General features: G+C 62.6%; 41 protein-coding genes. 18 read left to right on the top strand and 23 right to left on the bottom strand.

Annotated features, from left to right (window positions below):
- Nucleotides 1-34 precede the first annotated feature (34 nt).
- The 3 genes from MJ601_RS19195 to MJ601_RS19205 form a co-directional block, all read right to left on the bottom strand.
- Nucleotides 35-751, bottom strand: coding sequence for a hypothetical protein (locus tag MJ601_RS19195; RefSeq protein ID WP_242129410.1), 717 nt, complete (start codon nt 749-751; stop codon nt 35-37).
- Between the two features lie 574 nt (nt 752-1,325).
- Nucleotides 1,326-1,709 (bottom strand): YkvA family protein, encoded by a 384-nt coding sequence (locus tag MJ601_RS19200; RefSeq protein WP_242129412.1) that lies wholly within the window; start codon nt 1,707-1,709, stop codon nt 1,326-1,328.
- A 463-nt stretch (nt 1,710-2,172) separates the two neighbouring features.
- Entirely contained in the window at nt 2,173-2,610 is a 438-nt protein-coding gene (locus MJ601_RS19205; protein ID WP_242129414.1) for a hypothetical protein, read from the bottom strand.
- Between the two features lie 974 nt (nt 2,611-3,584).
- On the opposite strand from MJ601_RS19205, the gene MJ601_RS19210 reads away from it, so the two are divergent.
- Nucleotides 3,585-4,139: a hypothetical protein gene (locus MJ601_RS19210; protein ID WP_242129416.1), complete on the top strand. Its 555-nt coding sequence runs from the start codon at nt 3,585-3,587 to the stop codon at nt 4,137-4,139.
- A 267-nt stretch (nt 4,140-4,406) separates the two neighbouring features.
- Here MJ601_RS19210 and MJ601_RS19215 read toward each other — a convergent pair whose 3' ends face one another.
- The gene (locus MJ601_RS19215) at nt 4,407-5,291 is read right to left on the bottom strand and encodes a LysR family transcriptional regulator (protein WP_242129418.1); all 885 of its coding nucleotides are present in this window, start codon (nt 5,289-5,291) and stop codon (nt 4,407-4,409) included.
- Between the two features lie 115 nt (nt 5,292-5,406).
- Between MJ601_RS19215 and MJ601_RS19220 the strand changes: the two genes are divergently transcribed.
- From MJ601_RS19220 to MJ601_RS19240, 5 genes are all read left to right on the top strand, one after another.
- Nucleotides 5,407-5,868, top strand: coding sequence for a VOC family protein (locus tag MJ601_RS19220; RefSeq protein ID WP_242129420.1), 462 nt, complete (start codon nt 5,407-5,409; stop codon nt 5,866-5,868).
- Nucleotides 5,869-5,938: 70 nt separating this feature from the next.
- Nucleotides 5,939-6,589 (top strand): SDR family oxidoreductase, encoded by a 651-nt coding sequence (locus tag MJ601_RS19225; protein WP_242129421.1) that lies wholly within the window; start codon nt 5,939-5,941, stop codon nt 6,587-6,589.
- A gap of 28 nt (nt 6,590-6,617) precedes the next feature.
- A complete protein-coding gene (locus MJ601_RS19230; protein ID WP_242129423.1) occupies nt 6,618-7,379 on the top strand; it encodes an SDR family NAD(P)-dependent oxidoreductase in 762 nt (253 codons plus the stop codon).
- A 36-nt stretch (nt 7,380-7,415) separates the two neighbouring features.
- Nucleotides 7,416-7,721: a putative quinol monooxygenase gene (locus MJ601_RS19235; protein WP_242129424.1), complete on the top strand. Its 306-nt coding sequence runs from the start codon at nt 7,416-7,418 to the stop codon at nt 7,719-7,721.
- A gap of 31 nt (nt 7,722-7,752) precedes the next feature.
- Entirely contained in the window at nt 7,753-8,586 is an 834-nt protein-coding gene (locus MJ601_RS19240; protein WP_242129426.1) for an SDR family NAD(P)-dependent oxidoreductase, read from the top strand.
- Nucleotides 8,587-9,332: 746 nt separating this feature from the next.
- On the opposite strand, the gene MJ601_RS19245 is transcribed toward MJ601_RS19240, so the two are convergent.
- Nucleotides 9,333-11,342: a tetratricopeptide repeat-containing sulfotransferase family protein gene (locus tag MJ601_RS19245; protein WP_242129428.1), complete on the bottom strand. Its 2,010-nt coding sequence runs from the start codon at nt 11,340-11,342 to the stop codon at nt 9,333-9,335.
- A gap of 385 nt (nt 11,343-11,727) precedes the next feature.
- On the opposite strand from MJ601_RS19245, the gene MJ601_RS19250 reads away from it, so the two are divergent.
- Nucleotides 11,728-14,517: a TonB-dependent receptor gene (locus MJ601_RS19250; protein ID WP_242129429.1), complete on the top strand. Its 2,790-nt coding sequence runs from the start codon at nt 11,728-11,730 to the stop codon at nt 14,515-14,517.
- Nucleotides 14,518-14,576: 59 nt separating this feature from the next.
- Here MJ601_RS19250 and qhpE read toward each other — a convergent pair whose 3' ends face one another.
- The 14 genes from qhpE to MJ601_RS19320 form a co-directional block, all read right to left on the bottom strand.
- On the bottom strand, nt 14,577-15,299 hold the full coding sequence (qhpE, locus tag MJ601_RS19255; RefSeq protein ID WP_242129431.1) for a subtilisin-like serine protease QhpE: 723 nt from the start codon (nt 15,297-15,299) through the stop codon (nt 14,577-14,579).
- A complete protein-coding gene (locus tag MJ601_RS19260) occupies nt 15,296-16,999 on the bottom strand; it encodes an ABC transporter ATP-binding protein (protein WP_242129433.1) in 1,704 nt (567 codons plus the stop codon). The genes qhpE and MJ601_RS19260 overlap by 4 nt, the downstream gene beginning before the upstream one ends.
- Entirely contained in the window at nt 16,996-17,997 is a 1,002-nt protein-coding gene (locus MJ601_RS19265) for a hypothetical protein (RefSeq protein ID WP_242129435.1), read from the bottom strand. Before MJ601_RS19265 ends, MJ601_RS19260 begins: the two co-directional genes overlap by 4 nt.
- Nucleotides 17,994-19,076: a YncE family protein gene (locus MJ601_RS19270; RefSeq protein ID WP_242129437.1), complete on the bottom strand. Its 1,083-nt coding sequence runs from the start codon at nt 19,074-19,076 to the stop codon at nt 17,994-17,996. Before MJ601_RS19270 ends, MJ601_RS19265 begins: the two co-directional genes overlap by 4 nt.
- Before the next feature lie 53 nt (nt 19,077-19,129).
- Nucleotides 19,130-19,462 carry a quinohemoprotein amine dehydrogenase subunit gamma gene (qhpC, locus tag MJ601_RS19275; protein WP_242129439.1) on the bottom strand — a complete coding sequence of 111 codons (333 nt, stop codon included), beginning with the start codon at nt 19,460-19,462 and terminating at the stop codon, nt 19,130-19,132.
- Nucleotides 19,459-20,925 carry a quinohemoprotein amine dehydrogenase maturation protein gene (gene peaB / locus MJ601_RS19280; protein WP_242129440.1) on the bottom strand — a complete coding sequence of 489 codons (1,467 nt, stop codon included), beginning with the start codon at nt 20,923-20,925 and terminating at the stop codon, nt 19,459-19,461. The genes qhpC and peaB overlap by 4 nt, the downstream gene beginning before the upstream one ends.
- Nucleotides 20,922-22,775 carry a quinohemoprotein amine dehydrogenase subunit alpha gene (gene peaA, locus MJ601_RS19285; protein ID WP_242129442.1) on the bottom strand — a complete coding sequence of 618 codons (1,854 nt, stop codon included), beginning with the start codon at nt 22,773-22,775 and terminating at the stop codon, nt 20,922-20,924. Before peaA ends, peaB begins: the two co-directional genes overlap by 4 nt.
- A 146-nt stretch (nt 22,776-22,921) precedes the next feature.
- Nucleotides 22,922-23,446: a c-type cytochrome gene (locus tag MJ601_RS19290; RefSeq protein WP_242129444.1), complete on the bottom strand. Its 525-nt coding sequence runs from the start codon at nt 23,444-23,446 to the stop codon at nt 22,922-22,924.
- 13 nt (nt 23,447-23,459) lie between these two features.
- Nucleotides 23,460-24,005 carry a methylamine dehydrogenase light chain gene (locus tag MJ601_RS19295; protein WP_242129446.1) on the bottom strand — a complete coding sequence of 182 codons (546 nt, stop codon included), beginning with the start codon at nt 24,003-24,005 and terminating at the stop codon, nt 23,460-23,462.
- A gap of 36 nt (nt 24,006-24,041) precedes the next feature.
- Nucleotides 24,042-24,644 carry a thioredoxin domain-containing protein gene (locus MJ601_RS19300; protein WP_242129448.1) on the bottom strand — a complete coding sequence of 201 codons (603 nt, stop codon included), beginning with the start codon at nt 24,642-24,644 and terminating at the stop codon, nt 24,042-24,044.
- A gap of 3 nt (nt 24,645-24,647) precedes the next feature.
- Complete coding sequence (locus MJ601_RS19305) at nt 24,648-25,199, bottom strand: MauE/DoxX family redox-associated membrane protein (protein WP_242129450.1); 552 nt, start codon at nt 25,197-25,199, stop codon at nt 24,648-24,650.
- Nucleotides 25,196-26,368: an amine dehydrogenase large subunit gene (locus MJ601_RS19310; protein WP_242129452.1), complete on the bottom strand. Its 1,173-nt coding sequence runs from the start codon at nt 26,366-26,368 to the stop codon at nt 25,196-25,198. The genes MJ601_RS19305 and MJ601_RS19310 overlap by 4 nt, the downstream gene beginning before the upstream one ends.
- 61 nt (nt 26,369-26,429) lie before the next feature.
- Nucleotides 26,430-27,644, bottom strand: coding sequence for an MFS transporter (locus tag MJ601_RS19315; RefSeq protein ID WP_242129454.1), 1,215 nt, complete (start codon nt 27,642-27,644; stop codon nt 26,430-26,432).
- A gap of 51 nt (nt 27,645-27,695) precedes the next feature.
- A complete protein-coding gene (locus MJ601_RS19320; RefSeq protein WP_242129456.1) occupies nt 27,696-28,358 on the bottom strand; it encodes a TetR/AcrR family transcriptional regulator in 663 nt (220 codons plus the stop codon).
- Nucleotides 28,359-28,562: 204 nt separating this feature from the next.
- Here MJ601_RS19320 and MJ601_RS19325 point away from each other — a divergent pair, with 204 nt between their 5' ends.
- From MJ601_RS19325 to MJ601_RS19355, 7 genes are all read left to right on the top strand, one after another.
- Nucleotides 28,563-29,039 (top strand): c-type cytochrome, encoded by a 477-nt coding sequence (locus MJ601_RS19325; RefSeq protein WP_242129458.1) that lies wholly within the window; start codon nt 28,563-28,565, stop codon nt 29,037-29,039.
- 31 nt (nt 29,040-29,070) lie between these two features.
- Nucleotides 29,071-29,547, top strand: a complete 477-nt coding sequence (locus tag MJ601_RS19330; RefSeq protein ID WP_242129460.1) for a (2Fe-2S)-binding protein — start codon at nt 29,071-29,073, stop codon at nt 29,545-29,547.
- Nucleotides 29,544-31,736, top strand: a complete 2,193-nt coding sequence (locus MJ601_RS19335) for a xanthine dehydrogenase family protein molybdopterin-binding subunit (RefSeq protein ID WP_242129462.1) — start codon at nt 29,544-29,546, stop codon at nt 31,734-31,736. Before MJ601_RS19330 ends, MJ601_RS19335 begins: the two co-directional genes overlap by 4 nt.
- A 258-nt stretch (nt 31,737-31,994) precedes the next feature.
- Nucleotides 31,995-32,660 carry a hypothetical protein gene (locus tag MJ601_RS19340; RefSeq protein ID WP_242129464.1) on the top strand — a complete coding sequence of 222 codons (666 nt, stop codon included), beginning with the start codon at nt 31,995-31,997 and terminating at the stop codon, nt 32,658-32,660.
- A gap of 179 nt (nt 32,661-32,839) precedes the next feature.
- Nucleotides 32,840-33,157, top strand: a complete 318-nt coding sequence (locus tag MJ601_RS19345) for a metalloregulator ArsR/SmtB family transcription factor (protein WP_242129466.1) — start codon at nt 32,840-32,842, stop codon at nt 33,155-33,157.
- Between the two features lie 8 nt (nt 33,158-33,165).
- Complete coding sequence (locus MJ601_RS19350; protein ID WP_242129468.1) at nt 33,166-33,684, top strand: hypothetical protein; 519 nt, start codon at nt 33,166-33,168, stop codon at nt 33,682-33,684.
- Entirely contained in the window at nt 33,681-34,679 is a 999-nt protein-coding gene (locus tag MJ601_RS19355) for an acyl-CoA desaturase (protein WP_242129470.1), read from the top strand. Before MJ601_RS19350 ends, MJ601_RS19355 begins: the two co-directional genes overlap by 4 nt.
- A gap of 562 nt (nt 34,680-35,241) precedes the next feature.
- Here the strand turns inward: MJ601_RS19355 and MJ601_RS19360 are convergent.
- The 3 genes from MJ601_RS19360 to MJ601_RS19370 form a co-directional block, all read right to left on the bottom strand.
- Nucleotides 35,242-36,150 (bottom strand): MBL fold metallo-hydrolase, encoded by a 909-nt coding sequence (locus MJ601_RS19360; RefSeq protein WP_242129472.1) that lies wholly within the window; start codon nt 36,148-36,150, stop codon nt 35,242-35,244.
- Nucleotides 36,151-36,245: 95 nt separating this feature from the next.
- Entirely contained in the window at nt 36,246-37,010 is a 765-nt protein-coding gene (locus MJ601_RS19365) for an alpha/beta hydrolase (protein WP_242129474.1), read from the bottom strand.
- Between the two features lie 23 nt (nt 37,011-37,033).
- On the bottom strand, nt 37,034-37,849 hold the full coding sequence (locus MJ601_RS19370) for a DJ-1/PfpI family protein (protein WP_242129476.1): 816 nt from the start codon (nt 37,847-37,849) through the stop codon (nt 37,034-37,036).
- Between the two features lie 474 nt (nt 37,850-38,323).
- Between MJ601_RS19370 and MJ601_RS19375 the strand changes: the two genes are divergently transcribed.
- The 4 genes from MJ601_RS19375 to MJ601_RS19390 all read left to right on the top strand — a co-directional run bounded on the left by MJ601_RS19375 (nt 38,324) and on the right by MJ601_RS19390 (nt 43,872).
- The gene (locus MJ601_RS19375; protein ID WP_242129478.1) at nt 38,324-38,620 is read left to right on the top strand and encodes a putative quinol monooxygenase; all 297 of its coding nucleotides are present in this window, start codon (nt 38,324-38,326) and stop codon (nt 38,618-38,620) included.
- A gap of 187 nt (nt 38,621-38,807) precedes the next feature.
- Nucleotides 38,808-41,963, top strand: coding sequence for a sensor histidine kinase (locus MJ601_RS19380; RefSeq protein ID WP_242129480.1), 3,156 nt, complete (start codon nt 38,808-38,810; stop codon nt 41,961-41,963).
- 497 nt (nt 41,964-42,460) lie between these two features.
- The gene (locus tag MJ601_RS19385; RefSeq protein WP_242129482.1) at nt 42,461-43,105 is read left to right on the top strand and encodes a response regulator; all 645 of its coding nucleotides are present in this window, start codon (nt 42,461-42,463) and stop codon (nt 43,103-43,105) included.
- Nucleotides 43,106-43,347: 242 nt separating this feature from the next.
- Complete coding sequence (locus MJ601_RS19390; RefSeq protein ID WP_242129484.1) at nt 43,348-43,872, top strand: winged helix-turn-helix domain-containing protein; 525 nt, start codon at nt 43,348-43,350, stop codon at nt 43,870-43,872.
- Between the two features lie 194 nt (nt 43,873-44,066).
- Here MJ601_RS19390 and MJ601_RS19395 read toward each other — a convergent pair.
- Nucleotides 44,067-44,621 (bottom strand): LysR substrate-binding domain-containing protein (locus tag MJ601_RS19395; RefSeq protein WP_242129486.1); only part of this gene is annotated, 555 nt, incomplete at its 5' end.

Raw genomic sequence — 44,621 nt, forward strand, 5'->3', positions numbered from 1 at the left:
AACGGCCAGTCGCGATGCAAGTTGGACCCAGGCCCTAACGCGCCGGACGATACTTTCGTCCTTGATACCCCATGTCCGCCGCAACAATCCAAAATGTGTCATGGAAGCCTTTTGCGTTGCTCGTTGTGCCTCCCCTGAAAACATAGTCGCCGATTTGCACTGGTAGTGGGCGCACCCTCTGAGTCCATGGGGCGTTCAGTTGATTGGCGCCCCAATCCCTTTCCGCTTGCGAACTGCCGGGAGCGACAATCTCTATCATCCGGATGATGAAGGCGCTTCGGTTCTTGACCGGGGTATAAGGATCGACGTCGGGACCGTTCAAAACAATCTCCTTCAGTGCCCCGCCTGAGCCTAGGAAATAAGTAGCAAATCGACCGCGCGTTGCGTCCTCATAATTTACTTCCTTCATTCCGCGATACGTCGGTCCTTGCGGAGTTGCTGTTGATCGTTTCAGGTCACCGATTCCGATATGCCGCCTTGCAGCTTCCACTAACGCTTGGGCAGTTTCTTCGCCTGCCGGCTCGGTAATAGCGGCAGCCGGTGCAGGCAGCCTCGCCAAGCACTCATAGTCGTCGCTGAGAAATCCCGAACGGCCTGGGATCAATCTATATTCGTTGTTGCACCTCTCATCAGCAACATTCTCGGCATCGGAACGAGCATCCCACTCAACAAAACTTTTCGGGTAGCGGTTCGCGGGATGACTGCATCCACCAACGGCCGTCAGCATCAGCAATAAAATAGTTGGTCGCATCCTCGATATTTGCCTCCGAAACGCGCGCTTTCACAACGAAAATCGAACGAGCCCGTAGGCCCAATAATTGTCCGCTAACTGGAAACGGAGCCAACGCCTTCAATGGCAACAACTGGTCGTCAACGAGCCTTCCGCTTTGGCTCTGTTACTTTCTTCGGCCATAGGAGAACCGCAAACATAGCCGCCATCGTTGCTGTGCCTGTCATGATCAGTGGCACCGAGTAATTTGAATGCACGGATCCCGCGGCGAACATGATAATTCCGGTTCCGATGGACAGGAGTGCCGAAGGCTTATGCCGATAGGTTTTGAGGAATGGCGAAGCCCAGACTGCTTGTGCCCACAGCAGCAATGGCACAAATAGGGCAATCCAACCTCCCGTCACGCTCAAATCCTTTCGTCGTCCATGACGTTGCGATTATGTCTGCTTGTGGGTGGGGCGGCAAGCGGGGGTATTGGCAACTAGTGGTCGCGTGCCGCTGGGCAGTTTTCCAATCCCGAATCCGACCAGCGGGTTATCGGCGGCGCGAGATGATTCGCAGGCCGGGAGCGACGATGCTGGGTGGGAAACGGACATTAACGACGTGGCCAAAGCCACAAGATACCGAGCGTGACCGTCACCAGCCAAATCAGAATGATCGCAATCAGGCCAGCCCTAGAATTAGGCTTTTGCTGCTCGACTGCCTTCGCGCGAAGGTCAATCATGACATCGTCATCGATGAGCCACACCACAGCGATGATGCCGAGCGGCACTATCAGAAGGTCGTCGAGAAGGCCGAGGACTGGGATAAAATCAGGTATGAGGTCCACGGGAGAAAACGCGTAGGCGGCAACTACTGCTGCGAGGGTCTTGGCATACCACGGCACTCGCGGATCGCGAGCAGCCAGCCAAAGGGCGATCACGTCACGCTTAATATGTCGCGCCCAGTCCTTGAGCGTTTTTATTCTCGTTATCGTCATGGCCGCAATATGGGATAATGGATAATGACCGCAAATGGTCGATTTTGCTCGGGCAGTTTACCCGCCAGTAACCGGACCAGCCACATTTTGCCGGGCGACGCAAGGAACGCCTCCTGACAATGAGGGTTAATGGCGATTTCATCCAATCCGACTCAGCTGTAGCAAGCGTATCGTAGCAAGTGCGACCCGAAGGCTCTGGCAACAGAGACTTTCTCTAGGCCCGTCAGCAAGTTAGTTGGCGGGCCTATTTTTGTTGGTGACCGTTGCGGAATAATTCGGCTTACGACCATTCCCTCGATGTCGGTACATGTCGGGTAGTGGTCGCCTGCCGCTGGGCAGCTTTCCAAGCCCGAACCGGACCAGCGGGTTATCGGCGACGCGGAACGATTTGCGGGCCGCGAACGGCGATGCCTGGTGGGAGGCTGACTGTCTGGTTTCGGTCAGATGATGGCAAAAGCAGCCGTTAAACCTGGTGGAATGATACGCCGAAATCGTCACCGCCCATAGCAAATGCCGAGAAGCGACGTTGAGGGAAATCACGAGCCAGCTTGGCTTCCAACATATCTGCCATGACGGTAACGAGATGCTCACACTGGGCATCTTTCAAGGCTTGAGCCGCTTGATCTCGCGGAAAAACGCCATCTAGGAGGTATGCATTCATGGCCGTCTCAATTTGTTGACGACTTAGAGCGCCATTGCGTTCCCAGTCTCGCAATAGCTCGATGTTAAACGGCGATCGAAGCACATAGTCTTCGAACAGCACGAAATCTGGCCAGAAGAATGAACAAAATCCGAGCGCATGGTCCGCTCGACCTTCGATCCATATCCAATCGGAAGGTGTGATGCCTTCCCCGTTGTTCCAATCGGCAAGTTCCGGGATCAAATCGCAGTGGTTCGTCATGCCGCCAGCCTAGCGGCATGACGAATGCCCGCAAGTGAGCAGAAGGCTTGTTCATTTGGGCGTCCACAAATAGTCGCTTTCGCTGAGGTGGCTTTCGGGGAGGTTAAACGGATTTAGATACAATCGCCTGTGGAACAGACCGCAAGAAAGCTCGCGAAGGGCAAGGCAGGAATACCGATGATCGTATAGATAACCATCAACCCGATGGTAATTTTACGCGGCCATCCCGCCGACAAGATAGCCACCATGCCAATAAGCCATGCTAGGATAAGTATGGATGTCAGAGGCCTCGATCCCAGTGCGAACAAGCCAGTGTGTGCAGCAAAAACCATCAGAAAGGCAGGTACTATGACCATGGCCACTGCTGCACTTAATGAACGAACCTTCTCGCACGCTAAGGGCTGTTCGATCAACGTCTGGTTACAGGCGCCAAAGAGTCAGTCGTCCCAGCTGAACCCCTCCTCACTCGGATGCTTTCCGATTTTGGTCCCGCACCACGGGCAAAAGAAGATCAGCGTATTAAATTCGGTAGAGTAATAATTTCTCATCATCGCCCTGCCAGCTTGCCGATGGATTTCTACCATAGCTCCGGGCAAGTCGCTTTCTGACACACCTTGGCAGAAGTCGCGTCCATACATTTTCATGTTGTGGCAGCAAGGTTCGATCATTGGACGCACAATCCCACAGGTCGCGCATGTCTGCTAGGGGGATGATTAAACACCACACTTGACGACCGTTTCTGGTCGCCTGCCGCTGGGCTGCTTTCCAATCCCGAACCGGCCCAGCGGGTTATCGGCGCCACCGAGTGACTCGCTGGCCGGGAACGCCGGTGTCGGGTGGTGAACGGAAAGGCAACTCATAGAACGAGCTTGCTGCGAAGCCGCCGTAAAGTTCGTTTCCCTGCGGTCGCGTTAACCCATTAACTTTGCAACGTGCCTTCCGTTTGCCATGTTGAAGAAAATGAGGGGCCTTCTGTGTTTGATTCGATAGGTGCGTTCAACAATCAATTTACGCCGGTAGATGGCGGCTATCTGTATTATCCGTCAAAAAATTCTGGCGGTAAACTTGTCACTGCTGATGAATACGAACAGTTAGCCGCAGGCTGGCGTAAGGTCGCTGGCCGCCGTGGTATGTGGAAGATCGTTGGCATCGTCATGCTGGCTATCATCTTTTGGACCACCATATCGAAATCTTTGTCTCTGCCGGAATGGTCGGACTCGATTATGGTTGCTGCATCTGTTGCAGGAATTTCGGCATGGTTGCTTTGGGCCAGCTTTGCCCCGCGTCGTTTGGTTCGAGATCGACCGGCGATGACTCCACCTAGACCCGTTTCGGAGACGAAACGTCAAGCGCGAGCTTTGCTCAATTGGCGTTTCATCACCTTTGCGCTCTTCATCAGCGGCATCGCCTTTTTCGGTTCATTGAACGCACCAGAACGCGATTTCAGATCTTGGGCTTGGCTTATTGGCAGCGGAGCGATGTTTGGCCTCTATATATGGATAGGCATTCGGAAGTTTCTGGATAGGTAGTTTCTCGTTCCCTTATACAACAAGCTGCCGAATGTCCGCTAACCGGGAACTGCTCTGGTTCATTGAATGACAAAAACTGGTGGATTCTGTTGAAAAACTCCGCCCTCAGTTTTTCGTCGCAATTATTGATTGCTCAGCCCCGGCTTCGCGCACGAATGATTCACCATCTGCGGGTTGGACGGATGATTGTTGCGCAAATTTCCGCGATAAGTTCTCGTTGAAGAGTTTTTCAACAGAATCGGTCGAGCGCTGCCACCGGTAGACCCTTTAAGCCCGCAGAGCAGCGATAATTGCCCTCATACCTGCGGAAAGATACTTCCGGGTCGGGTAGTAGAGATACAGCCAATCCTCGGGCGCGATCCAATCGGCAAGGCATGACACGAGCCTGCCGCTCTCGACGTAGGGACGAGCCCGGTCTTCCCAGACGTAGGCGAGAGCGATGCCAGCCAGTGCCGCCTCAATCATCAATTCGTGGTCATGCAGCGCCAGAGGCCCCGAGGCATCGATATCGATCTCGTCGCCGCCGCGACCAAACGACCAAGGGTATGCGACGCCACTTGGATACATGTTGCGCACGCAAATATGTCGGGCAAGATCGGCCGGTTCCGCGGGTGTGCCGTGCCGCGCGAAATAGGCAGGCGATCCGACCACGGCAAAGCGCAGCCGCGGCTTGATCTTCACCGCAGTCATGCCATCGCGCAGGCTTTCGCCGAGCCGGATACCGGCATCGAAGCCCTCTTCGACGATATCGACCAGCCGATCCGTTGCCACGATCTCGAGCGTGAGGTTCGGGTTGGCGGCGATCAGCGGTCCGATCACCGGCCCAAGCACGAATGGAGCGACCGAATTCGGAGCGTTGATCCTCACCGTCCCGAATGGGGTGTCCCTGAACTGATTGAGCGCATCCATTGCCGAACCGATCTCGCCGAAAGCCGGGGACAGTTGGGCGAGCAGCATCGCGCCGGCATCGGTGAGGGAAACGCTGCGCGTCGTGCGGTTGAGCAGCCGGATGCCCACGCGCGCTTCCAGGTTGCTGACGGCATGGCTGATCGCCGACGCCGTGACCCCGCGCTCCTCGCTCGCCCGTCGGAAGCTACGGTGACGGGCGACGGCGTCGAAAGCGGCCAGCTCGGAAAGGTCGGTCGCACGCATTGATGATTCTCACTCACTATTGATGAGAAAACTATCCTCCTAATCCTTTCAATGGGAAAGGGCCAAAAAGCTCCTGCCAGCCGGAAATGCTCCGGCGCAAGCAAGGAGATATCCAATGGCCGACTTCATTCCCCCCGCCCACAACAACGCCTCGCCCTTCGCCGACATGCGCGGCCACCATGTCGCGGTGCGGACGCCGGACCTGCAGACCGCGCTCGACTTCTATGTCGGCACGCTCGACTTCCGCATCGTCGCCAAGTGGGACTATGCCGACGAGCAACTCGCTTATGTGGCACCGGCGACCGACGATCATTTCTACGTCGAGATCCTCGGCGGCGGCGATCCCAAGCCGCAGGACGTGCGGCCCTATGCCGACCTCGGCGAAAGCCTGGGCTGGGCCGGCTATCACCACTTCTGCCTGAACGTCGACAGCGTCGAGGCGACCGTCGAGAAGCTGCGCAGCCGTGGCGTCACGATCGTCACCGAGCCATTCGTGCTCGAAGCGATCAGCCGCAAGCTCGCCTTCTTCTGCGATCCCTTCGGCAACCTGATCGAGCTGGCCGAGGTGCTCGCCTGATCTCTCCCGCAACCTGACCGGCCGTCCCTCATCCGGGGGCGGCCAGCCCGTCCAAGCAAGGAAAGCTCCCATGTCTAAATCCATCATGATCATAGGCGCCGGTCCCGGCATCGGTCAGGCCGTCGCCCGCAGGTTCGGCCGCGAAGGCTGGCAGATCGTCCTGACCGGGCGCAGCGCCGATCGGCTCGCTACGCTGGCCGCCGACCTCAACGCCGAGGGCATCACCGCCCATATTGTCCCGGCGGACGCCACTGACCCGGCCGCGCTTCGCGCCGCCGTCGCCAAGGCCGAAGACCTGACCGGCGGTCTCACCGCGGTGCACTTCAACGCGGGCGTGGTGCGCAATCAGGATCTGTTCTCGATGACCGATGCCGAGGTCGCCGGCGATCTGGCCATCGACGTCACCGCCGGGTTCAACACCATTCGCGCCGCGACCGATATGTTCGGTGGGCGCGGCGGCACAATCCTTGTGACCGGGGGCGGGTTAGGAATTCACCCAAGCGCCGACTGGGCCGTGCTCGGCGCCGGCAAGGCTGCGCTACGCAACATGGTGCAGGGCCTGGCTGAGCCGATGGCCGAGCGGGGTATCCGCATTCGTACAGCGACCGTCGCGACGCTCGTCGCGCCCGACTCCACCGAAGCGAGCGCGGCGGCCGATGTCTTCTGGATGCTCGCCACCGACCCGAATGCCGCCTGGGAAGTGGTCTATCCGGCCGCGTGAGCAAGCGCAGGTCGAAAGGAGAATTTCCATGACCAAGACCATCGTCATCACCGGCGCGACCTCGGGCATCGGCTATGCCACCGCGCTCGCCTTCGCCCGCACGGGCGCTAATGTCGCGATCTCGGGACGTCGCGCGGAACGCGGCGCCGAGGCCGTCGCGGAGATCGCCCGGCTTGGCGGCACCGGCTGGTTCCAGACCACCGATGTCCAGGACGCCGCGCAGATCGAGGCCTTCATCGCCAACGCGGTCGACCGGTTCGGTCCGATCGACACGCTGATTACCAACGCAGGAATAGAGCCGCCGCATGTACTGCCACTCGCCGAGTTGAGTGTGGAGGATGTCGATACGGTGTTGGGCACGAACATCCGCAGCACGCTCCTGACCGCCAAATACGCGATCCCACATTTGCGGCGGCCGGGCGGATCGATCATCACGGTGTCGTCGCTCTGGGGCCGGCAGGGCGGTGCGATGCTGCCGGTCTATTCCGCCACGAAAGGCGGTTCGGAATCGCTGACCCGCGCCCTTGCCGTGGAGCTGGGCGGTGACGGCATCCGCGTGAACGGCATCGCGCCCGGCTTCATCAAGACCGAGATGTCGGACCGCTTCACGAAAGGGCGCGACATGCGGCCGTTTTACGAAGCGAACGTGCCGCTCGGACGCATTGGACAGGCGCGGGAGGTCGCTGACGCCATGCTTTGGCTGGCGTCCGACCAAGCGAGCTACGTCACCGGCCAGACCATCACGGTCGATGGTGGCCACAATATCAAGATGTCGGTCGCTGGACTCTGATCCTGCCAACCACCCCCAATCCAAAGGAAAATTATCATGACCACACAACTGACCCTGATCGCCCGCCTCACCGCAAAGCCTCAGCATGCCGTCGAACTCGGCGAAGCGCTCAAGGCGCTCATCTACCCCACCTCGAAGGAGGCCGGTTCGCTCGGCTACACGCTTCATCGGGACAATGACGATCCGAATGCCTGGATCCTCTACGAAACCTGGGCCTCGCGCGCCGACCTCGATGCGCATTTCGCGCAGCCTTACACCAAGGCGCTGCTCGAAAGGTTTCCTGATCTTCTCGCCCGAGAAATGGAACTGACCTTCGCAACCGCCATGAACCCTCGGGCCTGACCCGCGCGCTGTCTCTTGAAAGGATTTGGCCATGAAGACCTGGTTCATCACCGGCGCCTCGCGCGGCTTCGGCGCGCAGGTCGTGGAGCGCGCCTTGGCTCAAGGTGACGCCGTCGTCGCGACCGCCCGCAGTCCCCGGACTGTCGTCGATCGCTTCGGTGAGCAGCCCAATCTGCTGGCGCTCGCACTCGACGTAACAGATGAGAAGCAAGTCCGCAGGGCAGTCGAAGCCGCCATCGCCCGGTTCGGCCGTATCGACATCCTGCTCAACAATGCCGGCTTCGGCCTAATGGGCGCGGTCGAGGAAGCGAGCGCCGCCGAGGTCGAGGCCGTCTATCGTACCAACGTGTTTGGTCTGCTCAACGTGACCCGCGGCGTGCTGCCACACATGCGCGCCGCGCGCTCTGGTCGCGTGCTCAACATCTCGTCGATCGGAGGATATCGGGGCTCGGCAGGGTTTGGCGTCTATTCCTCCACGAAGTTTGCGATCGAGGGGATCTCCGAGGCGTTGCACGCGGAACTGGCGCCGCTCGGCATCCATGTGACCGTCGTCGAGCCGGGTTATTTCCGAACGGACTTTCTCGACGCCTCGTCACTTTCGGTCAGTCCGGTGATCATCGACGATTATGTGGCCACCGCCGGTCGCGTCCGTTCTGTTGCGACAGGGCTGAACCATGCACAGCCCGGTGATCCGGCGAAACTCGCGCAGGTGCTTGTCGACTTCGCCGACGCGGCCAACCCTCCAGTCCGACTGCCACTTGGCAGCGACACGGTAGCAGCGATCGAAGCGAAGCATCTGGGGGATGCGGCTATCCTCGCTCAATGGAGAACGGTGTCGATATCGACAGACTTCGACGCAATCTGACGTCGGCTCCCGGTAAATGAACCTTCACGCTCGGCGGCAGGACGAGGTCGCCTGCCACCGGGCATGTTCATTAGGCTCGAGTGGCTGCTTCTCCCTCCACACCTGTCGTTCGAGCGAGCCAGCACGAACGTCTTGGTTTGGTCGCGACCTACCGGAGAAGCGGAAGGTCGGCACCTGGGAAGCCGGATTGAACTTCTGAACGGCCGCAAAGGGTCGACTGCGGCAGGCGGTAGTTGGGACAAACCCGTCATTCGCGATCATGCGGTGGAGCGGCAGCTTTCGGTTGAAGCGGACGTTCGCGGTCCCGTGATTGTCGCGCCGGCATGGGCAACCCTGGCCGCATGCAGACTTTTCAGTTTGGCGTCGGTGATATGGGTGCTGTCAGAAAAATGCGAATTAGTCTCCCTTGAATGCACTGAAGGCTGAGAGGACAGGGGCGACCTCGCCAGAGCCCATCGCTCCGCCACAACGGCGCAGCGTCTCTCGATGCCGCGTTCGAAAACAAGGTTCTCCACGTTCCGCAGCGACAGCGGATATTGCACGTACATCGTGACCATGAGGCGAATCACCTCGGCGACGAGTGAAGTAGCGGAATGGGCTGGCGGAGCGTGTGGGATGTGGCGTTGGAACTGCCTAACGTCGTCACCCCAGAGAGCGAGCATCCGGTTTGACAGCACTCCCGTTTGCTTTGATGTTCTCCGCGCCGCTCTTGCTTTGACAAAGCCCATCGCCTTGGCCGCCCGTCGCTAGAGAAGCGGCCTAAGTGCCGCCATCAGCGGCCCGAGCCAGGGCCGATAATGTTCCCACTGGGCCAGTCCGCTCGTGAAAATAGGCTGGCGCACCTGTTCCGAACTCGCCGTGCGTACGGCGCGGTCATTTTTATAGAATTCCAGACATGCCGGTTCGAAGGGCAGATCCAGATGATCGAGCAATTGGCGCACTTGCCGATCGGTGTCGCCCACCATCTCCTCATAGAGGACCCGGTGCACCACGCCGGGAGCGGCCTCGTCATAGGCGGCCATCAGCGCCACATAGTCGCGATAATAGAGACCTATGTCTGTCAAATCGTAGGAAAAGGTCTGGCCGCGCGCGAAATGCTGCTTCCAGCCCGAAAAGCAGCAGGAGAGCGGATGCCGCCGAGCGTCGACGATTTTCGCATTGGGCAGGATCAGGCGGATCAGACCGACATGCTGCCAGTTGTTGGGCATCTTGTCGATGAAAAGGGGCTTGTCCGTGTGGCGGTGGATGCGGGTGCTGTCGATATACTCCTCGCCCAGCCGTCGCCGGTCCGCCGGCGTCAGCGACGCCACCATGGCACGAAAATCAGGAAACTCGCCTTCATCCACCCGCGACTGTAGCCGGCTGGCGATCGTCATCATCTCGGGCAACTCCATCGTGCCTTCGATCTGGCTGTGGCTGGCGAGTATCTGTTCGACGAGTGTCGATCCGGAGCGCGGAAGGCCCACGATGAAGATTGGGTCCGGCGCGAGGCAGCCCCCTTGCCCGCGGCTCGCGATGAAGGCGCTGGTAAAGGTCGCGGCGGTGGCTGCGACCTCGCTCGAGAATTGCGCCGCATCATATTGCACCATCGCGCGGCGCAGGCGATTGCCCAGATCATAATGGTGGAACGAAGCACCGTAGTCTTTCGCATCCTCCAGCGCCTTGCCCAGCGAGAAATGCAGATGGAACTGGTCCTCCGCCTTGCTCGATCCGTGTTTCTCGATCATCGCGAGCGCCTGCCGCATGGCGGCGATGTCGTCCACGCCGAGCTTGATGGTCTTGAGGTTGGCGAGGCTCCACCAGGCCTCCCCCATGGTTGACTGATGTCGCACCGCCTCGCGATAGGCGCGGATCGCGTCGCTCTGGCGGCCCAGCGTCTTGAGGACATGCCCCAGATTCTGCCAGAGTTGCGGTTGAGCGGGGTCGTTATCGAGCAGCTTCTCATAGATCCGCCGGGCCTGTTCCTGATCTCCCAGCCGGACCAGCACCGAAGCGCGCAAGAGGTCGTGCCCAGGGCCCGCGACGGGCGAGGTGACGAGGATATCCGCATGGGCGAGCGCGTCGGGGAGACGGTTGTTCTGCAGCAGCAGCCGGATCAGAAAATCCCGCGCCAGATCGAAGCCGGGCGCCAGCGCCACCGCCCGCTCGACCATCGCCAGCGCCGCGCTCATGTCGCCGCTCCGCCAGTGAATTTCGGCGCGCAAGCGGCAAGCCGGCGGATCTTCGGGAACGCGCGCGGCCCGCGCCTCCAGCATCGCCGCTGCGTCCTCCAGCCGCTCCTCATGCATGGCGACCGCCGCGTCCAGCAGTTCGGGGTCGCGCGAAGCGGCATGCACGCCGGATAGATCCGCGCGCCAGGCCTGTTCGACCTGCCCATCCTTGCGCAATTCGCGCGCCAGCAGGAACCAGCCACCCGCCACGCCCGGCTGGCTGCGAGTGAGGCTGCCTAGCGCCGCGATCGCCTGCCGCGTCTCGCCCGCTTCACTCGCGGCCTGCGCCAGTTCCCACAGCACCGCCGGAGGCGTGTGCCCGCGCGTGGCGAGCGCCGACAGGCGCGACAGCGCTTCGCCTGCCTTGTCCAGCCGGCGCAGGGCCTGGCAGGCTATCAACTCTGCCGGGGGCAGCCCGGGCGCTCGAAGTAGAAGCTGTTGCGCCTGTGCGAGGGCCAGATCGGGCCGCTCCACCAGCTGCGCGGTCGCTTGCGACAGAGCTTCTTCAACGGACCGGGCCCCAGAGTCGATGACGCGAATAGTCATGAACCTCTCGCAAATGTGCAAGTGCACAAAAAACTAGGCCGAATCGGAAGGCGCGTCGAGTCATCCACCAGGTAGGCATATAAAAAAAGTTGCGGCGTCCCGCTTGACAGCGTCGGTCTGAATGGCACTATCCAATTTAGGACGGACGCTCTGTTTTTCTGCACGAGCGAACCAGTCCATCAATAACGTCCATGCACGCGCTGATGTAATCCGGCGCGCAGTCGAAAAGTATGCGCTTTTCGGAGTGCGCCCGCTCGCCATTTCGGGCGAGCGGTTCGACAGAGTGAAAAGAAACGATGCGGATGTACGCTTAGGAAAATGACCCGTGGACCGGGCGAACCAACAAGGAGAGGCCGACGTAAACGCGAAATAGGGGGCTTTACGCATGGCCATCGGCTTTCGCTCGCGCGCTGCGAGCAGAATATGCGCTTTGGGCGCGACCACCTTCCTCACGCCGCTCATGTTGGCCGCGCCAGCCATCGCGCAACCGGCGGCGGCTGCGGCGCCGGAGCAGACGCCCGACGATCAGGGCCTTGGCGACATTGTGGTGACAGCGACGCGCAGTAAGGAAAGCATCCAGAAAGTCCCTATCTCCATGCAGGCGCTGGGCGCGGCGACACTGGAACAGCGCCAGGTGAAGGGGCTGACCGATTTCGCAACCCTGCTGCCGTCCGTGTCGTTCGAGGGCATTGGGCCGGGGCGCAACACTGCCTTCTTCCGCGGCATCGTGCCAGCGGGCGGCAACTATGCGTCGGTTGGCTATTATCTCGACGACATTCCGATTACCGGCACCGAAGTGCCCGACATTCACGCCTATGATCTGGAGCGTATCGAGGCGCTGTCCGGTCCGCAGGGTACGCTATATGGCGCCGGATCACTTGCGGGTACGATCCGCCTGATCACCAACAAGCCGCAACTGGGCAAATATGAATTCGGTTATGACGTCGAAGGCAATAAATATGGCAAGGGTGACTTCGGTGGCCAACTGGAAACCTATGTCAACATTCCGCAGGGCGACAATCTCGCGCTGCGCGCCATGGGCTATTATCGCCGCGACGGCGGCTATATCGACAACAAGCCCAATAACGGCAAGTTCAACGATGGCAGTTCGTCCACTTTGAATTTGGGTGACAAGAACCCGTCTACCTTCTACACGTTGGATAACAGCAATATAGCCAAAGATGACTACAACAACATCAAGGAGTTCGGCGGACGGCTCCAAATTTTGTGGGAGCCCGGAGACGACTGGGCCATCACACCATCCATCACCGGCCAGCGGCAGATCGCGAACGGCTATTTTGGCTACGATCCGCGCGTGGGCGACCTCGAAGTTCATGACTATGACAAGACGCGCAACGACGACCGCTGGTATCAGGCGGCATTGTCGATCCACGGCCATATCGGCGACTGGGACATCGTGTCGGCAACGGGTTTCTTCAAGCGCAGAACCAAGACGCTCAACGATTATACCTATTATACGGTAACTTATGACGGATTCGGCTCCGGCTATGAAAGCTATCTGCAATTTTTTGACAATTGTAGCGGTTCCGGCGCCAATCAGAAATGCTCGCTGATCAACCCGCAACAATATTACCATGCGGACACGCACCGCAACAAGTTTACGCAGGAACTGCGCATCACCACGCCCAAAGATTGGCCTTTCGATGTAACGATCGGCGGGTTCTATCAACGCCAGAAGAATGAGATCAACACATCCTACGCCATTCGCGGGCTGGACAAGATCGCCGGTTATACCGAGACGGGTGGCGGCGATGTCCCAGGCGGTCTGATCGGCGTGCCAGCGATGTACGGGATCGATTTTGACGATGACGGCACACCGTTCTTCGACACAAGCAATGTCGTCAACCCCGACGGCAATCCGCTGGGCACCATGGTTTATGGCTCCCCAGCGGTCAAAGGCGATGCTTTCTATTTCGTCGAACAGAACCAGCTTTATCATGACAAAGCGGTGTTCGCCGAAGGCCACTACAACATCACGCCGACGCTGAAGCTGACGGGCGGAATCCGCTATTTCTGGACCGACTATTCAGTAAAGGGCTTCGCCGGTGTGCAGGGGTCGGCAGCGAATAGCGTGACGTCCATCTATGTTCCCACCGGTGAGATGGGATGCCCGACCCCGTTGCCGGCCGCGCGCCTGCAATGTCTGAACACGAACTTCGCATCACTTCCGGATGAAATAGGTCGCTACAAGGAGAGTGGCGAAACGCATAAGGTCGCGCTCGACTGGCAGTTCGCGCCCAGCAAGATGGTCTATTTCAATTATTCAACCGGCTTCCGCCCCGGCGGCTTCAACCGGCCGCTGCGCATCCGCCAGATTATCAACGGCGCGCCGGTTTCGAAGGTCGCGACAGTTCCGGCTTTTGAATCGGAAAAGCTGACCAACTTCGAGCTTGGGGCGAAAACGACCTGGGGCGGCATCTTCCGGCTCAACGCCGCCATTTATTTCGAGAAATGGAACAATATCCAATATAGCGTCGTCGTCGCTGGCGCGCAGGGCGCGGGCATGACGGGTAACGCCGGGAAGGCCGAAGTCAAGGGTATCGAATATGATGCGGACCTGAAGCTCGGCAAATTCACCATCTCCACATCAGGCGCCTATAATGATGGCAAGCTGAAAGGCGATTTCTGCAACTTCGCCTATGATCCCGCAACATCGTCCATCAGCCAACTGTCGCAATGCTCTACCGGCACGACCGTCGATGGCACCAACACCGGCACGCCGACCGTCGCCGCCGCCAGTGGCACGCGCTTGCCGCGGCAGCCCAAGTTCAAGGGCACGACCTCTGTCCGGTACGACACGCAGTTCGGCGAACTAAGCGCCTATCTGCAGGGCGCGGCGCTCTATCAGACCGGCGCGACACAGGACCTCAATGTTTCCGACAACAACCTGCTCACTTGCGCGGATGCTGACGAGGCGGATGCGATGACCGAAGCCGGCAAGTCCTGCTCGACGAAGGGCTTCGTCAGCTTCGATTTTTCGGCTGGGATCAAGAAGGACAATTGGTCACTGACCTTCTTCCTCCAGAATGCGTTCGACAAGCGGGGTGAACTGACGAGGAACACCTTCTGCTCAATCACCTTCTGCTCCGGATCCTCGCGCACTTTCACGATCAAGCCGCAATTCTTCGGCGCACGCTTCGGGCAGAAATTCTAGAATATCCCAGTTGCCCTCAGGTTTCGCCCGCCACGATCCGGATCGTGGCGGGCATTTTTTCAGGCGGCGTTCGCGCGCAACGCAGTTTTGAGCGCGGCTATGCGTGCAAAGCCGGTAAAGTCGCGGTCCACGCCTTCCAGCGCACAGGCGGCGAAGCCCGTCAGTTGCGCCGTCGCGAAACTGATTCCGTAGAGGTTGCGGCGTAGCGGAACACCGGGGATTGCACGCGGATAGCCCGAGGCCAGGAAGCGCCCGCCCCCCTGCGACAGGCGAAAATGCCCGCGTGGGCAATCCCAATCGAGACCGACGGCAAAGACACCGGAGATCGCGCCGGGATAGCAGGGCTGCTCTTCGATGCGGTCGGGCGCGATGATCGCCACGCCCGCCTCGCAAGCGCGCTCCACGACATCGGTGAAAGCAGGCGCATGTGCCCTGTTTGTCGATCCCAGGCTGAGATTGATGATATCGGCGCGCTGTTCCACCGCCCAGGCGATCGCCGTGATCAGCGCCATGGCGCTGGCCTTCAACCCCTCGTGAAACACGCGGATCGGTAGGCAAAACGCATCGGGCGCCTTTTCCTGAATGGCAGCCGTGACGGCGGTGCCGTGGCCTAGTCGATCCAGCGTCGCGTCCTGGCCTCCCTCGATGCCGCCGCCGCGCCGGATAGCGACGCCCGGCTCGATCTGGTCGGCGCGGATATGATCGTGGCCGGGATGGACGCCGCTGTCGATGATCGCGATGCGCACGCCCCGGCCGGTTCGGCCATCGAAGGGCGGCGTCACGCCGATGCGGCCAGGCTGGTGTGGACCCGGATTCGACCCTCCTCCAGCGTTATAATCCTGTCGGCCATCTCCGCCAGTGCTGGCTTGTGCGTGATGACGATGATCGTCGCATCGAGCAGCGCCTCGCGCAGGCCCCGCGCGACCAGCCTTTCCGTCTCGCTGTCGAGGGCTGCAGTGGGTTCGTCGAGGATCAGCACCGAAGGCTGGCGCAGCAGCGCACGCGCCAGCGCGACCCGATGGCGCTCGCCGGCTGAAAGGGCGAGCCCGCGCTCGCCAGCGCGCGTCTCCAGCCCTTCGGGCAGGCGCGCGATCAGCGGTCCGAGGCCAGCCTGCCGAGCCGCCAACTCGATCTCGCCGGAAGACGCACCCGGACAGGCGAAGCCGATATTCGCGGCCAGGCTGCCGTTGAACAGATGCGGCGCCTGATCGACCAGAAGGACCGCGCTGCGCAGATCGCCCAAGTGCACGTCGCGCAGGTCGATACCGTCGATCAGGATGCGGCCGCCATCGGGGTCCAGATGGCGCACCATCAGGTCGGCCATGCTCGACTTGCCGATGCCGCTGGCGCCGACGATGGCGCAGAAGCTGCCAGCGGTAATGTCGAGGCTGACCTCGTCCAGGATGGTGCGCTGCTCATGCCGGAGGATCACGCCTTCGAAGCGCAACCCTTGTCGCACGGCATCGAGCGGGCGTGGCGTGGCGCTTTGCGCGACCTCCGCCGGCGTGTCGAAAAGGGCGAAGATGCGGCCGAGCGACACGCGGGCGGAAGCGAGGCCCGACACCAGTCCCATCAACACCTGGATCGGCGAGAACAGCCGCGACTGATAGGTCATGAACGCGACCAGCGTGCCGATCGTCATCTTGCCGGCGATGATCTGCGCGCCGCCGTAAAGCATGATCGCCGAGGTCGAGGCGGTGAGCAGCGTGCCGGGCAGCGCCCCCGCCAGGAAGGATGTGAGCTGCATTCGCAGCATGGCGGTCACGAACGCGCCGTTGCGCTGGCGGAAGCGGTCGATCTCATGCTCTTCCGCGCCCAGCGCAGTGACCGTACGCATGCCCATCACCGTATCGACTAGCAGGCTGCCGAGGTCCGCCCCGCGTTCGCGCATCTCGCGTGTCAGCGCGGTCAGCCGATGCTGGAACCAGAGGAAGAGCCCGATGCAGAGCGGGATCATGACGACGCCGATCAGGAACAGCAGCGGATCGAGCCACAGCATCATGACGACGCATCCGACCAGCATCAGCACATTGCTGAGCACCGACAGCAGCGAATCTGCCGTCACCCGCTGAATATCGGACACATCGCTGTTGAGACGGGACATGAGGTCGCCCAGCCGGAACCTGGCATAGAAGCGGGGTGACAAGGTCTGAAGATGCCGCAACAGCGCGGCGCGGATATCGAACAGCATCGCCGCCGATGCGGCGACATATCGGTAGCTCGCCAGCATGTTGAGTGCGAAGCCGGCCAGCGCCACCACGACCATGATCGCGGCGATCTCGACCAGCGCGCCCATGTCGCGCCGCATCAGCGCCTGGTCGATCATCAGCTTGGAGAGATAGGGCTGTGAGAGGTTGAGCGCTGTCGATAGCAAGCTGATCGCCAGCACCAGCGCCAGCGCGCCGCGATAAGGGCGCAGGAACGGGAGCAGGCGGCGATAGCTGCGCCAGTCCGCGATCCGGGTGGGGCTCTCCGGCGTCATGCCGCCAGCGCCCTGCGGACGAGGCGGAAGCCTTCCAGCGCGAAGCGCGGCGGCGCCTCGCGCTCCAGCCGGGCGGTGCAGGCGGCGAAGCCTTCGGCGATGGCGCGCTGTTGCGCTCGCCACCACGGGCCGCTCCCGCCACTGGCGTAGAAGTCGGCGCAGAGCCGCAAGTGGCGACGCAGCGCAGCGGTCATCATCGCCCGATAATGGCCGAGCAGGTCGGCGGCGTCCTCGCCTTCCTCCAGTGCGACGACGATGGCGGACGCCAATATGCCCTGCCGCACCGCCAGCGCGGTGCCGTCGCCGCAGATCGGATCGAAGCCGATGCTACCCGATCCGCAGGCCAGCCAGTTCGCCCCCTGCATCGCGGCGAGCATGCGCGGGCTGCTGTCGAAGCGGCGGACGTCGTCTCTCTCCAGCACGATCCGGTCGCGCAGATGGCGCGACTGGCCAAGCAGCCGGTCGCCGCTGCCGCCCACGGCCAGCAGCCATCCTATGCCCTCACCGGCGGGCGTCAGGAACAGCCAGCCATCGGCCACCGCTTCCACCCAGCATGCGTCGCTGTCCTCGGCCATCAGCAGGCTCACCAACCCCACTTCGGCGGAACGCTGGCCAAAACGCAGCATCGCCTCGCCCTCAGGGGGCGGTCCCGCGCGGATGACGAAAGGCGGGGGCAGGAGCGGCTGGCCCAGGGGCGTCGGCGCAAAGGCGAGGTCGTCCAGCGCCAGCATCACCGCCGCATGCGGCATCTCCACCGGCGCCTGGCCGCCCCAGGCGACGATCCGGCGGCCGATGCGCGGGCGATCGGCGAACAAGTCGGGTCGGGAGAGCGCGTCGCGCAGCAACGCTCGCGCCGAATCGCTCAGCATGATCGCCGGAGCCGGCGTCCGCCGCTCATTCGTCCAGCAGACCGGCAGACCCGCCCGGCGCAACAGATGGTCGCAACAGGCCGCCGCCACGCCCGCGCCGTGGATCGCCACGCCCGCCAGCGATGTCACGGCAGGGTCAGCAAGCCCGCCATCGTAATGTCGTTCTTCAGTTCCCAATCGCGCTCATACTTCAATGTTTTGGCGTCATAGACAGCAATGTCGTAGCCGGCGCCATAGATATACAGCTTCGTCCCGTCGCGCGACATGCTGAAATAGAAGCGGCGGCGGCAGGGGAATTCGGCCTTGTCCAGCGCAGCATTGGTGGCGAGGTCGAAATGCCAGAATTCGCAGCGCTGCTTGCCCAGGTCGCCATTGACCGCGACGGTATAGCCGTCCTTGCCGTCGGGTGTCACTTGCAGGCCCGCCATATTCTCCGGCGCGGGGCCGATCGGGGCGAAGGTGAAGCTGCGCGAGGAAAGGTCGAAGCGGGCGATGCCGAACACCTTGTTATGGATATAGGGATCCTCGCTGTTGAACAGCGATACATATTGTCCGGGCGTGTGCAGCGTTTCCAGCGTGCCGCCCAGGCCCACGTCCATCATGCCGGGGAAGTCCGGCTTGGCGAGATCGATGCGATCCACCACCTTGAAGTCGCTGGTGTTGATGACCAGGATCTTCTTCTGGAAGGCATAGAGCGTCTTGCCGTCGGGCGAAATGGCGAGGCGGGTGCGATAGCCCGGCCCTTCATCCTCCGGGTCGATATCGACGGCGCGCACGACCTTCTTGGTCTTGAGGTCCACGACCATGTAGCGCGGCTTGCTGATGCGGTAACGGTCGACCTCCTTGTCCATCCGTTCGCCGAGAATGTAGAAATAGCGGCCGGTCGGATCGGGCACGCCGCCGGTGAAGCGGTAGCGGGTGACGCCATCGTTCAGGCTGATCGTGTTCACGACCTTGCGCGTTGTCGCGTCCAGCACCTCGATCCCGCCAGTGGTCAAGGTGGTGACGTAGATCAGCTTGCCATCGGGCGAGAGTTGCAGATTCATCGGCAGGCCGCTCGCCAGCTGGACGCGCTGCTCGATCGATCCGTCGGCATCGCTGACGAATTGGATCTGGTCCGGATAGCCGCCCAACACGATGGTCGAGGCACCGGCCGATACGGCGGCGGTGGTCCAGAGGGCTGCGAGTGCAAGGCGAAGCGTCTTCATGCTGCAGGCTCTTCCTTAGGACGGGCCGATGAATGGCGGATCGGCGGCGGTGATCAGGGAAAGACGAGGTCGAGATTGCGCCAGTCCTTGGTCGCGACGGCGCAATTGGCGGCCCAGTCGGGCGAATAGTTGACATGATCGGGCACCTGTACCGGCCAGAAGCAGGTGACGTAGCAGTCGTAGATGTCGCGCTCGACCGGCTGGCACAGGCCCGCCGTGCCGCCGCCGGCATCTACTTCCCAGCCGGGCGAGAAGGACAAGGTGCAGCCCATGGGAATATGCGGCTTGGGCGGTTGCTGCTGAAGAGCGACGACATCCTCCTCCAGCAGCGACGCGCTCTGGTCGATCCGGGCCGCCTTCAGGTTCAGCGGGCGAAGATGCTTCATGACAGGCCCTTCCGTGCTGCGAAACGTTCCAGAAATTGCGGGTTCTGCACGCTGAGAGCGCCGTAGATGCGCAGACAGGTGTCGGTCCATTCGCGGATCCAGTCGCAATAATGGAGATTGGCGTGGCCCGTGTCGCCATAGCGGACAAATGCCTCATGATGGCATCCGCCGGCGCAGAGCGGCCGCGCCCAGCAGGTCGAGCATTCATATTTGGCGCTGACATGGCCGCGTGACAGGAAGTCCTCCCGCTTTTCGCTGTCGAGGCCGGTCGAGATATGGCCGAGCGTGTGCGTGTCGGCATCGGTAAAGCGGTGGCAGGGCGACAGGTCGCCCGAGGGGCTCACGCCCAGCAGGCCCAGACCCGCGCCGCAGGGGTGGGACTTGTTGACGCCCTGGATCAGTTCGCCGATCGTCTCGCTGACATTGGTGAAGCCATGCATTTGCCCGCGCAGCGCATATTCCAGCCATTCGTCGGCCAGTTCGTGGAACTGCGCCAGCACCGTATCCATGCCATTGTCGTCGATCATATAATCGCGCTCGCCCGAATTGGTGACGGGCGCGAAGCCGACCTCGTGGAAACCGAGATCGTCCTTCAGGTGGCGATAGATGCGCACCACGTCGGTGACGCCATTGGTCAGCGTGACGCGGGCAGTGATGGCGCGGGTCCGGTGCCCGGCGATCAGCTTGCGCAGGCGCGGCTCGATCACCGCGTAGCTGCCCTTGCCGGACTTGTAGACGCGATGCCTGTCCTGCAGGTCGGGCGGGCCGTCCATGCTGACGGTGACGCCGATTTCCTTGTCCGACAGGAAGGCGATGATCTCGTCCGTCAACAGCGTCGCGTTGGTGGTAAGGCTGAAGGTGATGGCGCGATCCTGCGCCGCCGCCTGCGCGCTGGCGTAGAGCACGACCTCCCGCAGCAGCTTGAAGTTCATCAGGGTCTCGCCGCCGAAGAAGGTGATGTGCACCGCCTGCCGACCGGCCGAAGATTGCAGCAGGAAATCGACGGACCCCTTCGCGGTGTCAAGCGTCATATATTTGGGCTTGCCCTGCGGCGTCGCGATCTTGTCCGCGCCGAACTCGTAGCAATAGGTGCAGGCGAGATTGCACTGGTTGGTGATGTTGAGCACCAGCGCCTGAAGCGGAAAATCGGCGGGCGGCGTCCGCGGGCCGGGGGTGACCGCCTGCCGCACTGTGTCGGAGACGATGCCCTGCACGAACAGAAGCTCGCGGATCAGCTCCTCGGCGTCCTGCCGCGCGTAGCCGCCGTCGATCAGCGCCTGCACCAGCTCGCCATGCGACAGCTCGGTCTCGTCCAGCCGGCGCAACGCGGCATTGGCGCCTTCGTCCAGCGCGAAGATCGCGCCGGCCGACACAAGATAGACGAAGGGCTGGCCGGACGCCTGGAATTCATGCAACTCACCGCGCCGATAGCGGCCCGATGCAAGCGCGGTCATGCTGGTCATTGCGACACCTCCGGTTGGTCCCAGCGCTTGTAGGCGGGCACAGTCGTCACGAGATAGGCGCGTCCGCTCATCGGCTTGCCCGTCTTGTCCTTCAGCGCCTTCGCCGTTGCGACGACCCAGACCTCGCCATAATTGTTGCGGCTGAAGCGGCGGTCGGGATTGGGACCCTCGACATTCGGCGTGAAGAAGCCGGACATGTCCAGCGCGCCGACATATTTAGTGTCGTCGTCATAGGTGACGGTCGGAAATTCCTGCATCGCCCAGTCGGCCTGGACCGGCATGACCGCGAAGTCGTCGGCCGTGCCGGGCTTGCCGTCCGCGCCGCTGGACCAGCCGGTCGCCTCGAACTGTTCATAGCCCTTGCCATATTTGATGCCGCCCAGATGAGCGAGTGAGGTTTCGGGCGTCACCTTGAGATAGTCGATCGCGGCATAGACGGGCAGCGCCTTGGCCAGCACGACGCCGCCGACCGCGACATCATGCGCGCCAACGATGGCGTCGGCCGCGATGTCGACCGTCGCGACCGCTTCGTTGGCGGAGACGCTCGCGACCTTCCGCACGGTGACGCCGGTCCCGAAATCGAGATCGGCGGCGGAGAGGCTGGCGGGCAGGGCCGCTCCATAGATGTGGACCTCGGCGCCTTTGCGGCCCAGCTTCAGCGCGTCGGGAGAGACGCCGGCGACGACCGGGCCGCCGGTGGCGCGCGTCATCGTCACGTCCAGGCCGAACTCGTGATAGTCGCCCCAGTAGAAGCGCCCTTCTGCCCTGTTCTGGCCGGGCGCGAAAAACAGTGTCTCGCGCAGCGTGCCAGCCAGCGCGTCGGGCTTGGGCGACGGGCCGGGCGCGCTCGAGGTGCCGCGCCAGCTATAGCCGGCATAGACCAGACCCTTGCCGGTCAGCGCCGTGGTCGCGCCGGTATCGAGCGAGCGCAGGGTAGTCGTGGTCGTGAAATCGTCGCCGGCCGGCGTGATCGTCATCGTGCCGACGAAATGGCCGTGGCCGCGCTGGCTGGCGGAGATCACCCATGTGCCCGCCAGTTTCGGCGTTCCTATACGCGGGCGCCAATCGGCCCAGGCCGCGCTGTTGAGATTGGCCTCCTTGCTGAGCCAGTCGAGCGCGAGTTTCGCATGGGTCGGCGGCTTTTTGACGGGCGCGTCCCCGCCAGCGGGCGCGGCTCCCGCCGGCTGCTCGACCGGCCGATTGAACTGATATTCCGCCTGCGAATAGAGAGCGACATGCATATTCTGGAGCAGCGCCCATTCGCGATGGCTGCGGCGCGAGGAAAGGGGCTGACCGAAGGCGTGGCAACCCGCACAGGTCTCGCGAATCGTGTCGTTGGGGATGTTGGTCTCGTCTTGCACCCGACGTTCGGCCATATACATGACAGGCTTCGCCTCTTCGGGGGCGAGGCCGTGCCAGGTGCCGAGATATTTGACAACCGACCGCGCCTCTTCCGGTGTGATAGACAGGCCGTTGAGCTTCACCATGCGCTTGATCGTCTGCGCCCAGCCTTCGGGCGTAGCGCGGACCCAACTGACGCGCGACAGATTGCCCTTGGCGTCGGGCGCGTGACAGGATCCGCATTTCTCCTTCGTCAGCGCGTCGGTGACGGGGATGCCGGTTTCCTTCTCGACCCAGTCGGACGGATCCTTGTTGCTCTCGTCGGCATTGCCATCGACTTGCGCCGTCACGAGCGAGGCGGACAGTATGCCGGCCGCCGCCAGCGGCATCAGCAGGGCGCGGCGCGGCCCCAGCCTGTCCCAACCGCCGCGCAGTGCGCCGAAGAGGGTGGCGCGCGGCGACGCAGGATGGCCTTCTGGCGACAATTGATCCTGCTGCGCGACGGTCATGGACGATGGCCCCCATTTGATCAGCGATGCCTGCGGTTTCCCGGTTTGGCGAAGGAAGACTGGACAATCGTCAAGAATCGGTCAAGCGACTTTTGTGCATCCGCGAAGGATTTTTGGGTAAGCGACCCAGTGCCCGCTTATTTCGCCTATTTCGCCGCCATGGGCGTGTAGAAATCCCGGAGCGAGGCGGGCGCGTGGCACTGCCTCATGACGATGGCGACATTGCGTGCCCGTTCCCGCGTCAGATTGGCGGAACTGAGGGCGTGTAGCCGCCCCTGCGCCACTTCGTCGGCGGTGAATGGGGCGGTGCGGCCAGGGGGCACGCTGCCTTCGCCCAGCACATAGACGACATAGTTCATCAGGCCCGCGAGCTGTTCATTGTCGCGGACCCGGCTGTGCGCGACATTGGGCAGGCGCAGCAGATAGGCGCGGGTTTCCGGCGTGCAGAGGAAATAGCCGACGCGTCCGCGCAGTTCGGGCACCTTGGCAGGCGCCGTGCTACCCGTCACGCCGTGGCAGCCGCCGCAATTTTCGATATAGTCCGATCGCGCCAGCGCCGGGTCAGCCGTGCCGGGCAGGGGCGCTGGCGTCGCCGCGCCGACCGTCACATAGATGGTTTCCATCAGGATCGCGGCCACCGCCAGCAGGAGACAGGACAGGCCGGCGCGCATCGCCTTTCGCCGCCTATTCCGCGCCGCCGACCAGCACCGCCGTCGAACAATGATATTGCATGCTCTGCGTGCCGAAGCACCAGATGATGTCGTTGTTGAGCTGGGGCGTGTAGAGCTGCGTCTCGCGATCCGCATTGTCGCAGCCGCACTGGTTGCAGGTCGGCTTGCCGCAGCAGTCGCGATAGGCGATCAGATAGGCCTTGCCATTGTCCGGATTGATGCAGGTGCCGACCCAGGAGACCGGCGAGGGTTCCGCGCCGGCCGGGCAGCTATGAATGCCGCCGCCGCAGCAGGAGCAGAGCGCGCCGTCGATGGCGCAATAGCGCCAATAGTCGCACTTGGTGTCATCCTGCGTCTGTGCGTTGCGGGCGAAAGCCGTCTTCGCTTCGGGCGAGCGATCGGGCTTGGCCGCCTCCGCGCGGCTCACCGGCAGCAGGGGAAAGGCGGGCGCCGCGACCAGGGCCAGCCCCAGCCGCGACACCATGCTGCGGCGCGAGGTATGCCCCGCCAGCTTGCGCAGCAATTTTTCCCCGATGGCGTCGGCATCAAATCTCTTCATGCTGCGTCCCCCACTCTGCCTCACTCATACCGTTCTTCAGGCCGCCACATGCCGCAGCCCGGCAATATAGTCCTGCACCGTGCGCACGCCCATTTCATGCGCGACGATAAGGCTCTCCAGATGCTCGCGGCTGTTCACCAGCCCTTTGGACAATATCCGGCCTTGCTCGTCGATCAGCACGGCGAAGGGCAGTTTGCCGACGCCCAGCGTGCGGCCGACCAGCGCATCGTTCACGAAATCATAGCCTTGAAGGCCGTGCTGGGCGATCATCGCCCGCTGCGCCGCCGGATCGTCGTCGCCCACGAAAGTCAGCGCGATCCGCTCATGCTGCGCGAAGGACCGCGCGACCGGGATCAGCCCTTTGCAGAGCGGGCATTGCGCCGACACGAACATCAGCAGGCGCAACGCGGTGCCGGGCAACGGCCCGCCCAGCGTCAGCATCCGGCCATCGATCGACTGGCCGACAAGACCCGCCGTATCGTCGGCCACCGCCGATCCGCCCGCCGTCGCGAGCGCGCCGGCGGGCGCCACGCGCATGTGCAAAATCCCGACCTGCCGCGCGAGGGCGACCAGCGCGACGCCCAGACCCAGGATCACGGTCCAGCTGACGATCTGCGCGATGATGAGCGAAACGAGCATGGTTCAATGTCTCCGGTGCGGGGCGGGCGCGGCGGCGGCCTGCGCCGCATGAATCGCCTCGAACAGCTGATAGCCCAGCCACAGTGCCAGCCCGCCGAACAGGCCGCTCGCACGCGCCATCGGATCGAGCTGCGCGGCGAAGCCCAGCGGCGTCAGCAGCGCGGCGGCGAGCAGCAGGTTGCGGATGACCGACGACCAGCGCAGTCGCTGGATCAGGTCAGGCCGGCCGCAGCCGCAACTGATCTCCCGCCGGCCGCGAAGCAGGTTGAACGCCATGGCCATGGCGAACAGCGACAGCAGCGCGGCGCCGACGATGACGGGAAGCGGCGTCAGGCCCATCAGCAGCAGCGCGCCCAGCAGGCTCTCCACGGCCGGCAGGGCGATCGCGGCCGGACCGACAAGTGACTCGGGCAAGATTCGGTAATTGGCGATGACGCCGGGCAGGACATGCCGGTGCCGGACCTTCTGAAAGCCCGCCGTCAGGAAGATCAGGCCGCATCCCGCCATCGCCGTCTGCGCCAGCACGGCCATGCTCGTGACGATCGCTCCGCTCACGATCCGGCCGCCGCGACGATGATGCCGGATCCGGCCGCGTCGATGCTGTGCTTTTCCTCGCCGGTTCTGGCGTCCAATATCGTGCCCTTGCCCTTTTCGTCGTTGATGAAGATCATCGCCTCGGCGCCCTGCGATACGCCGATATGAGCGGCGGGATCCTTCAACGGGAAGCGGCGCGCGACTTTCCGGTTCGCCACATCCAGCACCCAGATTTCGTCCCCGAACGCCTTGTGCGACCAATATTCGCCCATGTGCATCAGGACGAAGACCTCGCCGGTCGTGGCATTATAGGCCATGGGCTGGCGGGAGCCGGGATACCAATCGACGCTGAGCGGCTTGGTCGAGGCGGGCGCGTATCCGGCCGCCTCCTGCAGGGAAAAGGGCGCGGAGATCACCGGCGATGCGCCCATCTTCGCGGTATAGACGAGGCCGGTATAGCTGACGAAGATCGCGAGGTTCTTCGCCTTGTCATAGGCGAAATTCTCGAAGATCGGATCGTCGTTGGCCGGGAAGAAGGAAGCGCTATGGGTAATTTGCGCCTTGCCGGCGGGCGCGGCTACCGTAGCCATCGAGCCATCCGAGCAAAGGGCGGAGAAGCCCACGCCCGGGTTGGGGATCAACGCCGCGCAACCGGGCAGCTCCACTGTCTTGACGAATTTTCGTTTGGCCAGATCGACGACGTTGACGGCGGAGGCCGGGCTGAAATTATAGACGAACCCCAGCTTGCCGTCGTCGGCCAGGATGAAATTATGCTCGCGCTCGTTGACCAGGATGCGGTTGGGGATAGCGATTTCGCTGACCAGCTTCAGCGAACTGCTGTCGTAGACCGACACCATGTCCTGCCGCGTGCCGCGATTGCCCTTCGACCAGATGGTTTCCGAGACATAATAATATTTGCCGGCGGGATCGATCGCCATGTCGGATAGCTGGCTGGAAGCGACCATGCCGAGCATCTTGCCCGTCTTGCCGTCATAGATGCCGGTGCCGTCGACATTCCAGCCGCCCCGGACGAAGAACCAGTCGGGCTTGGGCGGCGAGATGGTGACGACGTCGGATTCTTCCGGCTCCAGACCGTGCGGGTCTTTCGCCAGTGCGGCGGAACCGGCTGAGACCGCGCAAGCCGCGATGGTCGCGCACATGCCGTAAACATAGGCCGAATGAGGCTTCATCCCCGGTTCCCCCATATGTCGCGCCGCCCTGGCGATGACCGCGCTCGCAGCAATAATGATGTCAAGGCTGGACGTTTGTCAAATATTCGTCAAGCGATTCGTAGGAGGTCCGACGCCACCGCAGTCCGCCTGGCGCGAGATCGGCGAAAGCCAGCAGCAGGCAGGCGGACAGGATCGCCGTCACCGCCGCGTAGAGCAGTCCGCCCGCCCCGAAGGCGAGGCTGGCCAGCGATCCGGCGACTGGCCCCAGCGTCATGCCCAGCGGATGGGTGCAGGCGACGAAGCGCCGGAACAGGCCGTCCCGGCCGGCGGCGCTGGCGAGCCCGGAGCTGCGCACGATGATCGCGGTCGATCCGATGTTCAGCAGGATGATCGAGACGATGAACAGGATCGGGTCGCCATCGCGGGTCGCGAGGATCGGGCAGATCAGCGACAATCCGCTCAACGGGCCGGTGAGCGCTGGAGGCACCGCCGGTCGCTCCCGCATGACGAAGAACGCCGTCGCCGCGCCAGCAAGAGATCCGACCGCCACGGCCTGGCCGATCGTCGCCTCGGAAATGCCGGCATCGATCGCCAGCGCGCCGGCGAAGCTCCACACCATCATCGTCGCGCAGATGAACAGCAATGTCGCGCCGGCGGCGGCCCAGGCGCGGGTGTCGCTGTGCCCCGGTCCGCCCGATGCACGGGCCGGGGTGGCCGGCTCGCGGCGGCTGACGGCCTGCGGATATCGGACGCATATGGCCAGCGCGCACAGAGGCGCGATCGCCAGTGTCGCAAGCGCTATAGCGGCGCCCGCCGTGTCAGCGATGGTCGGCAGCAGGAGCGCTACGGCCGTCGCCACGCCGAGCTGGCACAGGAAGACCGCGCCATAGGCGCCGTGCGGCCGGTGGGCCGCTGCATTGCTCATGGCCTGGGTATAGAGCACGCCCGTCGCGAGGCCGAAGAGACAGCGCAGACCGAGCAGCAGGGCAAAATCCCCGGTCCATGCGGTAGCCAGCGCAGCCAGCAGGGCGACCAGCGCCGCCGTCGGGAAGATCGGGCCCGACAGGCGGCGGCCATATTGCCAGGTGACCAGCGCGCCGAGCGCCATGCCGCACTGTGACGCGCTGACGATCCAGCCATGCCGGTCCGGCGACAGGCCGTGGGCGGACGACAGCAGCGTCAGGAAGACGGGGTCGATCCCCGGCTGGAGCACGCCCAGGCAGGCGAGCGCCACGGCGGGCAGGAGCAGGGGTTGGTCGCCGCTTGGTCGAAGCACCGGGCACTCCACAGCCATGGGCGGCGCGTCATGCGCCGACCGGCCCGCCGGGCATTCTCTCCGATTCGCTCAGGTCAATGCTTGTGTCAGTTCCGCAATCTCACCGGGTTGCACGCGTTTGACAAGATCGACGAACCATTTCGCCGATAGTGCGGTGATCGCCTTCATCCGCGGCGCCCATGGCTTCAGGTAGCCGGTGAAGGGCGTGGTCCCCTCCATCGAGGCGCTGATGAACAGCGAAAGGGTGCGCACTTCGTCCGCGTTCAGCGCCGGATTGATCCGCTGCACATATTCGCCGATCACGTCATGCACCCTGGCGTAGAAAGCGCGAACGCGGTCGGCGATGAAGTCATTATGGTTGGCGAGCGCCCATAATTCGGTGAACAGGCGCGTCGTTCGCTTGGAACTGATATCGTCCAGGCAGATGATGATGACCAGCCGCAGCCGATCCTCGTCCGACAGTGCCGGCTGGCGCACGGTGACGTCCAACTTGCTGTTATAAGTGTCCATGATTTCGTCCAGCAGCACCTGGACGAGCAGTTCCTTCTTCGGGAAATGATAGCTGACATTGCCAACGCGCAAGCCGCAGGCCGCCGCGACCCGCCGGATCGTGAAGGCGCCGGCGCCCTCGTCGATCAGCACATTGAGCGCCGCCCGCAATATGGCGTCAACCGTTTCGGAGCCGCGCGCGTAGATGCCGGGGCGGACCGGCGCGAGTTCGATATCGATCATGCGGCCTTTCTAGACTCTGCCGGAGGGAGGGGCCACCCTTTCTCGATTAACAATTGTCCATCGGGCAGGCATTGCCACTTGACGAAACCTTGATGTCTGTCCAGATTTTCCCGCGTCGCCCGCCGGTACGGGATCGACGCAGAATCGATCCGCCACGCGAAGGCCTTTGGCGTTTTTCGGGAAAACGAGGGTATAAGGGTTCATATGATAGCTCTGCGCACCGGCTTGATCGCCATCGCCTCCCTGCTTGCCCTGGCCGGCGCCAGCGGGGATGCACAGGCGGCGGGCGACAAAATCTACGCCTCCCGCTGCTCCATGTGCCATCAACCGACCGGCGCCGGGCTGCCCGGGCAGTTTCCGCGCCTGAAGGGCCGGGTCGGCGCAATCGCCGCCACCAAGCCGGGCCGGGCCTATCTGGCCAACGTCCTGCTATTTGGCATGTTCGGCGGGATCGATGTCGACGGCAAGCATATCGGTGGGATGATGCCACCCATGGGATCGCTCGCCGATCAGGACATAGCCGATACGCTGAACTTCGTCGCCGCCATGGAAAAGCCGAAAAAGCCGGTCGCGCCCTTCACCGCCGCTGAGATCAAGGCAGCGCGCGCGGGCGGGCCGCTGACCGCGTCGGCCGTCGGCAAGATCCGCGCCGACCTCGTGTCGAAGGGCGTCATTCCATAAGCGTGCGACGGGGAATAAGGGAGGGAGGGGCATGGCGATCACGCTGACGGTCAATCGGAAACATTATGCGGTGTCGGTCGATCCGGAAAAGCCGCTGCTCTGGATATTGCGCGAGGATCTGCGCCTGCCTGGCACCAAATTTGGTTGTGGTGCCGGGCTGTGCGGCGCCTGCACCGTGCTGCTGGACGGGCAGGCGGTGCGATCCTGCCAGACGCCGCTGAGCGCTGTCGGCGCAGCGAAGGTCACGACCATCGAGGACATCCGATCCGTACCCGCGGGCAAGCATGTGGTGGAAGCCTGGATCGACCTGGACGTGCCGCAATGCGGATATTGCCAAGCCGGCCAGATCATGTCCGCGACATGGCTGCTGGGTCAGACGCCCGATCCGCAGGATGCGGACATCGACGCAGCCATGAGCGGCAATATCTGTCGCTGCTCCACCTATCTGCGCATCCGCAAGGCGATCAAGCAGGCGGCCGCCGCAACCCAGGCGGACAAGGCGGCATGAACGCCGCCGACGCGATCAGCCGACGCTCCTTCCTCTCGGCCTCGCTGCTGGCGGGCGCGGCATTGGCCTTCCATGTGCGGCTGGCGCTGGCGGCGGAAAACGGCGCACCCGTCGGGACGCTGACCGCCTTTGTGCGGATCAATCCCGACAACAGCGTCGTCATCGGCGCCAAAAATCCGGAGATCGGTCAGGGCGTCAAGACGATGCTGCCGATGCTGATCGCGGAGGAACTGGATGTCGACTGGGAGCAGGTACGGATCGAGCAGACGCTGGCGGACGACAAGATTTACGGCCCGCAAAGCGCGGGCGGCAGCCGCGCGACGCCGGTCAACTGGTTGCCGATGCGGCAGGCGGGGGCGGCCGCGCGCGCCATGCTGGTTTCCGCCGCGGCGACCCAGTGGGGCGTGAAGCCGGATGCGCTGATCACCAGCGGCGGCATGGTGCGTCACGCCGCCTCGGGGCGATCGGCCAGCTATGCCTCGCTCGCGCCGGCCGCCGCCGCTGTTCCGCCGCCAGCGTTCGAAACCGTGCCACTCAAGCCTGACAGCGCGTTCCGCATCATCGGCACGCCCCGGCGTGGCGTCGATACGCCCGCTATCGTGCGGGGGGCGCCGCTGTTCGGCATCGATACCGATCTGCCGAATATGGTCTATGCCGCGCTGGAAACCTGCCCGGTGTTTCAGGGCGTCATCAAAAGCCATGACGATGCGGCGGCGTTGGCCGTGAAGGGCGTCATCGCCGTCGTCCCGATCAACAGCGGCATCGTGCCCAAGGGGCAGAAGGACGCGCTGGCGATCGTCGCGGACAGCTGGTGGACCGCGCAGAAGGCGCGCGCGCTGCTGAAGGTCGAATGGGACCTGGCGGCCCAGCGACATTTTTCCACGGCCGGCTATGAGAAGGCGGCGGTCTCCAGTCTGTCGGGGGCGCCGCAGAGCGATATCCTCAGGAAAGGCGACGTCGCGGCGGGGTTGGCCGGCGCGGTCAAGACCGTGTCGGCACGCTATGACTATCCATTTCTGGCGCATGCCACGCTGGAGCCGCAAAATTGCACCGGGCTGTTCGACCAGGATCGGCTGACGCTTTGGGCGCCCTCGCAGGCGCCGACCGGTGGGCGCAAGCAGGTCGCCGACATGCTCGGCATCGCGCCCGAAAGCCTGATCATTCATCTGACCCGTATCGGCGGCGGCTTCGGTCGACGGCTGATGAGCGACTATATGGTGCAGGTGGCGCAAATAGCGCGCGCGCTGCCCGGCCGTCCGGTCAAGATGATCTACAGCCGGGCCGACGATATCCGGCATGATTTTTATCGTCCGGCCGGCTGGCACGGGCTGACCGCCGGTCTCGACAAGGATGGCGCGATCGTCGCGCTGAAGGATCATTTCGTGACCTTCGGCGCACCGGACGCGCCGGTCCGCGCTGCGGAAATGGAGGCGACCGAATTTCCGGCCCAGATCGTGCCCAATATCCATTTCGGCGCGTCGTGGCTCCAGACGAACCTTTCGACCGGCTGGCTGCGCGCCCCGACGTCCAACGCCATGGCCTTCGTGTTCCAGTCCTTCCTGGATGAGGTGGCGCTGGCGGCCGGTGTCGACCTGCCGACCTTGATCCTGCGCACGCTGGGCGAGGACCGCCTGTTGCCGCAGGTCGGGCGAGCGCCGCAGTTCAACACCGGTCGCGCGCGCAAGGTGATCGAGGAAGCACGCCGCTTCGCGGCCTGGGACGGAAAGCGGCCCGACCGGTGGACCGGGATTGGGCGCGGCTTCGGCTTCTATTTCAGCCATGCCGGTTATTTCGCCGAGGTAGTGGACGCGACCGTCTCCAAGTCCGGCCAGATCAAGGTCGACAAGGTCTGGGTCGTCGGCGACATTGGCAGCCACGTCATTAATCCGCTCAATGCCGAGCACCAGGCGCAGGGGTCCGTGATCGACGGGCTGGCGCAGGCGATCATCGGGCAGAAGATCGATCAGGTCGACGGCGCCGTCGTGCAGGAGAATTTCGACGGCTTCCCGCTGATGCGGATCGACAGCGCGCCGCCGGAGGTCGCCGTGCGCTTCGTGACCAGCCCGTACCCGCCGACCGGCATAGGCGAACCAGCGCTTCCCCCTGTCATCCCCGCGCTGGCCAATGCGATCTACGCCGCGACGGGCCAACGCCTGCGTTCGTTGCCGCTGCGGACGGCTGCCGTCTGAACAGCTAGCCTATGTGGCCATGCCGTTCACACGTTCAGCAGATTGGCCCTTTCCCGCCGACAAACAGGTCATTCAGAGTTCCGCGCCAGCCCGCTGATAGCTGCCCTGCGTTTATACAACTTAAGGGCTCGGAAATCTGTCGGCGATAAATTGCGAGGCGGCCCTAGGTGATTGTTCCCAACGCCGGATCGAATCATTTTGACGCTTGGAATTAATTGTAGGGCGCTGATAGTAAAGGGGAAGAATAATGGGGGAGGAATGCTGATGCGTGGTTTGATTGTGTCACTGCTGGTCGCGTTGGCTACGCCGACTTTAGCTGTCGCCGCGGATCGTGTGGTCACGCTAGCTCCTGACAATCCGCTCGCAGGTGCCATACGGCTGGGCGAAGCGACCGGTGGCCCGAGCGTTCACGATGCCGTTCCGGCGGACGTCGCGGAGAAGGTATTTACTTCGCCATCTGACAGCGAGCCGGCGAACGGATGGTTCACCCGCACCTATACCGCCGCGCTGAAAACCAACGGCTTCATGGCAAAGAAGCCGGAGCTTGCGCGCTACGAACTGAGCGCGGAAGTCAAATCGATGGCGGTTACGCCCTTGCTGAGCGGATCTCATCACACCAGCGTGGTGGTGTACCGGTTGCGGGATATCACCAAAGATGCGGTTGTGTGGGAGCAAACGCAGTCCACGGACTTCGATGTCCGGCGCGGCATGCGGTTCGGGGCAATCGGCGGCGCGATAGGCTCTGCTGCTGGTGGCGCTTTGGCGGGGCAGAATCCGGCGGTAACAGCAAGTATGATCAGTAATCAGCGTCCACACCGCCCCTTCGATATCCGCATCGATGTGTGGGAGGGGATTATGCGCGGGTTCCAACAAATGGCGCAGAAGACGATGATCGAACTCTCAACCTTCCAACCACCTGCCTAGCAATAAATGCGTTTTCCATTCGGTCGGACCCGCCAACAGAGCCGCCGTTCCCGGAGTCGAAACGGCTCCCTGACACCCGCCATTCGTTCAGTTTGAACTGCAGACGCTAATCAGACCATCTCTTCGATCCTCGAACCAAATGCTTGCGCATAGATATTTTCTTAATTAGGAAATTATCTATGGAGAAAGTCTTCAAGGCACTGGCATCCGAGCCACGCCGGCGGATGCTCAACCACCTCACTGGCGGCCCGATGACGGTGAGTGAAATCGGCGCGCATTTCGACATGGCGATGCCATCGATCTCCAAACATCTGGCCGTCCTCAAGGACGCGGGTCTGGTCCAGGAACAAAAGCGGGGTCAGTTCGTGCTCTACAGCATTGCAGCCGATCACATGGCCAACCTACTCTATGGATTTCTTACGCCATTCTGCCCGGAAGCACGGAAGATCGTGAAGGACCGTAAGAGAGCGTCCAGACAGACCGGCGGCAAGCCGTGAGGACTCCTATGCTGTCTTCCGCAGCAATGGAAATAGTCGACTGGTTGGGCGAGCTCGGTTCACGATGGGGCCTGCCCACGGATGCCTGCCGAGTCCATGGGCTGCTGTTCCTCATGGCCAGACCCGTTTCGCAAGACGCCATTGAGGCCGAGCTGGACATGACATCGTCGCAAGTTGGCGACGCGCTGACATGGCTGGCGGAGGAGCGGCTTGCGGCGAGCGACGCAGATGGATGGACGACGCAGGCGGACCCGTGGCTGCTCGTCATGCAGGCGTTGGAAAGCCGGCGCGCCCGAGAACTGGCACCGGCCCGCGCCGTGCTGGCGACGTGGCGCTGCCCAGGTCCCACGGAAGATCCGATCGTGGCGCGCCAAGCGCGACTGCTGCACGATCTCGTCGACGATCTGGCGGCCATTGATGCCGGGGCACGACGCCTCTCGCCCGATGCAATGAGGCGGATGGTCAGTATTGGCGGACGTGCCGCCCGTTTCGTGGACAAGGCTTTTGGCAAAAGGAGCGGCTCGTGAGTCAGGCGGGGGGAGCGGCGTCGGGGGCATTCAAGGTCAATTCGTTGACTGGGCTGGACAGAGCAAGCGCGGTCGAGGGGAACGTCGTCTGGGATGGCCCACGTTCGCTTTGGAATATAGCCATCTTGGCGGCTGCCATAGTCTTCGGTCCCATGACCTTCACTTGGGAGGCGCTCGCAGTCTTCCTGCTGATGGCGGCGATCACCCTGTGCGCGGGCCATTCGGTAGGCTTTCACCGCCGGCTCATCCATCGCAGTTTCGAATGCCCCAAATGGCTCGAACGCGTTCTCGTGTGGTTCGGCACTGCGGTAGGGATGGGAGGACCTATCTGGACCATAAGATTGCACGATAGCCGAGACTGGGCGCAGCGCCAGCCGGATTGCCATTGGTTCCTGCGACATGCGAAGCCGCTGCCGATCGATGGGTTCTATTACTTGAATTTTCGATTGCAGTTGGCTCATCCCCCCGGCTTCGATCCTGGTCCCGGGATTGCCGACGACAGCTTCTACCGCTTCGTCGATCACTATTGGATGGCCCAGCAGATCCCGATCGCGATTGTGCTGTACCTTCTCGGCGGCTGGTCCTGGGTCGTTTGGGGCGTTCCCGTGCGTGTCGCCGCATGCACGACGATGCATTGGTTTATCTCCTATTTCGCCCACACCAGGGGATCACAGGACTGGTCCGTCGATGGTGCCGTGATCCAGGCCTACAATGTGCCAAGCATGGCCATTCCAACCATGGGGGAAAGCTGGCACAGCAACCATCATGCCTTTCCGAGCTCGGCACGCCATGGACTCTACCCAGGACAGATCGATCTGGGATATCGGTTCATCCAGCTGCTCGAGTGGCTGGGACTTGCCACCGACGTGAAATTGCCGGCGAACCTGCCGCCGCGGCCCGGCATCACGCCATTGACGACGCGTGCAATGAGTGCGGCCTCACGGCAGCAGGTGCGATATTCCGGGATCGAGGCGACCGACCATGCGACCTCCTGATCTGCTGGATCAGTTTCGTCGGGAATACGGACTGCCTCCGGCTTCTGCGTCCCATTGGCGCTTTCGCGTCGGACCTATTGAGTTTTGCTTGCCGAATTTCGCCTGGCGGCAGCGAGCGATCGATGCCCATGATCGGCACCATCTGATTACGGGGTATCCCCTGACCTTGACGGGGGAAATCCAGTTGGCTGCCTGGGAATGGGGCGCTGGTCGCTATCCCGATTGGCGTGCGACCGCTTTCTGCAGTCCGCTCATATTGGCGGGGGCACTATTCCTGCCGCGACGGACCTTGCGGGCGTTTCGGCAAGGGAGGCAATGCGAGAGCCTCTATCCTAGACGTAGTTCAACGACGTGAAGACCCGCCAACATCCCGGCCGTTCCGGCCCAGCATTGCCGAGCCTTAAACCTGCCGTCCGTTCATCCAGACCATGCCTGAATGCGAACCTAATATAAGGGCCGATAATGTGCCGCGCTCTCACCTGGAACAAGCAACATTTGATCAGGCGATTGCGGTCGGCGGGTAAAACGCAGTCAACATGCATGAACTATGGCCACACCCTCATCAGATCGCCAGCGTTTCACCATCCGCGGGGATGAGCAGGCGCTGCTCATATCCATCCCGTTTCGAGAAGGCACGCAGGTCGGCTCGGCTGAGGACGCAGTGGTTGAAGGCTTCCATGTGGCTGGCTATCAGCATGGCGTTCGGCGCGGCACGATGTACGGCGAGCACGTCGGCAGGACCCATGATGATCGGATCGAGGCCGATCACCGTCGCCATGCCAGCATTCAGTACGATCACCTCTGGCGAGTGGCGGACAATGGCCCGCTCGACCTCAGCGTTCCAAATAGTGTCGCCGGCGACATAAAGGGCCTTGTGAGCGGGATGGCTCATGACGAAACCGCTGACTGGGCCGAGGATCTGCGGCAATGCTTTCAGCGCCGCGTCGGTGCCATGCTGCCCGCCTGTGCGGTTCAGGCGCACTGCCCGAAATTCGGTGTTTTCGGTCAGCAACCGCACGTCCGAGAAGCCAGCCGATCGGAGCTGGGCGGCATCCTCGGTATTCTGAGCGAAGATCGGCAGCGACTTGTTCAGCTTGGCCTTCGCCACTTCGTCCCAATGGTCAGGATGCAGGTGCGTCACGATGACGGCATCCACGTCGACGATCGAGGCGAGCGGCATGGGTAGCGGTACCAGCGGGTTGCGCCGCTGGCTGTTTGCCGTTCCCACGAAGCCGGGATAGGCGTCTTTGTCGGCCAGTACCGGGTCAACAAGGAAGCGGACCCCGCCATAGTTGATGCGCAAGGTCGCATTACGCACTTGGGTGAGGCTCGCGCTTCGCATAGAACGCTCCGTCGCGGCACCGGCCGACCCGCTCTTGGCGAGTAGCGCCGAGGCGAGCAGCGCAGCACCGCCCAGCGTGATTGCCCGGCGGCGGGTTAATGCGTCCGGCGTGTATGAAGCATCGACCATCCAACACCTTCCCTCCACCGATATTCGGATCCTTGCCGAGACCCCGGTGTCTTTCAGGGCTGTCGGCGCGCGTGCCACCGTCCGGGATGTTCCAGCTATTGGGCGTCGGAAGCTGCAGCCTCGATGAAGGCGACCACTTCATTGGGGTGGGAAAGCATCACGGCGTGGCTGCTGTGTATCTCTGTCAGTTGGGCCTTGGCACGGGTCGCCATGAAGCGTTGGGTGGTCGGCGACACCATGTGATCCTGCGTCGTCAGCATCCAGCTGACCGGTTTGTCCTTCCACGCCGCCGAGGTGAGCTTGGTCTGCACCGCGCCGATGCCCCAGGGAACCTGCGCCACTGCCATGAAGCCGGTGACCGAGATATCGACGTCCTGGGCAAAGGCGGTCGGGAACTTGGCGGGATCGACGAGGATAAACCCGTCGGCCGGCGGGAGCAGCGGCGGACCGGACTCGCCCGGCACCGGCCGGGTAGCGAGCTCGAACACCGATTCCCCGGCATCGGGCGCAAGCGCCGCAATATAGGCGAGGCTTTTCACCCTGGGATCGGTGCCGGCTTCGGTGATGACCGCGCCGCCATAGCTGTGGCCGACCAGCAGGACGGGCTTGCTCGCCCTCGCGATCACCTGGCGCGTTGCCTCGACATCGCCCTCGAGCGTGACGGTCGGGTTCTGAACGACCAGCACCTCATAGCCGTCGTGTGTCAGGATGTCGTAGATCTGCTTCCAGCCCGATGCATCGACGAAGGCGCCGTGTACCAGGACGATCGAAACGGGCTTGCTGGGGGCGTGAGTCTGCGCGGCGGCGGCGGGGGACAGGCTGGTCATGGCCATCAATGCTCCGATGATTATGCGTTTCATGGATCTGGCTCCTTGCTCGGATTTTATGCGGTGGCGCGCTGCGCATCCGCCCCGGCGAGCTGGCGATCCAGCGCCGCGATCAGCGCCTTGGCGATCGGATGGTCAGAGCGCGGATTCTGTCCCGTGATCAGCTCGCGATCCTCGATGACATAGGGCTCGAAGTCCGGCCCGGTATCTATCATGGCACCGGCCAGACCGAGCGCGAACGGCATGTCGAAATAGATCTTGGCGTGCAGGATCGTATCCTCGATCACCTTCTCCTCGCTCTTCTGGAAGACCGTCATCCGGTAGTCGGCATATTGCCAGTCGCTGGCCCACTCCTTCGCCTTTTCCGGATCGCTGGCGATCAGCGCGGCGCGGAATTCGCGGGCATAGGGCATCGCTGCCACCGCAGAGATCGGGCCGTGGCACAGCATCGCGGTGGGCTTCTGATGTGTGTGTACGTGGCGCAGTATCTCACCGACCTGCTGATCGTGCATCAGATCGACGATCGGTGCCTGGCCGCCTGGGATGAATACGCCGGAATAGCTGGCGATGCCTTCCTCCAGGATCGAAGCCAGCGAGCGGCCCTTCATCGACGGATCGTTGGCGTAGAAATCCTTGGCGCGCTGATAGGCCGCGACATCGCCACCGAAATGGGCGGGCGTGTCCGAGGCCTTGTCGATCGTGGGCGGCGTCCCGTCGGGGGTCGCCATCACGACTTCGTAACCGGCGTCGATCAGCGCTATCGCCGGGACGACGGTTTCGTTGAGATACTGGCCGGTAGCGCCCCAATATCCGCCCCTGGTCTCGATCCGCCTTGCATTCGAACCAATGACGACGACCTTTCCTTTGCTCATAATGTCCTCCGTTGCGGCGGTCTGCGGGAGTAGTAGCCGCATATCTCATACGCCGTTGCCCACGGCCTCGGTCGTCAATTGCGGTAAGTTTGGGTTAAGAGCGGATCTAGCCTCAGATCCCCAGGCGGGCTGGTCCTCCTCGAGCTGACAATGAGTGGCGGGACCATCCTGTGCCGTGGCAGCGATAATGGCACCCGGATGGGTGCGGTACGCCGCGAGTGCCGGATGGAAGCTGCCATCGTCGAGGAACTTGCGAGTAGCGGTGGCCTCGACTTTCTGATGCTGCCCAGGGACATCGGGACCTTTTTTAGAGGTGGGGCTTGCCGCTTGAGGTGATCCCATGGTTGCCGATGTCTGCTGCGCCTGACCGAGTTTTACCGCGATTAACCGCGTGGTGGCGAAGCATTGGTCCAGGATTACCGTCCGTCCCGAAGGTGCTTCGGAATGAAGATCGGCTGTACCCGGAGAACTGAGATGACCATCAACGTGAAGACCGTTGGAATCTTGACCGCCCATCCGGGCAAGGAAGCTGAACTGTGCAACCTGCTCGCAGGGTTGATCGGCCCCAGCCGGTCTGAACCCGGCAATCTGCGCTACGATCTCTGGGCCGATCCGTCGGAGCCGGGGGTCTTCGTGCTCGACGAACTCTATGTCGACGCTGATGCGGCCGCGGCGCATCAGGCATCCCCGCATTTTCTGCACTATCGCGCAAATGTTGGCGCGCTGGCCGACCGCCGGGCCTTGAGCCTCCAGGCGGTCGTGGTTGCCTAAGGGCAAGGGATGGAAATTCGATACGATAGGCAGGCAGATTACTGCCCTGCGCACCGACCGGATGCCGTTCGCGTGCCGGCGCGTCTCAGGCCCCGGGCGTGGGCGGCATTCCTAGAACGATGCGCGTGACGACAGCGGAGAAGATGATCGCGTCCGGGCGCTAGGCGCGGGGTCGACCTGATTGAGTATGGTCCGATTGCTCGCGCGCCGTATGCTCTGTCAATTTCCGGGCGATCTTCTCGCGCTCCAGCGTGACACTGCAGCCGTTTTGGACAAAATATGGGGGATGTCACCTGCTGGGAAATTCCTCATTCTGGGAATGCTTGCTCCGCTTCTCCCGAGCCTGTCCGATGCATGCGCGGCGGATGCCAAGCGCAGCCTGCAGCAACTGCGCCACACCAGCTGGACTTCGAGAGACGGAGCTCCCCCGGAGATATGGGCTCTTGCACAGTCGGGCGACGGTTACCTCTGGCTGGGCACGGGAGGCGGACTCTATCGCTTCGACGGAGCGAGTTTCGAAAAGTTCCGACCATTCAAAGGCGAAAGCCTTCCCTCGCTCAACGTCAATTCACTGCTTGTCACCCGCTCCGGCGACCTTTGGATTGGCTTTGCATCAGGTGCCTTGGCAAGACTCCGCGCGGGCCACCTGACGACGTTCGACTTGGGCCTACCGCCGGTCCCCGTGCTGGAGCTATCCGAGGACCGTGCAGGTGGAATCTGGGCGGCCCTGGGCGAGGATGACAGAGGCGGAGTCGCGCGCTTTCGTGACGGAGGATGGAAGATTTTCGGTCTTTCTCGCGGGGTAGCCGCGGGCGCTGCCACCAGCGTCCTCGGAGCGGCCGACGGATCGGTATGGGTAGCGGCCGGTGGCGAACTCCAGGTGCTGCGTCCAGGCGCCAATCATTTTTCGCGCGTCGCCGCCTCGGCTTCGGACAGACCAAAGCTGAAGCAGTCACCAGATGGAGCGATATGGCTGACCACCGGCGCCCGCCCCGGTCTTCAGCGCATTGCGGCAGCGCCTGCTCAAGCCAAGCCGAAATGGATCGCGCCGCCGATGACGGCCAATCCGCGAGCGGAGAGCATCCTGTTCGATCGCCACGGCAATCTCTGGGGAACCTACGGGAGTGGCGGCGTCTTTCGTCTCGGCGGCGTCGGCTTGAGAGGTGGCGCGCTCGTTGCGCATGGCGAAAGAGAGCAGTTCGGCGTGGAGCGCGGCCTCACCTCGAACCTCGCCAACCCGATCCTCGAGGATCGCGAAGGCAATGTCTGGGTGGGTACAAATCTCGGTCTCGACCAGTTTCGCGAAACGAGCGCAGTGGTGGCTGTCGGGCTGCCTACGGATTCGCGGAATGGTTTCCGGATAGCGCCGGGTCCCGGGGGTTCGATGTATGTGACATCGAACGACGCTCTCTTCAGGGCGAACTCGGAGCATGTCGCCCGGAAGCTGGTCCGGCTTCCGCGGCGGCCGTTGATACTGCACACCGATGCGCTGTCACGTACCTGGATCGGCACGGACCGATCGCTGGGCATTTTGTCGGGCGACACGGTCCGGGACGTGCCGTTGCCGTGGGCGAGGAGCAGGCGGTTTGCTCTCCTCGAGGAAGCCGCCGGTCGAATCTGCGTCTCGTCCGTGGAAGGCGCCTTTTGCCGGAAGCGGGGTGGATGGACGGCGGAGCCACGCCTCGCAACCCCAGGCATTCTGCCGAAGCAGATGCTACGCGACGCGGGCGGGCGCGTATGGATCGCTGAAGGCGGGCGCATCGAGATGGTCGAAGGACCCGCACGCCGGCTGTTCTCCGCGCGCGACGACCTTGCCCTGGGGACTATCGTGGTGATCGCCGTCCGAGCGCGGCATGTTTACGCAGGCGGCGACTTTGGCCTGGCGCGGTTCGACGGGCGGCGCTTCATCACCCTCAGATCGGATGTGCATCCTTATTTGAGCCGGACCGCCGGAATCGTCGAAACGGCGGAAGGCGACCTGTGGCTCAATACGGTCGCCGGCGTAGTTCATATCAGGCGTGCCGACTTGGACGATGCCTTCGCGCATGGAGTACGACCAGTAAAGGCACGAGTGTTCGATCGCGACGATGGGCTTCCCGGTGTGGCGCAGCAGGACTCCTGGTCGCAAACGGCGATGGAGGCCTCCGACGGGCGTCTCTGGTTCGTGACGAGGCTCGGCGTGGCTTGGATCGACCCCAAGCAGCTCTCCTTCAATTCACTCCCACCGCCAGTCATCATCAAGTCCTTGGTTTCGGGCGGCCGCATCTATACGGGCGTCGCGCCAATTCAGCTGCCGAACGGCACGTCCAATCTCCAGATCGAGTATACTGCGCCGAGCCTTTCCGTGCCTTCACGCGTGCGTTTCCGTTACCAGTTGGAATCCGTGGACGATGGTTGGGTCGACCCGGGCACGCGCCGCGGGGCCTTCTATACGGGGCTCAAGCCAGGCAGCTACAGGTTCCGCCTTATGGCGGCGAACGATGACGGCGTGTGGAACCGACGGGGCGCGACACTGGAGTTCGAAATCCCGCCGACTTTCGTCCAGAGTCGGCCGTTTTACCTCCTTTGTACGGTTCTGGCGCTGGCGCTGCTATGGCTCGGCTATTCGCTGCGGCTGCGCGCCGTCGCCGAGAGCATCCGAGCGCGGATGAACGAGCGACAGGACGAGCGCGAACGCATAGCCCGCGAGTTGCATGACACGCTGCTGCAGAGCGTGCAGGGGCTGATCATGCGCTTCAGCAACATCGCCCAGGACATAACAGCAATTCAGCCCGCACACCGAGACATGCTTGACGCATTGAACAGCGCAGACGCGGTCGTGGTGGAAGGGCGCGACCGCGTCCACGAGTTGCGGCGCTGGAGCGGAGCACGGAGCCTTTCCGACGTGGTCACTCGCACCGCCGAGCGGCTACTGCTGCCCGACAAGATTGAGATTCGGGTAGGCGTCGAGGGACCGCAAAGGGAGATCTACCCCGCAATCGCCGATGAACTGCTGCGGATCACGGACGAGGCATTGTTCAACGTCTCCCGTCACGCACGCGCGCGCAAGGTTGCGATCACCGTTGCTTATGGAACGCCAGCACTTGTCCTGCGCATCACTGACGACGGCGTCGGCATCGCGTCGGAGATCGTCGCCCAAGGCGGTCTCCCCGGTCATTTCGGCCTGCTTGGCATGCGCGAGCGCGCCAAGAAGATCGGAGGACAACTGGTCATCAGACCCCAGCCGGCCGGCGGAACGCAAGTTGAAATGAAGGTCCCCGCCGAGATCGCCTATGCCGACAAACCGCGTTCGATATGGTTGGTTTGGTGGCGTCGCCTTGCGTTGAAGCGCAAGCGTAAATGACATCGTATTCGCCAACGCCTCCGTTGAATTCCACGGCCTGGCTGCTAGATTTTGATAAGGATGGTGGAGCTATCTTTAACATTGGCGAACAGCCGCAACTTCGTCGTTCGACATAGTACAAACAATCCCAACGGGAATGTGTGCGGCCTTCGACGCGTCGTCGGGGCAGAAGGTGCCGCGAGGCGGTATGCGGTCGTTCAGCTTGGTGAAGCACGGTTAATTCTGGTAGCGTGAAGACCTTGGGCGGGTGCTTGCTGTCGACGCGCGTCAGATGTGGGCTTACGTCCCTCAGCGGAGACCCGTTCGCTGTCGGATGTAAGGGTCGGATGAGGATCGGAGCACAGCTTGCCTATGCCGAGACACGAGACGCCCGCCGGTTGGTGCGAGAGCGCCCGAAATGACTGATGCAGGACCTGGCCTACCTGTTCACTGCGCTAAGTGTCTGTTTAGAAATGCGCTTTGTTGCGCATTTCTAAACAGACACTAGGCATGGAGGCATGGCGATGGATGAGGCGACGCCCGCCAACCCGATAAGGGTGATGGTCGTCGACGATCACCCGATGCTGCGTGATGGAGTGGTCGGGTCGATCAAGCGTCAACCCGACATGATCGTCGCTGCGGAAGCGGGGGATGGCGCCACTGCGATCGTGGGCATTGAGGCCGCGAGGCCGGACATCGTTCTGATGGATCTTCAGATGCCCGGTATCGATGGCGTCGAGGCGATCCAGGCGATCCGCAAGAGCCATCCGCAGGTACGCATTCTTGTGCTCACAACCTACGCAGGCGACGCCAAAGCGTTGCGTGCGCTCAAGGCTGGCGCGGACGGCTATCTGCTCAAGAGCGCGATGCGAACCGATCTGATCGACGCGATCCGCGCCGTGCATGGCGGCGGACGCCATATCCCTCCCGAGGTCGCGGCCCAAATAGCGGTGCACGCGATCGGCGAAGCCCTGACCGAACGCGAAATCGAGATTCTATCGCTGGTGGCCGCCGGCAATCCGAACAAGCAGATCGCCTGGAGGCTGGGCATCTCGGAGGACACGGTTAAGGCGCATCTCAAACGCACTTTCGCCAAGCTCGGGGTCGCAGACCGTACGCATGCGGTCACGGTTGCTGCCAAGCGAGGGATCATCGAGCTTTAACCATTCCGTCGACGATTTAATCGACTGGAGGCATTTTCGCCTGTTCGCCAAGGTCGTTGGTAACAATTGTCTTGTCACCCAAATGGGTACTCTGACTGGCCCGGTTTGGGGCCATGGACCGATATCGGAGCTAAAGCTTATTCTGCCGCTGTCGGGTAGCGCGACATGTCCGACGAATCCCAAAGATGGGCCGCCAGATGCTCACCGGCCACGCTAGGCGCCTAGTCAGGAGGAGTGCCAAAATGCCAACCGCTGCTGCGTTCGAACCTCTACTCAGGACGACTCATTCGCCGGGGTACCCATCCAATTCTCACCAAGCCGTGCCAGCCCAACGCTCCTTTGCGTTCGGCCCTTTCCTCCTCAAGCCCGAACAGCAGCTACTGCTAAAGCGCGAAGTGCCGGTCAGAATCGGAGGGCGCGCGCTCGACATCCTCACAGCCTTGGTCGAGAAGCCGGGCGAACTGTTGGACAAGCGCACGCTTATCTCGCGGGTCTGGCCGAACACCTATGTCGAAGAGACCAATCTCAAGGTGAATGTGGCGGGCTTGCGCCGAGCCTTGGGAGATGATCCTTCCTTGCCGCGGTTTATCGCGACCATCGTCGGAAGAGGCTATCGTTTCATTGCACAGGTCCATACGACTGGATTCCCCGCACCAGCATCAGACTGTCGCCCCTCGCGACAGCCGCCCAGCATCATTGAGTTAATCGCGACCGTGGATGCGGTTCGGGAGCACCTTGCCAAATTCTCGTTACTCGGAGGATTATGATAGAGAAGCGAACGTCATTACGACGTGGCGGCGGTCTGCAAGGTTGCACAGATCTCGTCGGGATCGATTTCACCGCGGGAGGGCGACCGGGGCCGCCAGCAAACCGGACGTTCGCGGCTTAGAGAGGGCTCGTCGAAAGACGCAATCAGTTCATGATCTGGCAGCGCCCCAACGACCAAAGTTCGTCGATGACCTCAGACAGCTTCAGGTCGAGAATCCGATGGCATTGTCACGGTAAGACCCAACTCCTCGACCAGGGCGTCGAACACCGCGCGATATCGCCCGCTACTGCGCAGGTCTTCATGCATCACGATCCAGAGCGGCAGGTTGAAGGCAAATGCATCAGGCAGGACGCGCTCGAGCATGGTGTCGCGCCCTGCAATCACCTCCTGACAGATGCCGATGCCGAAGCCCGCGCGGATCGCGGCAAGCTGGACGACGGTGTTGTCCACCCGCAGCGCGAAATTCGCGTGATCGAGACCGGGCAGCGCGCCCAGCACCGTGCGTGAGAAGCTGCCGCTGCTGTCCACGCCAATCAGGTCGTGTTCGACAAGGTCAGCGATCGATCCTGGGATGCCCCGCAGGTCGAGATAATCGCGATGGGCATAAAGGCCCAGTTGCAGCACGCCCAGCTTGCGCGCAACCAGCGCCTGCTGGGTTGGTTCGACCATCCGGATCGCGATGTCGGCCCGGCGCTGTAGGAGGTCGTCCACCGTATCACTCGCCACCAGTTCGATCGAAAGTCGAGG

It is taken from the genome of Sphingobium trunci, assembly GCF_022664535.1.
In the GTDB taxonomy this organism is placed as follows: domain Bacteria; phylum Pseudomonadota; class Alphaproteobacteria; order Sphingomonadales; family Sphingomonadaceae; genus Sphingobium.

What these genes read in the sequence shown, in the direction of transcription:
- MJ601_RS19380 (WP_242129480.1), top strand. Translation starts at nt 38,808, where the DNA reads ATGGTCCGATTGCTCGCGCGCCGTATGCTCTGTCAATTTCCGGGCGAT.
- peaA (WP_242129442.1), bottom strand. Translation starts at nt 22,775, where the DNA reads ATGACCGTCGCGCAGCAGGATCAATTGTCGCCAGAAGGCCATCCTGCG.
- MJ601_RS19195 (WP_242129410.1), bottom strand. Translation starts at nt 751, where the DNA reads ATGCGACCAACTATTTTATTGCTGATGCTGACGGCCGTTGGTGGATGC.
- MJ601_RS19235 (WP_242129424.1), top strand. Translation starts at nt 7,416, where the DNA reads ATGACCACACAACTGACCCTGATCGCCCGCCTCACCGCAAAGCCTCAG.
- MJ601_RS19375 (WP_242129478.1), top strand. Translation starts at nt 38,324, where the DNA reads ATGACCATCAACGTGAAGACCGTTGGAATCTTGACCGCCCATCCGGGC.
- MJ601_RS19245 (WP_242129428.1), bottom strand. Translation starts at nt 11,342, where the DNA reads ATGACTATTCGCGTCATCGACTCTGGGGCCCGGTCCGTTGAAGAAGCT.
- MJ601_RS19260 (WP_242129433.1), bottom strand. Translation starts at nt 16,999, where the DNA reads ATGACGCCGGAGAGCCCCACCCGGATCGCGGACTGGCGCAGCTATCGC.
- MJ601_RS19250 (WP_242129429.1), top strand. Translation starts at nt 11,728, where the DNA reads ATGGCCATCGGCTTTCGCTCGCGCGCTGCGAGCAGAATATGCGCTTTG.
- MJ601_RS19270 (WP_242129437.1), bottom strand. Translation starts at nt 19,076, where the DNA reads ATGAAGACGCTTCGCCTTGCACTCGCAGCCCTCTGGACCACCGCCGCC.
- MJ601_RS19345 (WP_242129466.1), top strand. Translation starts at nt 32,840, where the DNA reads ATGGAGAAAGTCTTCAAGGCACTGGCATCCGAGCCACGCCGGCGGATG.
- MJ601_RS19230 (WP_242129423.1), top strand. Translation starts at nt 6,618, where the DNA reads ATGACCAAGACCATCGTCATCACCGGCGCGACCTCGGGCATCGGCTAT.
- MJ601_RS19295 (WP_242129446.1), bottom strand. Translation starts at nt 24,005, where the DNA reads ATGAAGAGATTTGATGCCGACGCCATCGGGGAAAAATTGCTGCGCAAG.
- MJ601_RS19315 (WP_242129454.1), bottom strand. Translation starts at nt 27,644, where the DNA reads ATGGCTGTGGAGTGCCCGGTGCTTCGACCAAGCGGCGACCAACCCCTG.
- MJ601_RS19215 (WP_242129418.1), bottom strand. Translation starts at nt 5,291, where the DNA reads ATGCGTGCGACCGACCTTTCCGAGCTGGCCGCTTTCGACGCCGTCGCC.
- MJ601_RS19385 (WP_242129482.1), top strand. Translation starts at nt 42,461, where the DNA reads ATGGCGATGGATGAGGCGACGCCCGCCAACCCGATAAGGGTGATGGTC.
- qhpC (WP_242129439.1), bottom strand. Translation starts at nt 19,462, where the DNA reads ATGAAGCATCTTCGCCCGCTGAACCTGAAGGCGGCCCGGATCGACCAG.
- MJ601_RS19220 (WP_242129420.1), top strand. Translation starts at nt 5,407, where the DNA reads ATGGCCGACTTCATTCCCCCCGCCCACAACAACGCCTCGCCCTTCGCC.
- MJ601_RS19310 (WP_242129452.1), bottom strand. Translation starts at nt 26,368, where the DNA reads ATGAAGCCTCATTCGGCCTATGTTTACGGCATGTGCGCGACCATCGCG.
- MJ601_RS19240 (WP_242129426.1), top strand. Translation starts at nt 7,753, where the DNA reads ATGAAGACCTGGTTCATCACCGGCGCCTCGCGCGGCTTCGGCGCGCAG.
- MJ601_RS19340 (WP_242129464.1), top strand. Translation starts at nt 31,995, where the DNA reads ATGCTGATGCGTGGTTTGATTGTGTCACTGCTGGTCGCGTTGGCTACG.
- MJ601_RS19370 (WP_242129476.1), bottom strand. Translation starts at nt 37,849, where the DNA reads ATGAGCAAAGGAAAGGTCGTCGTCATTGGTTCGAATGCAAGGCGGATC.
- MJ601_RS19365 (WP_242129474.1), bottom strand. Translation starts at nt 37,010, where the DNA reads ATGAAACGCATAATCATCGGAGCATTGATGGCCATGACCAGCCTGTCC.
- MJ601_RS19225 (WP_242129421.1), top strand. Translation starts at nt 5,939, where the DNA reads ATGTCTAAATCCATCATGATCATAGGCGCCGGTCCCGGCATCGGTCAG.
- peaB (WP_242129440.1), bottom strand. Translation starts at nt 20,925, where the DNA reads ATGACCAGCATGACCGCGCTTGCATCGGGCCGCTATCGGCGCGGTGAG.
- MJ601_RS19300 (WP_242129448.1), bottom strand. Translation starts at nt 24,644, where the DNA reads ATGCTCGTTTCGCTCATCATCGCGCAGATCGTCAGCTGGACCGTGATC.
- MJ601_RS19350 (WP_242129468.1), top strand. Translation starts at nt 33,166, where the DNA reads ATGCTGTCTTCCGCAGCAATGGAAATAGTCGACTGGTTGGGCGAGCTC.
- MJ601_RS19330 (WP_242129460.1), top strand. Translation starts at nt 29,071, where the DNA reads ATGGCGATCACGCTGACGGTCAATCGGAAACATTATGCGGTGTCGGTC.
- MJ601_RS19290 (WP_242129444.1), bottom strand. Translation starts at nt 23,446, where the DNA reads ATGCGCGCCGGCCTGTCCTGTCTCCTGCTGGCGGTGGCCGCGATCCTG.
- MJ601_RS19200 (WP_242129412.1), bottom strand. Translation starts at nt 1,709, where the DNA reads ATGACGATAACGAGAATAAAAACGCTCAAGGACTGGGCGCGACATATT.
- MJ601_RS19390 (WP_242129484.1), top strand. Translation starts at nt 43,348, where the DNA reads ATGCCAACCGCTGCTGCGTTCGAACCTCTACTCAGGACGACTCATTCG.
- MJ601_RS19320 (WP_242129456.1), bottom strand. Translation starts at nt 28,358, where the DNA reads ATGATCGATATCGAACTCGCGCCGGTCCGCCCCGGCATCTACGCGCGC.
- MJ601_RS19205 (WP_242129414.1), bottom strand. Translation starts at nt 2,610, where the DNA reads ATGACGAACCACTGCGATTTGATCCCGGAACTTGCCGATTGGAACAAC.
- MJ601_RS19360 (WP_242129472.1), bottom strand. Translation starts at nt 36,150, where the DNA reads ATGGTCGATGCTTCATACACGCCGGACGCATTAACCCGCCGCCGGGCA.
- MJ601_RS19325 (WP_242129458.1), top strand. Translation starts at nt 28,563, where the DNA reads ATGATAGCTCTGCGCACCGGCTTGATCGCCATCGCCTCCCTGCTTGCC.
- MJ601_RS19335 (WP_242129462.1), top strand. Translation starts at nt 29,544, where the DNA reads ATGAACGCCGCCGACGCGATCAGCCGACGCTCCTTCCTCTCGGCCTCG.